This is a genomic window from Pseudomonas sp. B21-040, from assembly GCF_024748695.1.
Lineage (GTDB): Bacteria > Pseudomonadota > Gammaproteobacteria > Pseudomonadales > Pseudomonadaceae > Aquipseudomonas.
This window is the reverse complement of the sequence record NZ_CP087176.1, coordinates 4,024,887-4,081,991: the sequence shown is the minus strand read 5'-3', so window position 1 is coordinate 4,081,991 and position 57,105 is coordinate 4,024,887. Positions and strand designations below refer to the sequence as shown.

General features: G+C 58.4%; 51 protein-coding genes and 2 pseudogenes (2 of these 53 running past the window's edge). 24 read left to right on the top strand and 29 right to left on the bottom strand.

Translation table 11 applies throughout. The features are described from left to right. The 3 genes from LOY55_RS18715 to LOY55_RS18705 form a co-directional block, all read right to left on the bottom strand. A protein-coding gene (locus LOY55_RS18715; RefSeq protein WP_109786694.1) for an arylsulfatase crosses the window boundary here: on the bottom strand, positions 1–1,085 show its 5' portion. Its footprint begins 574 nt before the window's first position; 1,085 of the gene's 1,659 nt are visible here — the first part of the coding sequence; its start codon is at positions 1,083–1,085; its stop codon lies off the left edge, out of view. A gap of 290 nt (positions 1,086–1,375) precedes the next feature. Further along, positions 1,376–1,825, bottom strand: a complete 450-nt coding sequence (locus LOY55_RS18710; RefSeq protein ID WP_109786693.1) for a hypothetical protein — start codon at positions 1,823–1,825, stop codon at positions 1,376–1,378. 159 nt (positions 1,826–1,984) lie between these two features. Beyond that, a complete protein-coding gene (locus LOY55_RS18705; protein ID WP_109786692.1) occupies positions 1,985–2,935 on the bottom strand; it encodes a LysR family transcriptional regulator in 951 nt (316 codons plus the stop codon). 168 nt (positions 2,936–3,103) lie between these two features. On the opposite strand from LOY55_RS18705, the gene LOY55_RS18700 reads away from it, so the two are divergent. Beyond that, positions 3,104–5,140 carry an alkyl/aryl-sulfatase gene (locus tag LOY55_RS18700; protein WP_258666202.1) on the top strand — a complete coding sequence of 679 codons (2,037 nt, stop codon included), beginning with the start codon at positions 3,104–3,106 and terminating at the stop codon, positions 5,138–5,140. 218 nt (positions 5,141–5,358) lie between these two features. Here LOY55_RS18700 and LOY55_RS18695 read toward each other — a convergent pair whose 3' ends face one another. The 7 genes from LOY55_RS18695 to LOY55_RS18665 form a co-directional block, all read right to left on the bottom strand. After that, on the bottom strand, positions 5,359–5,838 hold the full coding sequence (locus LOY55_RS18695) for a phage infection protein (protein ID WP_258666200.1): 480 nt from the start codon (positions 5,836–5,838) through the stop codon (positions 5,359–5,361). 132 nt (positions 5,839–5,970) lie between these two features. Beyond that, entirely contained in the window at positions 5,971–6,543 is a 573-nt protein-coding gene (locus LOY55_RS18690; protein ID WP_109786689.1) for a chorismate mutase, read from the bottom strand. A gap of 155 nt (positions 6,544–6,698) precedes the next feature. After that, positions 6,699–7,127 carry a nuclear transport factor 2 family protein gene (locus tag LOY55_RS18685; RefSeq protein WP_258666198.1) on the bottom strand — a complete coding sequence of 143 codons (429 nt, stop codon included), beginning with the start codon at positions 7,125–7,127 and terminating at the stop codon, positions 6,699–6,701. Positions 7,128–7,129: 2 nt separating this feature from the next. After that, complete coding sequence (locus LOY55_RS18680; protein ID WP_258668356.1) at positions 7,130–7,837, bottom strand: SGNH/GDSL hydrolase family protein; 708 nt, start codon at positions 7,835–7,837, stop codon at positions 7,130–7,132. 233 nt (positions 7,838–8,070) lie between these two features. Next, positions 8,071–8,958 carry a DUF2950 domain-containing protein gene (locus tag LOY55_RS18675; protein WP_223525047.1) on the bottom strand — a complete coding sequence of 296 codons (888 nt, stop codon included), beginning with the start codon at positions 8,956–8,958 and terminating at the stop codon, positions 8,071–8,073. A 22-nt stretch (positions 8,959–8,980) separates the two neighbouring features. Further along, positions 8,981–10,492 carry a DUF3300 domain-containing protein gene (locus tag LOY55_RS18670; protein ID WP_258666196.1) on the bottom strand — a complete coding sequence of 504 codons (1,512 nt, stop codon included), beginning with the start codon at positions 10,490–10,492 and terminating at the stop codon, positions 8,981–8,983. A 217-nt stretch (positions 10,493–10,709) separates the two neighbouring features. Beyond that, positions 10,710–11,171 (bottom strand): hypothetical protein, encoded by a 462-nt coding sequence (locus tag LOY55_RS18665; RefSeq protein WP_109786685.1) that lies wholly within the window; start codon positions 11,169–11,171, stop codon positions 10,710–10,712. Between the two features lie 111 nt (positions 11,172–11,282). Here LOY55_RS18665 and LOY55_RS18660 point away from each other — a divergent pair, with 111 nt between their 5' ends. Further along, the gene (locus LOY55_RS18660) at positions 11,283–12,641 is read left to right on the top strand and encodes an MATE family efflux transporter (RefSeq protein ID WP_223525048.1); all 1,359 of its coding nucleotides are present in this window, start codon (positions 11,283–11,285) and stop codon (positions 12,639–12,641) included. A gap of 94 nt (positions 12,642–12,735) precedes the next feature. Then, positions 12,736–13,398: a phosphoribosyltransferase gene (locus LOY55_RS18655; RefSeq protein WP_258666191.1), complete on the top strand. Its 663-nt coding sequence runs from the start codon at positions 12,736–12,738 to the stop codon at positions 13,396–13,398. A gap of 6 nt (positions 13,399–13,404) precedes the next feature. Here the strand turns inward: LOY55_RS18655 and LOY55_RS18650 are convergent, their stop codons facing one another. Further along, on the bottom strand, positions 13,405–14,148 hold the full coding sequence (locus LOY55_RS18650) for an SDR family oxidoreductase (RefSeq protein WP_258666189.1): 744 nt from the start codon (positions 14,146–14,148) through the stop codon (positions 13,405–13,407). A 205-nt stretch (positions 14,149–14,353) separates the two neighbouring features. On the opposite strand from LOY55_RS18650, the gene LOY55_RS18645 reads away from it, so the two are divergent. Both LOY55_RS18645 and LOY55_RS18640 read left to right on the top strand, forming a co-directional pair. After that, on the top strand, positions 14,354–14,923 hold the full coding sequence (locus LOY55_RS18645; protein ID WP_109786763.1) for a YceI family protein: 570 nt from the start codon (positions 14,354–14,356) through the stop codon (positions 14,921–14,923). Positions 14,924–15,021: 98 nt separating this feature from the next. After that, entirely contained in the window at positions 15,022–16,149 is a 1,128-nt protein-coding gene (locus tag LOY55_RS18640) for a diguanylate cyclase (protein ID WP_223525050.1), read from the top strand. 12 nt (positions 16,150–16,161) lie between these two features. On the opposite strand, the gene LOY55_RS18635 is transcribed toward LOY55_RS18640, so the two are convergent. The 3 genes from LOY55_RS18635 to LOY55_RS18625 form a co-directional block, all read right to left on the bottom strand. Continuing rightward, the gene (locus LOY55_RS18635; RefSeq protein WP_046030355.1) at positions 16,162–16,647 is read right to left on the bottom strand and encodes a DUF3592 domain-containing protein; all 486 of its coding nucleotides are present in this window, start codon (positions 16,645–16,647) and stop codon (positions 16,162–16,164) included. Positions 16,648–16,814: 167 nt separating this feature from the next. Beyond that, the gene (locus LOY55_RS18630; protein WP_109786680.1) at positions 16,815–20,213 is read right to left on the bottom strand and encodes an Ig-like domain-containing protein; all 3,399 of its coding nucleotides are present in this window, start codon (positions 20,211–20,213) and stop codon (positions 16,815–16,817) included. A 250-nt stretch (positions 20,214–20,463) separates the two neighbouring features. Continuing rightward, positions 20,464–20,904: a hotdog fold domain-containing protein gene (locus LOY55_RS18625; RefSeq protein ID WP_077431945.1), complete on the bottom strand. Its 441-nt coding sequence runs from the start codon at positions 20,902–20,904 to the stop codon at positions 20,464–20,466. 165 nt (positions 20,905–21,069) lie between these two features. Here LOY55_RS18625 and LOY55_RS18620 point away from each other — a divergent pair, with 165 nt between their 5' ends. The 11 genes from LOY55_RS18620 (at position 21,070) to LOY55_RS18570 (ending at position 33,656) form a co-directional block, all read left to right on the top strand. Further along, positions 21,070–21,705, top strand: coding sequence for a TetR/AcrR family transcriptional regulator (locus LOY55_RS18620; protein ID WP_077431946.1), 636 nt, complete (start codon positions 21,070–21,072; stop codon positions 21,703–21,705). Between the two features lie 25 nt (positions 21,706–21,730). Then, positions 21,731–22,441, top strand: coding sequence for a GNAT family N-acetyltransferase (locus LOY55_RS18615; protein WP_258666185.1), 711 nt, complete (start codon positions 21,731–21,733; stop codon positions 22,439–22,441). A gap of 317 nt (positions 22,442–22,758) precedes the next feature. Next, positions 22,759–24,405 carry a malate dehydrogenase (quinone) gene (gene mqo / locus LOY55_RS18610; RefSeq protein WP_223525054.1) on the top strand — a complete coding sequence of 549 codons (1,647 nt, stop codon included), beginning with the start codon at positions 22,759–22,761 and terminating at the stop codon, positions 24,403–24,405. A gap of 390 nt (positions 24,406–24,795) precedes the next feature. Beyond that, positions 24,796–26,511: an arylsulfatase gene (locus LOY55_RS18605; protein WP_258666183.1), complete on the top strand. Its 1,716-nt coding sequence runs from the start codon at positions 24,796–24,798 to the stop codon at positions 26,509–26,511. Positions 26,512–26,804: 293 nt separating this feature from the next. Further along, positions 26,805–27,155, top strand: coding sequence for a metalloregulator ArsR/SmtB family transcription factor (locus tag LOY55_RS18600; RefSeq protein WP_046030337.1), 351 nt, complete (start codon positions 26,805–26,807; stop codon positions 27,153–27,155). 68 nt (positions 27,156–27,223) lie between these two features. Beyond that, the gene (locus LOY55_RS18595) at positions 27,224–28,228 is read left to right on the top strand and encodes an ArsJ-associated glyceraldehyde-3-phosphate dehydrogenase (RefSeq protein ID WP_258666181.1); all 1,005 of its coding nucleotides are present in this window, start codon (positions 27,224–27,226) and stop codon (positions 28,226–28,228) included. An 11-nt stretch (positions 28,229–28,239) separates the two neighbouring features. Continuing rightward, the gene (arsJ, locus tag LOY55_RS18590) at positions 28,240–29,469 is read left to right on the top strand and encodes an organoarsenical effux MFS transporter ArsJ (RefSeq protein WP_109786674.1); all 1,230 of its coding nucleotides are present in this window, start codon (positions 28,240–28,242) and stop codon (positions 29,467–29,469) included. A gap of 446 nt (positions 29,470–29,915) precedes the next feature. Next, a complete protein-coding gene (locus tag LOY55_RS18585) occupies positions 29,916–30,194 on the top strand; it encodes a DUF2790 domain-containing protein (RefSeq protein ID WP_046030330.1) in 279 nt (92 codons plus the stop codon). Between the two features lie 276 nt (positions 30,195–30,470). Next, positions 30,471–31,124 (top strand): hypothetical protein, encoded by a 654-nt coding sequence (locus LOY55_RS18580; protein ID WP_046030328.1) that lies wholly within the window; start codon positions 30,471–30,473, stop codon positions 31,122–31,124. An 83-nt stretch (positions 31,125–31,207) separates the two neighbouring features. Continuing rightward, complete coding sequence (locus tag LOY55_RS18575) at positions 31,208–31,414, top strand: co-regulatory protein PtrA N-terminal domain-containing protein (RefSeq protein ID WP_046030326.1); 207 nt, start codon at positions 31,208–31,210, stop codon at positions 31,412–31,414. 838 nt (positions 31,415–32,252) lie between these two features. After that, positions 32,253–33,656: an MFS transporter gene (locus LOY55_RS18570; protein ID WP_046030324.1), complete on the top strand. Its 1,404-nt coding sequence runs from the start codon at positions 32,253–32,255 to the stop codon at positions 33,654–33,656. Positions 33,657–33,929: 273 nt separating this feature from the next. On the opposite strand, the gene LOY55_RS18565 is transcribed toward LOY55_RS18570, so the two are convergent. Continuing rightward, on the bottom strand, positions 33,930–34,949 hold the full coding sequence (locus tag LOY55_RS18565; RefSeq protein WP_046030322.1) for an AbrB family transcriptional regulator: 1,020 nt from the start codon (positions 34,947–34,949) through the stop codon (positions 33,930–33,932). Positions 34,950–35,154: 205 nt separating this feature from the next. Here LOY55_RS18565 and LOY55_RS18560 point away from each other — a divergent pair, with 205 nt between their 5' ends. The 3 genes from LOY55_RS18560 (at position 35,155) to LOY55_RS18550 (ending at position 38,059) form a co-directional block, all read left to right on the top strand. Further along, positions 35,155–36,153, top strand: a complete 999-nt coding sequence (locus LOY55_RS18560; protein WP_109786762.1) for a bile acid:sodium symporter family protein — start codon at positions 35,155–35,157, stop codon at positions 36,151–36,153. 34 nt (positions 36,154–36,187) lie between these two features. Continuing rightward, positions 36,188–36,646: a metallophosphoesterase family protein gene (locus tag LOY55_RS18555; protein ID WP_046030321.1), complete on the top strand. Its 459-nt coding sequence runs from the start codon at positions 36,188–36,190 to the stop codon at positions 36,644–36,646. A gap of 81 nt (positions 36,647–36,727) precedes the next feature. After that, positions 36,728–38,059, top strand: a complete 1,332-nt coding sequence (locus LOY55_RS18550; RefSeq protein ID WP_258666176.1) for a DUF2235 domain-containing protein — start codon at positions 36,728–36,730, stop codon at positions 38,057–38,059. A 120-nt stretch (positions 38,060–38,179) separates the two neighbouring features. Here LOY55_RS18550 and katG read toward each other — a convergent pair whose 3' ends face one another. Both katG and LOY55_RS18540 read right to left on the bottom strand, forming a co-directional pair. Next, positions 38,180–40,435: a catalase/peroxidase HPI gene (katG, locus tag LOY55_RS18545; RefSeq protein WP_258666174.1), complete on the bottom strand. Its 2,256-nt coding sequence runs from the start codon at positions 40,433–40,435 to the stop codon at positions 38,180–38,182. A 410-nt stretch (positions 40,436–40,845) separates the two neighbouring features. Continuing rightward, positions 40,846–41,301 (bottom strand): glycine zipper 2TM domain-containing protein, encoded by a 456-nt coding sequence (locus LOY55_RS18540; protein ID WP_046030315.1) that lies wholly within the window; start codon positions 41,299–41,301, stop codon positions 40,846–40,848. Between the two features lie 179 nt (positions 41,302–41,480). On the opposite strand from LOY55_RS18540, the gene LOY55_RS18535 reads away from it, so the two are divergent. After that, positions 41,481–42,206 (top strand): DUF2238 domain-containing protein, encoded by a 726-nt coding sequence (locus LOY55_RS18535; protein ID WP_258666171.1) that lies wholly within the window; start codon positions 41,481–41,483, stop codon positions 42,204–42,206. Here the strand turns inward: LOY55_RS18535 and LOY55_RS18530 are convergent. Beyond that, a complete protein-coding gene (locus LOY55_RS18530; protein WP_258666169.1) occupies positions 42,124–42,984 on the bottom strand; it encodes a CAP domain-containing protein in 861 nt (286 codons plus the stop codon). The two genes, LOY55_RS18535 and LOY55_RS18530, sit on opposite strands and share 83 nt — an antisense overlap. Before the next feature lie 219 nt (positions 42,985–43,203). Here LOY55_RS18530 and LOY55_RS31230 point away from each other — a divergent pair. Beyond that, positions 43,204–43,959 (top strand): annotated as a pseudogene (locus LOY55_RS31230) (MCP four helix bundle domain-containing protein); the annotation flags it as partial. Beyond that, the gene (locus LOY55_RS31225; RefSeq protein WP_408981002.1) at positions 43,954–44,817 is read left to right on the top strand and encodes a methyl-accepting chemotaxis protein; all 864 of its coding nucleotides are present in this window, start codon (positions 43,954–43,956) and stop codon (positions 44,815–44,817) included. The pseudogene LOY55_RS31230 and the gene LOY55_RS31225, both read left to right, overlap by 6 nt. Before the next feature lie 63 nt (positions 44,818–44,880). On the opposite strand, the gene LOY55_RS18520 is transcribed toward LOY55_RS31225, so the two are convergent. From LOY55_RS18520 to LOY55_RS18510, 3 genes are all read right to left on the bottom strand, one after another. Then, positions 44,881–45,321, bottom strand: coding sequence for a hypothetical protein (locus tag LOY55_RS18520; protein ID WP_077431953.1), 441 nt, complete (start codon positions 45,319–45,321; stop codon positions 44,881–44,883). 104 nt (positions 45,322–45,425) lie between these two features. Beyond that, positions 45,426–47,108: a dihydroxy-acid dehydratase gene (ilvD, locus tag LOY55_RS18515; RefSeq protein WP_109786671.1), complete on the bottom strand. Its 1,683-nt coding sequence runs from the start codon at positions 47,106–47,108 to the stop codon at positions 45,426–45,428. A 66-nt stretch (positions 47,109–47,174) separates the two neighbouring features. Continuing rightward, a complete protein-coding gene (locus LOY55_RS18510) occupies positions 47,175–48,071 on the bottom strand; it encodes a LysR family transcriptional regulator (RefSeq protein ID WP_258666167.1) in 897 nt (298 codons plus the stop codon). Between the two features lie 130 nt (positions 48,072–48,201). Between LOY55_RS18510 and LOY55_RS18505 the strand changes: the two genes are divergently transcribed. Then, a complete protein-coding gene (locus tag LOY55_RS18505) occupies positions 48,202–49,545 on the top strand; it encodes an MFS transporter (RefSeq protein ID WP_258666165.1) in 1,344 nt (447 codons plus the stop codon). Positions 49,546–49,679: 134 nt separating this feature from the next. On the opposite strand, the gene LOY55_RS18500 is transcribed toward LOY55_RS18505, so the two are convergent. From LOY55_RS18500 to LOY55_RS18475, 6 genes are all read right to left on the bottom strand, one after another. After that, entirely contained in the window at positions 49,680–50,531 is an 852-nt protein-coding gene (locus LOY55_RS18500) for a hypothetical protein (RefSeq protein WP_258666163.1), read from the bottom strand. 152 nt (positions 50,532–50,683) lie between these two features. Next, a complete protein-coding gene (locus LOY55_RS18495; protein ID WP_046030305.1) occupies positions 50,684–51,343 on the bottom strand; it encodes a metalloregulator ArsR/SmtB family transcription factor in 660 nt (219 codons plus the stop codon). Between the two features lie 19 nt (positions 51,344–51,362). After that, positions 51,363–51,992, bottom strand: coding sequence for a hypothetical protein (locus LOY55_RS18490; protein WP_046030304.1), 630 nt, complete (start codon positions 51,990–51,992; stop codon positions 51,363–51,365). Positions 51,993–52,124: 132 nt separating this feature from the next. Further along, the gene (locus LOY55_RS18485; protein WP_077431954.1) at positions 52,125–53,183 is read right to left on the bottom strand and encodes an acyltransferase; all 1,059 of its coding nucleotides are present in this window, start codon (positions 53,181–53,183) and stop codon (positions 52,125–52,127) included. A 75-nt stretch (positions 53,184–53,258) separates the two neighbouring features. Continuing rightward, positions 53,259–53,492, bottom strand: coding sequence for a hypothetical protein (locus tag LOY55_RS18480; RefSeq protein WP_046030302.1), 234 nt, complete (start codon positions 53,490–53,492; stop codon positions 53,259–53,261). A 136-nt stretch (positions 53,493–53,628) separates the two neighbouring features. Continuing rightward, positions 53,629–55,107: a family 16 glycosylhydrolase gene (locus tag LOY55_RS18475; protein ID WP_109786247.1), complete on the bottom strand. Its 1,479-nt coding sequence runs from the start codon at positions 55,105–55,107 to the stop codon at positions 53,629–53,631. Between the two features lie 23 nt (positions 55,108–55,130). Here LOY55_RS18475 and LOY55_RS31220 point away from each other — a divergent pair, with 23 nt between their 5' ends. Then, positions 55,131–55,178 (top strand): hypothetical protein, encoded by a 48-nt coding sequence (locus LOY55_RS31220; RefSeq protein ID WP_371916738.1) that lies wholly within the window; start codon positions 55,131–55,133, stop codon positions 55,176–55,178. Positions 55,179–55,186: 8 nt separating this feature from the next. Here LOY55_RS31220 and galE read toward each other — a convergent pair. Then, positions 55,187–56,191, bottom strand: a pseudogene (gene galE / locus LOY55_RS18470) (UDP-glucose 4-epimerase GalE); the annotation flags it as partial. 29 nt (positions 56,192–56,220) lie between these two features. Next, a protein-coding gene (locus LOY55_RS18465; protein WP_258666158.1) for an oligosaccharide flippase family protein crosses the window boundary here: on the bottom strand, positions 56,221–57,105 show its 3' portion. 534 nt of this gene lie beyond the right edge of the window; the window shows 885 of its 1,419 coding nt (coding positions 535–1,419); its start codon lies beyond the right edge, outside the window — the gene reads right to left on this strand; its stop codon occupies positions 56,221–56,223.

Here is a 57,105-nt window from a genome sequence, read left to right as displayed (position 1 = left end):
ATCTCGTGATTTTTCGTGTCCGGCTTGATCTTGTCTGGCCAGACGGCAATGGCCGGTACCCGGTTACCGCCCTCACGCACGGTACCTTTGGTCCCGCGGAACGGGGTGTAGCCGGCATCCGGATAAACATCCTGCCAGGCCCCGTTGTCCGTGGTGTAAACCACCAGCGTGTTCTTATCCATGCCGAGTGCCTTGAGCTTGTCCATGATGCGACCGATGTGGGTATCGAGCTCGACCACAGAGTCGGCGTACTTGGACTTGGACATGGACTTATGAATGAACTCCGGTGCTGGCAAGTTCGGCTGGTGCACTTTCATGAAGTTGATGTTGATGAAAAACGGCTTGTCCGACTTGGCCGCGGTGTCGAGAAACTCCAGTGCGGCTTTTTCCACATAGTTGTCAAAGAACGGAATGCCGACCACGCCGGGTTTGCCATCCACGACGGGCGTGTCGACGTACTGGCCGTTGATCTTGAATTCTTCGACCGGTTTTTCGCCCGCCTTGCCGGACAACGCGCCCTTGGTCACCTTTTCAAACATCGCGCGGGTTTCCGGGTCCATGTCGGGGAACCAGGTAGGGTCGGCGTAGGTGTAGGCATTGAGGTGATACAGGCCGACGTATTTCATCACGTCATAGCCTTGTGCATTGGGCAGGGCATAGTCGGCTTCACCCAAGTGCCATTTGCCGGTGAAATAGGTGTCGTAGCCACCGGTTTTCAGCACCGATGCCAGCGTCCATTCGGCGGCAGGCAAGCCGCCGCCCTGGCCCTGGAAGGCCACGGTGGTCATGCCGCTACGGTTGGGGATGCGCCCGGTTTGCATGGCTGCCCGGCCAGGCGTGCAACTGGGTTGCGCATAAAAGGAGTAAAAGGTGACGCCTTCTGCCGCCAGCTCATCGATGCTGGGCGTCGGCATGCCCCGGCCGACACCACCGCCATAGGGGCCGAGGTCGCCGTAACCGGTGTCGTCGGAGACGATAAACAGGATGTTGGTTTTTTCCGTTTGAGCGGCGTGGGCGAGTCCGTTCAGTGACATAAGTGCGGCGAATGCGACAGACAACTTGAAGCGATCCGATAGGTTTTGCATACCAGCAATCCTCGTAGTTTCATGATGTTGGCAATTGGGTAGTGCGCAACAACAATGACTCTCGGTGCCTTGATCACCGAGGAATGAGCCTGGTACTGCGGGCAGAATCATTTCCCCCCTTACTGCATGACACTGCACAACTTAAGGCGCAGAAAGGAGTCTAGTGCGGTTTTTGGGGTTGGACGTGGTGATTGCGATGTTTTGGAGGGCGTGTAACAACCTCCAGGAATACGACAGCAAGGCAATCACCCGATGAGCCGATTTTCCGACTCACAAAAACCCTGGCTGCGTCATGGCTTCGCTTGTGCCACATCGCCACAGAAAATATCGACGTTGCCATCCTCGGGCGCAGTGCGCACGAGAACGGAGTATTTGCCGGCAAGCAAGTCTGGCAATTTGATCGGAGCGCTTCTGTAAAACATCCAGCCATTGGTACCTGTATTGTGCTCGGTGTTGACCTTGTCGTTCATCGCATAGGCGACTGTGCCGGGTTGCTTGCAGCTGCCTTTATTGACGAATGTGTAGATGCGCGGTGGCAAGTTAGTGCCGGTTGGAACGCCGCTGATGTAGAAATCAAAGTTGGTTTTATCGCCCACGGCGGTCAATGTGGTGTTGCCGATCTGGCCCATGTTTTGGTGGGTGGCTGCCAGAGGAAGGTTCATTGAATGATTTGAGGAAGTGGTGCAGCCGAAGAGACTTGCCATGACCAGTACCGCTGCCAGAGGGGTGCAGTGATTCATTGTCAATCTCCAGTTATTGAATAAGTGCAGGGGGAATACTGGGTATAGCTCATTAAAGCGGCGTTGCATTCCCATTCACTTATTTTCGGAGAAGTTCGGCTATCAATCGCTCCCTCTGTTGTTGGGTGGTCGCAAATTGCGACCCTTAATTCACGCCATCTATATCTTGGCTAAAAGGCTTTCACGCTGACGAAGTTCTTCTTCCATCGCCCTCACTTCCCTCATGTAAAGCTCTACAACGGGAGGTAGCGAGCGCGACTTGAGGTAGATGAAACCGTAATGGGTGCGTAGTGCGAGGTCCTGGAGGGGCAAGGGTACTAATTCCCCCGTCCTGAACGCCTGTTCAAAGCTTGATAAGTTGCCTAAGGCCAAGGCATTACTGTTCTCTACGAACGCCGTAATTTGCATCGGCACATCTATTTCAATGGCCGGTACAAAATCGCCATTCACTGCGTCATAAGTGCCGGCGCAGCCCAATGTGGCGGGCAGTAAATGGCTGGCGACCCGCAACGGGATACGCGAGGCCACCCACGGGTAATCGAGTGTTTGCGCCAACTTCAACGAACGCTTTTGCGTGAGCAACGGATGCCCGGGGCGGCAAAACAGGCGCCCCTCATGTTCACCCACCAGTTCACAGGTGAATTCTTCCCGGCCTTGCAACGTACTGATTTCGGCGATCCCCAGGTCCACCGCCCCGGTGGCAACCTGAAGGGCCACGTCACGCCAGCCCGCGACATGGGCCGTGACTTTGATGTGTGGATGCCGCGCATGCAATCGGGCGATGCTGGCATACCCGCTGCTGATGCTGGGGTAGGGGCCCAGCGCAACTTTCAACGCACCGATATCGCCACCTGTCAGCAAGGCCATGTCGCGAACCAGATCCTCTTGCGCCATCAACAGGCGCTGGCTCTTTTCCCGAAGCAACTGACCAAACGCCGTCAACACGACGCCTTCCGTGCGCCGGTCGAACAACGTGACCCCGAGTTCATTCTCCAGCAACTGGATGCTTTTGCTCAGCGCCGGCTGCGAAACCCCTAACGCCTTGGCGGCCCGACCAAAGTGGGCATGTTCGATCAATGCCAAAAACTGGCGCAGACGGCGTGGTGTCATTACATAACCTTTATGTTATCGAATATCGACAAAATGGAATTTTTCGTAATCAGATCAATATGCTATTCATACGCCGACGGGTCAAGTTGACCTCGTATCCAGCACACGGAACCCCGCGCAATCATTGGCATTCATGCCTTTGACCCCCCTTAGGCGAAGGAACATTTCATGTACAACAAGACCCTTCATCTGGCACTGGCAATCACGCTGGGCAGCAGTTTCAGCCCCAGCGTTTTTGCAGCCGATGCAAACGGCGCAAGTCCTGTCCCGGCCACGACGCAAAACGGCCATTTCGATAACAAAGGCAAGCCGCCTTCCACCTACACGGTCGAACTGCAAAAAGGTCTGCGCAAGTCACTGCCGTTTTCTGACAAGCGCGATTTTGAAGAGGCGAAAAAAGGCTTCATCGCCGCACCGTCCTATAAAAAGATCATGGCCGAAGCCGGGAATGTTGCCTGGAACATGGGCAGCTACGACTTCCTTCTGGACGGCAAGGATTACGACAGCATCAACCCGTCCTTGCAGCGTCAGGCCGAACTGAACATGGCCTATGGTTTGTACGAAGTGGTGCCGGACAAGATCTATCAGGTGCGCGGCTTTGACCTGGCCAACATCACCTTCATCAAGGGCGATACCGGCTGGATCGTCTTCGACACCCTGATGTCCAAGGAAACCGCCAAGGCCGCCCTGGATTTCATCAACGAAAAAATCGGCAAGCGCCCGGTGGTAGCGGTCGTCATTTCCCATTCCCATGCCGATCATTTTGGCGGCATCCGCGGTGTCGTCGATGAGGCGGATATCCGCAGTGGCAAGGTTCCGCTGATCGCCCCGAAAGGCTTTATGGAGCATGCCGTGGCGGAAAACGTCTACGCCGGTAATGCCATGAGTCGCCGCGCCTACTTCCAGTATGGTTTGATGTTGCCGCATAGCCCCAATGGCCATGTCGACATGGCGATTGGTAAAAATGCCTCCATTGGCAACATGGGCCTGATCGAGCCCAATCGCTACATTGAAAAAGATTTCGAGACCGTGACCATTGACGGTGTAGAAATGGAATTCCAGAGCACCCCCGGTACCGAAGCCCCGGCGGAAATGAACACCTGGTTTCCGCAATTCAAAGCGTTCTGGGCCGCCGAAAATATTGTCGGCACGATCCATAACATCTACACGTTGCGCGGTGCGCTGGTTCGCGATCCGCTGGTGTGGTCGAAGAACATCAACAACGCCTTGTATCGCTACGGGCAACAGGCCGACGTCATGTTTGCCGCCCACAGTTGGCCACGTTGGGGCAATGAGCGAATTCAGGACGTCATGCGCGCGCAACGCGATGCTTACGCCAACCTGAACAACGCCGTACTGCATGCTGCCAACGAAGGCGTCACCATCAACGAGATTCATAACGTCTACACGTTGCCCGACAGCCTTAAAAACAACTGGGCGACTCATAGCTATCACGGTTCGGAAGAGCACAACAGCCGGGCCGTAATCAACCGCTACCTGGGTTACTGGGATGCCAACCCGGCCACGCTGATGCCGCTGTCACCGAAGGATTCGGCGCCGCTCTATGTGGAAATGATGGGGGGCGCAGACAAGATCATGACCAAGGGCAAGGCCTTGTTCGATCAGGGCAAATACCGCGAAGCATACGAAATCCTCAATAAGCTGGTGTATGCCGAACCACAAAACACCCAGGCCAAGGACTTGCTGGCGGACGTCTATGAACAGGTTGGCTATCAGAAGGAAAGTGCCGGTGTACGCAACAGTTTCCTTGCGGCTGCGAATGAACTACGCAATGGCATGCCCAAGGGCGTACCACCAAAAACCGCCGGGCCAGACATGATCCGTGGCATGAGTACGGAGTTGTGGCTCGAGTACCTTGGCATCGCCCTGGACGGCAGCAAAGTCGCGGACCAACACTTTGTGATGAATCTCAAGACGCCAGACAACGGGGAAGAGTTTGTGGTGGAGTTGAGCAATTCGACCCTGACTAACATCAAGGGGCAGCAGGCGAAAAATCCTGATCTGACGATTACCCTTGATCGCGCGGCGCTCGAAGGTGTGATGGCAAGGCAAACCAGCCTTGCTCAACTCGTTGCGAGTGGTAAAGCCACCCTCGAAGGCGATCACAAACCCTTCCAGCAGTTGATGGCCGCCATGACGCCGTTTACCCCAGACTTCGAACTGCTGCCGGGCACCAAACAGTAATCGGTTTGGATTTATGGATCGTTGGATCGTTCCTACGCTCTGCGTGGGAATGCCTCGACGGACGCTCCGCGTTCGGCTTTGGAGGGACGCGGAGCGCCCCGGGCTGCATTCCCACGCAGAGCGTGGGAACGATCAGAACGCGAGATTTGTTTTGTGCACGAAAAAGCCCGGCTGATAAGGCCGGGCTTTTCTTTGAGTACCGCGGTAGAACCCCGCATTTATGCAGCGCGGCTTTCGATCAGACGGTCGGAGCCACCTTCGGCAACGCGGTTTTGCATCAGACGGTCGGAACCATCAGCAGCGACGCGGTTTTCGATCAGACGGTCGGAACCATCAGCGGCAACGCGGTTTTCGATCAGACGGTCGGAGCCATCAGCGGCGACGCGGTTTTCGATCAGACGGTCGGAACCATCAGCGGCAACGCGGTTTTCGATCAGACGGTCGGAGCCATCAGCGGCAACGCGGTTTTCGATCAAACGGTCGGAGCCATCAGCGGCAACGCGGTTTTCGAACAAACGGTCGGAGCCATCAGCGGCGACGCGATTCTCGATCAAACGATCCGAACCCCCTTCAGCCACACGGCTTTCAATCAGACGATCCGAGCCGCCTTCAGCGACGACAGGTTGAGCAGAGGTAGCGGCAAAAGCGTTAACTGCGAAAACCGAGAAAGCGATGCTGAGAAGGGTTTGGCGTTTCATGATTGTGTGCTCCGGGGTGTAGTTGTTTGGTCTGGAGCCGATGTTACGCCGCGGATTTTTTAAGAGAACTTCATTGAGTTAATGGTGACTATTGACGCAAGCAATGGTTGCCTCGAATCGTCGGTTGCCCGGTCATTGATCCACGACACACAACTCGCCAGTGGCGCGGATCAGAGCCTGTCCATGCAGTTGATCCTTGATCAGGCCCGCTCGCTCGATCCCCAGCCAGTCCGGGCAGTCGGGGTCATTGCGATAGGGCACGAAGTCGGCGTATTGCTGCAGCAGGCGGTTTTGCAGCTCATCCAGCCGAGGCCTGATTTGATTGACGAGGTCCGGCCGAGGAGTGTCCGGTGCCCTGTCCGCCGCGCGCCATTGAGCGAGCAGGCCGTACTGCACCAGTTTGTTGGCTTCGATCTGCGCGGCGATCAAGTCGGCGACGTCCTGCGGGTTCAGTTTCTGGCTTTCGGCCGTCTTCCTGGCACTGTCGATGACCTGAGCTTCCCGGGCCGTATCCTGGATCGGTTTGCGACTGTCCCATTTGGTCAGTGCCACGAGGTCCGCAATGTTCAAGCGCTCATTGATCGTCTCCAGCAGCGGTAACAAGCTGGCAGGTGCCGGCGATGGCGTACCGGCCTGGGCGCCGCAAGCGAGTGAGCCGAGCAAGGCAGCGGTCAGCAGTTGCGGCAAGCGAAGGGCGTGGAGCATGGGCAAACCTCATTGGGCGCAGGATTCACAATCAGGGACTTATGTAACACAGGTTCGGCAGCCGCTTTAAGTGGGGTCTGAATTTTTTTGCGCACGAAAAAGCCCGGCGTGTCAGGCCGGGCTTGCTGTCGATTACCCCAACGCCTCGCCAACGATCAGCCTTTACTGGCCGCCAGATAAGCACCCAGGCGCTGTCCCATTTGCTCGCCCAAGGCCTGCAAACCGCTCAGGGGCCGGACCATCACCTCAAACTCAACGATTTTCCCCTGTTCGTTGAACCGGATCATGTCGATGCCCTTGATCTGTTTTTCGCCAACCTTGGCGCTGAACTCCAGAACGACGTTCAACCCGTCCGCCGTCGACAGTTCGCGGTGGTAGGCAAAGTCCTCAAAGACCTTGACGACCGTGTTGAGAATCATCGAGACCACGGCCGCGCCCGGATAAGGCGTGTGCGCCATCGGCGAGCGGAACACAGCATTGGCGTCCAGCAAACCGGGCAGGGTACTCAAGTCCCCCGTGCGGATCATGTCGTGCCATTGCTTCAAGGAATCAGCGGCGTTGGGGTGCAGGTTCAGTTCGGACATTTTTACTCCTGTATTTTTATTGTGTGTTCTGCGACATGGAGGGGCGCGGTTTGGCGCCGTTGTTGGTCAATGACCACCGCCGCATCCTGCGCCCACTGACTGTATATCGCAGGTCCCGGATGGAAACCATCCCGCGCCATCGAACCGGCCACGGGGGCCAACCGGGTGGTCAGCAGTGTGCATCCCTCCGTTCGCCCGGCCAGGTCGGCAAGGTTTGCGTTGAATCCACTGGCCCGCAGCCCCAGGTACCAGCGCAGCGGTTGTGGAAGTGCGGGAAACAGGTGCATGGGTGGAAGAGGGGACACCACGATCAGCTTCGCCGCGTACTGGCTACGCAACAGGCTCATCAACCGTTGTTGCCGGGCGATCCACTGATCTGTCGCCAACGTGCTGGTGACATCGTTGACGCCAATAGACAACAGCACCACATCGAAGTGTTCCGGCGAATGCGCTTCAAGCAGCTCCAGCAGCGCTTGCGTATCGAGACCGGACCTGGCCCAGAGTTTCCAGCAGACCCGGTAATCTTTGGCCAATAGCCTGACGAGTTGGCCGCTGAGCGCTTCATCCTGAGTCGATGCACCGACCCCGGCGGCGGCGCTGTCGCCGACAATCAACAACCGCAAGGCATCGCCGCTGCCGGTGATCCCTTGGCGTTCGCCCTCGGCTTCCGGCAGCTTGGGCGTTACCCGGCGCGTGTAGATGCCCTGCATCAGCAGCAAGGGACCGAGCAGGATTTTGGTCAGCGCAGCCTTCAAAATGAGGTCATTGCGATTTTTTGGGGGGATAGTTGCCGCGCACGCCCCCGGACTTGTTGCCGGTTTTACCAGGAAGGCCAGGCACTACCGGACGGGACCGGGGCTGCGGGTTGGCGCGGCTACGGGGTTGAGGTTGTTTGCTCATCGTCCGTCTCCTGATGGTTCGCATCGGGCCTCAGTAGTGCTTGTTACTCTTCATTGTCCGGGACCTCTTCCCAACTGGCATCCGGATCAAAATTCTTCATCGACTTCGCCAACTGTTCACTGTCAGGCCCCATGTCTTTCTCGAATACCTGCCCATCATGGCTGATCATGAAACTCATGACGCCGGTATCGTTGTATTTCGCCGGCCAGGCGATCAGTGCAAAGCCCCGGGTCATCTTGTCACCGATGAGGTAGCTGTAGGCGCCACCCGGTGCTGAAGGGCCCTGGCTATGAAGGATGCGGAAGTGATAACCGTGCCACGGTTCACCGGCAATGGTTTTGCCGAACTGGAGACCCAACGGGCTGATCTGGCCGCTATTGTCGTCCCGCCAATAAAGTCCGTCGTGCTTGCCGGGGGCGCTGTAAATATTCTCTGCATACTCAAGTGCGCCGTCGCCGTCACGGTCCACGGATGCATAGTCCATCTGGGCGTCGTGATAGGCCCGCACTGATTGCAACGCGGCGAGTTCGTTGCGGCCAATTCGACGTGCACGAATTTCGGCACCACCGGCCTTGGTGTCGAAGTGCCAACCGCTTGCGCCTTTTACAATGGGTATAGGCAGTGTCCAGTGGTTAGTTCCGACGGACAGAACCGCCTTGTCCTCGCCGCTTTTTTCAATGGTGTTTTGCTCGTGGTACAGCTTCAGGAACGCGTCCACATCTTCGCGCTCCGCGCCTTGGCTAGGGATGAAACTGCGCCATTGCTCACCCAGCAACTCTGCCAGCCGTTTGTGATCGGCTTGTTTCGTGCCCAGCGCTTCGACGAACGCTTGAGCGGCCTTTTCCGGTGTTGGAAATTCCTGCTGCGCCATCACCATGAACGACCACGACAGGCCGGCAGTCAGCGCCAAGGCCTGAAGGAATAAACCCATGAGTGCCTTCACTCCAGAATGGTTATTCACCGGCGGCCCCCCCACTTCTTTGACGCGATGGTGGACTGGACGGTCGACTGACTTGGTGGCCAGCGGAGCGCGAGGCACTGGGGCGCTGGGCAGAGGCCTGGCTGGCCCGGCCACGATTGGCTTGTGCGTTGACTTGGGACGGTGAGCGCGTGCCGGCAAATGCATTGTTGCGGGCAGCGCCCTTGTTGGCGGTCGTCGCGGCCGGGCGGTTTTGCGTGGTTTGGCGCGCCTTCGCGTTACCTTGTCCGCGTTGTTTCACGTCAGAGGTCTGTTTCCTCGGTTGCTGATTTTCACGGGTGTTTCTGGCCGTGCCCTGGCCTCTGTCAGCCGCTTTCGGTCTGTCCGCATTGGCTTGCATCCGATTGCCGGCCGAGACACCGGGTTCGGCCTTGCGCATTTGATTACGTGCTTCACGGTTGCTGGTGGCGGGGCGTTCGATGCCGGCCCTGTCCATTGAACCGCGAGCGTTTTCACGCGCCTGGGCGCGCTGGGCATTGTCCCCTCGATAGGCCGAACGCTGATTGGCGCCGTTCAGTTGGCGGCCATACTGTTCGCGGCTCCTGTTGTCTCGATAAGGCACGCCATTGCGGTGAGCGGAGTTATGCTGCCACTTGTTCTGATTAGCGTTGATCCGAGTGTTGCCATTGATGTTGTTGTAGCGCTCAACGTCGATGTCGACATCGTTATTGCCCCAGTCACATTCACCCCACAACGCACCGACGATCGCCACACCGGTACCAAACGCCAGCCCGGCCATCAATGCCTGACCGGGATAGTAGGCGGGCGGAGGCGGATAGTACGCAGGCGGCGAGGCTGGATACGGCCAGGTGCCGTAGGTGGTTGTCGGGTTATAGGTGGGGACGTACACAATCTGCGGGTCCGCGGGTTGAATGATGATGGTCGAGTTGCTGGCGGGTGCTGATTCAACGGCAGGGGCCGATGGCGGAATGTTCTGAATCGTCACGTTCTGATATTGGTTGCTTTGCAGGTTGCCTGCGGCTTGCGCCTGATGCCGTAAACGTTGCACGGCGCCCATGACATCGTCGGGCTGCGCCAGGAACGCATCACCCAGGCGTTGTACCCAGATGGGATCCTGCCCCAGCGTGACCAGAACCTGCGGGAAGGCGACCAGCGCCTGAACACTCGGATCCCACGGCTGGTTTGCCACTTGTCTTACCGCGTCATCGCCCGTGGCTTTCGGGTTGGCTTTAGACCAGGTCACCGCCTCGGCCACTTCGCCGGGGTACGTGGAGGCCATCAGCACCTGTGCCAACAGCGGGTCCGGATAAAGCGCGATGGGCGCCAGCATTTGATCCAGCTGTTCCTGAGTAAACACCGGATCTTTCGCCAGCGGCGCGGCGGGCGCCGTACTGGGCGGGTTTGCCGGGGCGGCTGCGGGGGCAGTCGCTGGCGCGGGTACGGCCGCATCCACTGGCTGCGCTATGCAGAACGATCCGCTCAAAAAAATGACAGCTGACAGCGCGTGAAATAATGGAATGCGCATTGCAACTCCATGTGGTCAGGCAGGTTTGAAATGAGTGGATCAATGCCTGGGTGTGAGCGCCTGCGTTGCAGGCTACAGACCCTCGGCTTCGATGCCGCTCCCTAAGCGTAGCAAACAAAAAAAATCTGCCATTTATTTAAGTTCACTCAAACGCCTATCGAAACTCGCGAGCAGTCGGGTGATTTTTTTCATCGCTAAAACGACTAACAATCGGCGGTCACTGTGGAGGATTTGCCGCGCCAGCGTGTTTGATATCCCCACAAAAGATATCTACGTTGCCATCGGTCGCGGCCGTTCGCACGACGATGGAATACTCACCCGCCAGCAGCACCGACAGGGCGACAGGCGCGCTTCTGGAAAGCGTCCAGCCGCGTATGGGCTGGCGTTCGGTGTTGACCTGATCGTTCATGGCGTAGGCCACTGCCCCGGGGTGTTGGCAACTGCCTTTATAAATGAACGTATAGAGACGCAAGGGCAGGGTGCCACCGCTGGGAACACCGCTGATAAAGAAACTGAGTCCGGTTTTATTGTCCCAGTCGGCCAACGTCACATTGCCGATCTGACCGGTGTTTTGCCGCGTGGCAACCAATGAAACGGACACCACCGGTTTTGATGATGTGGTGCAACCGAATAGGGTGGCAGCGATCAATAGGGCGGTCAGTGCATGTGCGAGCTTCATGGCCAAGCTCCTGTGTTGAAAAACTGCGGGGGTGAATAGCGGTATAGCTGATTAATCGCCCTGGCGTAGAATCCCCCAAACCCGCGCGCGCCCATCCGAGACGGATACTCAATGCAAACCCCCACCCAATCCACCCCCCTCTGGAAAACCTACCTGCTTTTCCTCGGCCCGATGGTCCTGTCGAATTTCCTGCAATCCATGTCGGGCACCGTCAACAGCATCTACATCGGCCAGATGCTCGGTACCCAGGCCCTGGCTGCTGTCTCTGGCATGTTTCCCATCATTTTCTTCTTCATCGCGCTGGTCATTGGCCTCGGTGCGGGTGCCAGTGTGCTCATCGGTCAGGCGTGGGGCGCCCGTGAGCCGCATCTGGTGAAAACCATCGCTGCGACTACTTTGCTGCTGGGCGCCATGATCGGGCTGTCGGCGGCGGTGTTGGGCAGTGTGTTTGCCAGGCGCGCCTTGCAGGGGTTGGGCACGCCGGCGGATGTACTGGATGACGCGGTGGCCTATGCCCACGTGATGATGTGGATCATGCCGTCGCTGTTGGTTTACGTGCTGTTCACCCAACTGCTGCGCGGGGTCAGCGATACGGTGTCGCCGCTGATTGCGTTGGTGGTGTCGACGTGTATCGGGTTGGCGCTGACGCCGGCGTTGATTCGCGGTTGGTTCGGGTTGCCGCCGATGGGGATTCAGAGTGCGGCGTATGCCGGGTTGGCGGGTAACTTGTCGGCGATGGGGTGGCTGGCGTGGCGGTTGATACGCAAAGGGCATCCTTTGGCACCGGATCGCGAGATGTTTGCGGCGATGAAGCTGGACCTGGTGATTCTTGGCAAGGTGCTGCGCATTGGCCTGCCGACCGGGTTGCAGATGGTGGTGTTGTCGGTGTCGGAGCTGGTGATTCTGGCGCTGGTGAACCAGCACGGCTCGCAGGCGACGGCGGCGTACGGGGCGGTGACGCAGATCGTCAATTACGTGCAGTTCCCGGCGCTGTCGATTGCGATCACCGCGTCGATCCTCGGCGCCCAGGCGATCGGGGCAGGGCGTGTCGAGCGCATGGGGCCGATTTTGCGCACGGGGCTGCTGATCAATGTGTGCCTGACCGGTGGTTTGGTGGTGTTGGGTTACGTGTTGTCGCACTGGTTGTTGGGCTTGTTCCTGACCGATGATTCCACCCGGGCGATGGCCGAGCACTTGTTGCACATCATGCTCTGGAGCCTGTTGGTGTTTGGTTTCCAGGCGATTGTCGGCGGCATCATGCGCGCCAGCGGTACGGTGTTGGTGCCGATGGCCGTGTCGATTTTTTGCGTAGTGCTGGTGCAGTTGCCGGTAGCGTATGTGCTGGACGGGCACTTTGGTTTGCAGGGTGTGTGGATGGCGTTTCCAGTGGCGTACCTGGGGATGCTGGCGTTGCAGACGGCGTACTACCGGTTTGTGTGGCGGCATCAGAAGATCGAGCGGTTGGTGTAAGCGGCACCGCTTGCTGTCGGCCATGGTCAGGCCGACAATTCTCGGGGACTGCGTGATGAAACCGGCGGGCGTGATCGCCTGAGGAGGTTTTCAGATGAGTCCCTCATCGCACTCTGTTTTGCAGGACCGGGTTGCGGCCGGTCGGCGTCTGGTGGCGCCATTGCTCGCTTACGCTCATTGCCCGGACGTCATCGTCCTCGCATTGCCCCGGGGCGGCGTGCCGGTGGCCTATGAAGTGGCCACGGCGCTGGACGTTCGCCTCGACCTGATGCTGGTGCGCAAGCTCGGCGTGCCGTCCCACGAAGAGTTCGCCATGGGCGCGATCGCGAGTGGCGGCATCCAGATTCTCAATGAACAGGCATTGCGGGTGCACCCGATTGATAAGGACTCGTTCGATGCCGTGGTCGCACGGGAAACCCGGGAGCTGCTGCGGCGCGAGCAGGCTTACCGGGGCGCCCGCCCGCCCGTGCAGCTCAAGGATCAGGTGGTGATTCTGATCGACGATGGCCTGGCGACGGGCGCCTCGATGATGGCGGCGATCCACGCAGTGCGGGTGCATTCGCCCGCTCGTATCGTGGTCGCCGTGCCGGTGGGACCACCCGAGACGGTCGAGGCGTTGCGCAGTGAAGTGGATGAGCTGATCTGCCCGCTGATCCCGGAGTGGCTCATGTCGATCGGTCATTGGTACATGGATTTTTCCCAGACCCCGGACGCCGAAGTCATCCGGCTGTTGCAACGGGCCTGGCAAAAAGCATGACGATGCTCAGGTGTTGAGCCAGATTTTAAACCAGGTCGTGCCGAGAATCGGATGCTCGCCTGGCGTCAGCGACTGGTCATCGATTGGCGCACCGAAGTAAGGCACCGTGACATCCGCGACGGTTCGGCGCGGGTCCTTGATGTGTTGCAAATACTCGCCAACAAACTCAACCAGTGGCCGCCGCTCAGGCCCGGCCACTTCCACGGTCTGATTACCGGGTGCTTGCAAGGCAATGTCTGTCAGTACCGCCGCGACGTCGATCGAGGCCACCGGCTGCAACGCCGCCGAGGCCAAGTGGATGGTGTCGCCGTCCTCGCGACCGGAGAACGCGATGGCGCTGATGAATTCGAAAAATTGAGTGGCCCGCAGGATGGTGTAGGGAATCCCCGACTTTTTGATCAGCGTTTCCTGCGCCATTTTCGCCCGGAAGTAACCGCTGTCGAGCATCTGCTCAGTGCCGACGACGGACAGGGCGACATGATGTTTGACGCCGTCGAGTTTCTCCGCCGCGAACAGGTTGTGCCCGGCAGTCTGAAAAAAATGCAACGCGGCGTGGTCTTCGAAAGAGGGCGAGTTCGCTACGTCGACCACCACGTCGGCGCCTTTCAGGGCCTGCGTCAGCCCTTCGCCGCTGATGACATTCACCCCGGTACTCGGTGACGCTGCGTAGGCTTCATGGCCCAGTTCCTGCAGGTTTTTGCAGACCTTGCTGCCGATCAGGCCGGTTCCTCCGATGACGACGATTTTCATGTCTGTTTCCCGAAACGGTGAGTGCCACCCTCATTAAAGACCCGCTGGGAGGGGCGTATCGGGCGCTGAATCGGATTAACTGACAGGTGGTCGGAAGACTGCGCAACAGGTGGAATAAACGGTGGTTCTTTGCTTTAGTCCTTCTATCGCTGGTCCATGTGTGCGGGTGCCAGGCTCAAGTCAGGGGCCACGACCGGAGAATCCCATAATGTTTCGATTGCCGCGGCTTGCAGTACTGGCTGCCATGCTCATCTTTGGGTTTTTGCCCTGTGCCCAAGCGGTCCAGTACACCCAAGTCAATCAGACCGCCAGCACCATCTCCTTCACGTACAACCAGTTCGCCTCCGAGGTGTATGGCACGTTTGGCAAGTTCAAGGCGTCGCTGGATTTCGACACTGCCAAACCCGCAGCGGCCAAGGCGGCGCTCACTATCCAGCTCGACAGCATCAATGCCGGCAGCGATGACGCCAACGCTGAACTGCAAAAACCTGCCTGGTTCAATACCGCGGCGTATCCCGTGGCGACCTTTGAATCAGTCGGTGTGAAAGCGCTCGGCGACAACAAATACACAATCATCGGCAACCTGACACTCAGAGGCATTACTCGTAAGGTGAAAGTCCCTGTCTTGCTGACGACACACAACGCCATCGGGATTTTCGTCGGCGAGTTAACGCTCAAGCGCAGCGCCTTCAAGATCGGCGAGGGTGAATATGCCGATAACGTCGTTTCCGACGACATCAATATCCGGTTCAAGATGGTTGCGCCGCAGCAATAACGTGCCAGCTGCACTTTGAGCGTGTGATTCGATTGTTTGCCGGGGTGGCTGGGTGCCACAATCGGTTTTTGTCGCAGCATCATGATCAGGCGGATCAAATGGGTGGCCCAGGATTCAGGCACGACCAGGAGCTTTTTATCGCGGCGCAAGTGCGCAGCGATCGTTTGCGACAGCTATTCCACCAATCCGTGTCTGCGGTGTTCGGCAGTTTCCTGGCCGCGATCATGCTGTGCGGACTGTGCTGGGATCGTGTTGATCACCGCATCATGTTCGGGTGGATTGGCCTGCTGAGTATCTCGTCGCTGCTGCGCATCCTGATGTTTGCCACCTATTTTCGCAGCCCGGACAATGAGCGTACGCCGCAACGCTGGGAGCGGACTTACTGGGTGACGTTGATGTTGTCGGCCGGTATCTGGGGGGCAGGCGCTTTGGCGATCATGCCGGCAAACGACCTGCTGGCCCAGGCGTTGGTCATGCTTTTTGCCGTCGGCATGTCGGTCAGCGCAGTGTCATGTTACTCGTCCTACCGTTACATGACGCTGGCGTCGATTGGCCTGGTGCTGCTGCCGTGTACCACGTGGCTATTGTTTCAACCGTCGGCACTGCAAGTCGGGATGGCGTTCGCCGTCCTGGTGTTCGCCTCATTTGTCGCCAGCGCGACCCGCAAGCTGTCCGAAGCCCTGGAAACAGCGTTTCGTCTAACCCGTGAAATGGAGCAGGCGCACCACATTTCCACGCATGCCGCACAAACCGATGAATTGACCGGGCTGAAAAATCGCCGGGCATTTTTTGAGCGGGCGCAGCTGTTGTTAAATGACTGCCAGAAAAAACGGTTGCCGCTGTGCGCCGTGATGCTGGATATGGATCACTTCAAGCACATCAATGACACCTATGGCCATCAGGTTGGCGATCAGGTGTTGCGACAGATGGGCGTCGTGATCAGCACCTGTTTTCGCGATACAGATGTCTGCGGCAGGATGGGTGGCGAGGAGTTCGCGATCCTGCTGCCGGACACGTCCATTGAGGTTGCCCTTGAAATCGCCGAACAGCTCATTCGGTCGATCAGCGGGGTAATGTCCGGGCCCGTTCACCGCATATCGGCCAGCGTCGGTGTCGCGGCAATGGAAATGCACGACAACGATCTGCAAAGCTTGATGAACAACGCGGACAAAGCGCTGTATCGGGCCAAGGCGCGTGGACGTAATCAGGTGGTGGTTTCGGAGTAGAGACGGGGATGACTAGTAAAACCGGTCTTCCTCTTTCATCCGGGCAATGCGCCCCAGCGTCCTGAACGATATCCCCAAAAACAACAGCGTCAGCAATACCCCGCCCATCATGATGTAAAACCCCGGACGGTTGCCGTTCAGTTCACGGGCAATGCTGCTTTGCCCCGGTAGCCAGCGGGAATAGATCAGGGGGATGCTGCCGCCGGTTTCAAAAGCGGTTTTCTGTGCGTAGCGCTCGTCGACATACTGATCGTCGTGCACCTGGTCGTCTTGATCGGTGTAGCGGTAGTGGATCACTTTGCCGTCGCGGTTCATGCGGATGTCGTCGAGTTGCGTCACCGTGCCGGTGGTCTCGATGGGGCCCAACTGAATGGCGGCATAGAGCATGCCCTCTTGCCGGGCCATGCCGGCGAGGAGCAGCACCACTAAACAGGCAACGGTCAGCAGGATCACCCGGTTGTACAGGTGATCTTTTTCAGCTTCGCGGGGGTAAAACATCTCACGGTCCTTCGTCGATTGGCTCACCAGCAGAAATCGGCGGACCGCGAAGCAACTTTAGGCGCGAGAGGATTATTTTCCGGTTATCGGTGTCCGTCCCTGGTCGAACCCGTAATCGACTGGCGCCCGGTCCGCAATGAACGGACCGGGTGCCAAGCGATACCGCTTTAGCGCACGGATATCGGCGCCGTTATCGTCTTGCCAAGTGCTGACTTGACGGTGATGGTCGGGGTTGCTGCCGGCCCGGCACCGGTGGTCGTCACAGTCACCCGCCACCGTCCGCCCGTGCCGACTTTCGTGAGCGTGGCGGTGCCCAGGTTAAGTGGCCCGGCGGTGGTGGCCGCGGTCACCGTTATGTTGTTGCCGGCAAAGCGCGAGGTGGTCCCGGAAATATCCCAGGCGTAGCGGTTGTTGCTGCGAACGGAGACCGTGGCGCTGGAGACCAGCAAATCCTCATTGACCGCTGCGGCGGAGACCGCCACTGAGACTGTCGCCGGATCCGACATCGCGTCCTTGGCGTCGCTGGCCTGATAGGTAAAGGTCGCGGTGAATGGCGCGGGGACGATGGCCGGAGGGGTATAGACCACACGCCCCCCGTCGGTGCTGACTGTGCCCTTACCGGAATCCGGCTGGTTCAGGCCCACGACTTTGAGCGGCAGATTGCCGTCGGGGTCGGTGTCATTGGCCAACACGTTGATGGTCAGCGGCAGGCCATTACTGCTGGTGGCACTGTCAGGGTTGGCGATCGGTTTTTTGTTGTCGCCTTGGTTGTTGTTACCGTCACCGCCAGTGCGGAAGGTAGGCAGGCCCACGGAGTTCACGTAGTTGACGCCGTCCCAGCCAGGCAGGGGCGTTGGCATCAACTGGAACTGACCCGGGTGCTCGACATCCCAACGTAGCAACATGGAGTTGTCTTCATGTTGAGTGTTGTGACAGTGCTCCATGTAGGTCCCTGCGAATTCACGGAAGTGGATCGCCATGACGACATCCTCGGAACTGTCGACGCCTTCGCCAATACGATAGACGTCCTTGCGTGCCCATTTTTCCCATTCCGGCGGTGCCTTGCCATCACGGCTGAGGATCACGCCTTCTTCGAAGTGCACGTGGACAGGGTGGTTCCAGCCGTTGCCGCCGTTTTTGATTTTCCACACTTCCAGGGTGCCGTCTCCGGAGAACCCCGCATCTTTCGGACCGTTGGCCAATTGCGGCGCTGCACTGAGCCGGCGAGGGTCCATGCTGTAACCGAAACCGCCGTCAGTCTTGACGGTCCAGGGGGCTTCGTCGGTGCCATCGGAGCGGCCGAAAATGAACTCGCGATGCCGCGCCACTGTGAGTTTTTGCTGGTCGTTGGGGTTGTCGCGGTCGATGGTCAGCGGGATCATTTTCTTGCCGGCAGCTTTGCCCGGTTTCGCCGGTTCGTAAGCGACCGGGTCCATGCTCTGGTCGTGCCCGCTGTAAGGCTGGACAACCATTTGCATGAACTTGCCGACAGCGGGGTCACCCTCGTCCCATTTCGGGCCTGTGCTGGTTTGTTTGATCACCGCCTTGTACGTCCCGGACAACACGTCTGCCAGTGACAGTTCTTCCTTTATCGGGCCCTTGCCGGTCTGGTGTGGCATCACGTTGACGAAGTACAGCTTGTCACCCACCGAGATCCCGTTTTTCGCGAAGTTGACGATGATGTCGAAGCGTTCGGCAATGCCTTGGGTTGGCAAAATTGCGTTGTTGTCCTGCGTATTACCGTCACCGTCCAGGTCCATGCTGCCGTCGAACGGTACGGCGTGCTCCATGATGTTGCCGTCGTTGCCTATCATGTGGAATGGCACCCGGGCGTAAGAAACACCCGAGCCGGCAGGCCCGGGAAACTCACCGCCATTGCCGGCAATTTCGCGCACCAGGGCCATCTTGAGGTAGCGCGACACCGAGCCGTTGAGAATGCGGAACCGATAGGCGCGCGCGCGGACTTTCAGGCTCGGTTGATACTGCCAGTTGACGAGGATCTGGTCGCCCAGGAAACCATCGGTGTTGAACGGGTTGAACCACAACTGGCCATTGGCATCCCAGGCCTTGTCGGCGACCACCAGGTTCACATCGTAGTCGCGGTTGCCCCATGGCAATCCCGAACCGCTGGGGAAGCGCAGGTTGACGCCGTCCTCGATCGCTTCGTTGCCGCGATCGATAGCGCTGTAGTAGTTCATCATCGACGCATTGCCCTTGTAGACATTCTGCGCGGTGAAATCGAGCATGTGGTCATGAAACCAGTGGGTACTCATGGTCTCGCGCCAGTCGCCGCGAATCTTGATCGTGCCGTTGTCGCAGGTTTTCAGGCCGGGGCTGGTGTCATTGACGTACAACTTCTCGCCCGGTGCGCAGGGGAATGCGGCACGAGGGTCTTGTGCGGTGGTGTTGATGGTGTCGTAACCGGCCAACTGGATCGGCCAGCGATAATCGTAGTACTGCCCCGGAAAGAAAAACGCGTTGGCATAGCCATCGCTTTCAGCCGGGGAGTGCCCGTTGTGTTCATGGGAACTGAGGGTGTGCAGGCCAAAACCGGCGTTGGCTGACGGGTCGATCGGCAGGGCGTTGTAGTGCCGCATCAGCACAGGCTGGCCGTAACGCACCATGAGCAATTTAGGCGGAAAGGTGCCATCGAAGGTCCACAACGATTTGTGATTTTGCACCGGCATTTTGGGGTGGAAGCGTGGGTCGATGCCTTTGGTGGTGCCTATCGTGGTCGGGATGTCCGAGGTCTGGTAGTAGAGCCCGCCGGGTCCGAACTCTCCTTCCGCATAGTGGTGCAATTGTTTGCTGTCACGCAGGCCTTTATTGAGACGTGCACCCACCTGCACGGTCTTGAACTGGACCTGAGGATAAAATTCGTTCCAGCGCTGATGCGACCAGCCTTTTCCCGGTGGTCGTCCTTCGGCGGGCGAGCCCACCGGATGGCGGTTGAGGAAAGCTTCTATCTGCGCCTTCCACGGGTTGCGATCCAGCACATTGGAAAACTGCGTGGGGTACGGCGTCAGCCCCGGCTGCCGCATGAAATTGTCCAGCCCGGTAAGCGATGGGCCGCTGCGCGCGATACTGTTCGGGTCTTGCGCGGGTGCCGGGCCGGCAAGGGGGACGGGGAACGTCAACGTATAGGGCGGGGTGGTCGGGTCGAGTGTTTCCGGGCCGAATTCTTCGAACAGCAATAACTGCTGGGTGTACGGTTGGGCGCCGAACAATGGGCTGGGTTTGCCATTGGTGGGGTAGTTGAAAGAAGTCTGCAAGGCGGGCGGCAATACGTTATCGGTCCGGGTTGTGGCTTTGTCGCCATACACGCCATTGGGCAACGCAATTGAGCCCTGATTGGCCGGAGGCATGGTCTTCAATGCTTCCAGCGCCGCTGCCGGATCGGCTGGCTGGTTAGTGTACGCCGAGGGGTCCGTCGGTGGCGGTGGCCCGTAATCATCCAGTGGGGCGGCGTTGACGGCGGTCAGGCTGAACGTCATCAACACCATTGAGGTAATGCCCTGCGCCCCGAAGAAGCCGGGCGACTTGTTCACAGGAAATGAGTTTTTCATGATGGTTCTCGGGGGGGCATGCCTAAGTGGTGGCACTTGCATTTTGGCCGATGCATAAGTTGCGCCATCATCAGGTACACCTGACAAACCAAGATGAATCATTGAGTTGTGAAAAAAATGTGAACGTGGGGCTGAATTGGGGAAAGTGGGGGGGCCGGGTGTAAGTCCTCATTGTCGGGGAATGGGGTTGTCTATACGCGACAACCTGCAGCAGCTGACGCAGCCTGCGCCAGCTGCTACGGATCGGGGTTCAGGAAAGCTTCACATTCATGGTGATCCGCGCCGTGAACACTTTTTTGCCTTCAGCGTCATGAATGTCCACCGGGACAATCTTGTCGCCTTCAGTCTGCCAGTCGACCTCTTCACCGTTGGCCACTGCGGTCACGTCGCTTTTGGCCTTGGCGAGGTACTCCACGCTCATGCCTTTTGGAATCCAGCGCGCGCCTGCAGGGATGGACACGTCGGTCATCATTCCGGCAGCCAGCTCGGCGGCGTTGCACATCGCAATAGCATGGACCGTACCAAGGTGGTTGGTGATCTCCCGGCTGAAGGGCACCTGGACCGTGGCGTGATCTGGACGCAACTCCGAGACCAGCGGGTTGATGGTGCTGAAGTAGGGTGCCACCTGACAGGCCATTTGGCTGAACGCTTGCGGGCCTGCGCTGTTGAACATGCTGAGAAACTGACTCATGTTGAAGCCTCACTGTTGGGTTGGTTTTACAGAATACTGTTCCGTAACAGAATAATATTCTGTTACGGAACAGTATTCTGTTGCCGTGAAATCTGTCAACCTAGCGCGGCTTGCTCGTCGGCAGTCGTCTGCCTTGTCATGGACTTTTTTTGGCTTGTGTCCCGTATGGAAACCTCAGATTTACTCGAGCGCTGCTACCCCGGCAGAAGGGCCGAACTCAAACGCGATATCTTCAGAAAGGCCCTGGCCCTGTTCAATGAACAAGGGCTCGAAGCCACGACCATCGAGATGATTCGCGCCGAGTGCGACACCAGTGTGGGCGCGATCTACCATCATTTCGGCAACAAGGAAGGTTTGGTGGCGGCGCTGTTTTTCGCCGCGCTGGACGATCAGGCCCAGCTTCGCGACCGCTATTTGAGTGAAGCAAAGACCACCCAAGAAGGCGTACACGCGCTGGTGCACAGCTTCGTCGATTGGGTCGACAGCCAGCCGGAATGGGCGCGGTTCCAGTACCACGCGCGATTTGCCGTGACCAAAGGGCCGTTCAAAGACGAGCTCGTGGCCCGCAACAAAGCGCGCAACCAAAAGCTCGGAGAATGGCTGGCGGAACCCGGCCGGCGCGATGAGTTGCGAGCGGTTCCGGCTGAACTGCTGCTATCGCTGATCATTGGCCAGTCCGACAGTTACTGCCGCGCGTGGTTGTCGGGGCGGGTGAAGGGCAGTCCGAAGGCTTACCGGGAACTGCTGGCCGAAGCAGCGTGGCGATCAATCTGTGACAATAGCCTGGCCGATGCCCAGTAAGCCTTTTCCCGGAGTCAGAATTTCAATGCCCCAACTCACCCATTTCGACGCCCCGTGCCCGGAGCCTATCAACAGCCAGATCCTGCAGATGGTCGTCGATAACCTGACCGACATCAGCATGGTCGGCATCGGGCCGAGCAACCCGTTGTACAACGTGTACCAATACACGGTCGGCTTCGAAGTGCACCTGTACCTGGAAGCACTCGACGGCTCCAAGGGCATTGCTGTCGAGTTGATCGTCGCCACCGACGATGAAGACCCGTCGAAAGTCATCGGTTTTCTGTTGTACCTGCCGATCAAAGACGACCCCGATGCGTGTGGCGTGGCCTACATGGCGGTCGACGCCGGCCATCGTCGCCGAGGTGTCGCGCGCGCCATGCTGCAAGACATGACTCACCGTTACCCGCACGCCGAATTGACCTGCGCCGTCGCCAAGGTGCCATGGTTCGAATCGATGGGGTTTCAGGTGCTGGGTGTGCGCAGCACCCAAGTGCTGATGAACACTCGCGACCACAGTAGCGAAGGCTTGATGGGGCTGCTGGATGTGGCGTCGATCTACGGTTCGCTGGAGGTTCGACAGATCCATGCCTACTTGCTGCAAAAGCATGGCAAGCGCGCAATGATCGATGCCGAGAAGCAGCGCGACCGGCATTTGGACCAGATGATCCGCAACGCCAAGGTGTTTGTGCTGAATCGTTTGGGCCAGAACGCGGCGAACGAGCCTCGTCTGGACTAGACCCGTGAGTCCTTTCGGGAGCGCACGGTCGCCCGACCGTGATATTCTGCGCGCCAACTTGGTTTGACCTAATCAGTTTGCCCGTCCCGGAGACGCGCAGACAGGATCAATGTCGCTCAAGTAGCTGAAGCCAATAATGATAAAAAGTCAGTTCAGTAGGGACATATAACTGAGGTCGATGCAGTCAGTCGGCCTTGTGTGCCCACCCCTCCCATCCTTATGAACAAACACCCACGGCATCCTGCCTGAATGCCGTGAGCCCGGGGTTTGGTCGTAAGGAGGGAAGGGCGGATGGCGTTTTATCATAGGTGCTACAGATGTTTAAAAAAGTGAACACGGCCCTGCTGGGGCTGGCATTGTCGATGGGGATGACTTCCGTCCACGCGGAAGAGGCAAAGAAAGTCGATGTGTTGCTGATTGGCGGCGGCATCATGAGCGCAACGCTGGGTGTCTGGCTCAATGAGCTGGAACCTGGCACCTCGATGGAAATGATCGAGCGCCTCGACGGCGTCGCCCTGGAAAGCTCAAACGGCTGGAACAACGCCGGTACCGGTCACTCCGCCCTGGCCGAGTTGAACTACACCCCGGAAGACGACAAAGGCAACGTACAGATCCCGAAAGCCGTTGAAATCAACGAAGCGTTCCAGATCTCCCGTCAGTTCTGGTCCTGGCAGGTTCAGCAAGGTGTGCTGAAAAACCCGCGTTCGTTCATCAACTCCACGCCGCACATGAGCTTTGTGTGGGGCGATGACAACATCAAGTTCCTGAAGAAGCGCTACGAAGCCCTGCAAGCGAGCCCGCTGTTCGCCGGCATGCAGTATTCCGAAGACCCGGCTGTGATCAAGAAGTGGGTTCCGCTGATGATGGAAGGGCGCGACCCGAACCAGAAAATCGCGGCCACCTGGTCGCCGATCGGCACCGACGTGAACTTCGGCGAGATCACCCGCCAGTTCGTCGCGCACCTGCAAACCACGCCAAAATTCGACTTGAAGTTGTCTAGCGAAGTGCAAGACATCACCAAGAACGCAGACGGCACCTGGCGCGTCAGCTACAAAAACCTGAAAGACGGCAGCAAAACCGAAACCGACGCCAAGTTCGTGTTCATCGGCGCCGGCGGCGGTGCACTGCACCTGCTGCAGAAGTCCGGCATTCCTGAAGCCCAGGAATACGCAGGCTTCCCGGTCGGCGGCTCGTTCCTCGTGACCGAAAACCCGACCATCGCCGAACAACACCTGGCCAAGGCCTACGGCAAAGCCTCCGTTGGCGCACCGCCGATGTCGGTTCCGCACCTGGACACCCGTGTCCTGGACGGCAAGCGCGTCATCCTGTTTGGCCCATTCGCGACCTTCAGCACCAAGTTCCTGAAGGAAGGTTCGTACATGGACCTGCTGACCACCACCACCACGCACAACGTGTGGCCGATGACCAAGGTCGGCATCAAGGAATACCCGCTGGTCGAGTACCTCGCCGGCCAACTGATGCTGTCTGACGAAGACCGCATGAACGCCTTGAAAGAATACTTCCCGAACGCCAAAGCCGAAGACTGGCGCCTGTGGCAAGCCGGCCAACGCGTGCAAATCATCAAGCGCGATGAAGCCGCTGGCGGCGTGCTGAAACTGGGCACCGAAATCGTTGCCTCCGCTGACGGCTCGATCGCCGGCCTGCTGGGCGCATCGCCGGGTGCGTCGACTGCTGCGCCGATCATGCTGACCGTGCTGCAGAAAGTGTTCAAGGACAAGGTTGCTTCGCCGGCCTGGCAGGAGAAGCTGCACCAGATCGTGCCGAGCTATGGCACTCAGTTGAACGGCAGTCCTGAGAAGGTTGCGCAGGAGTGGGCTTACACTGCCAAGGTGTTGGAGTTGACTCCGCCGCCGGTGATTCCGCAGTTGACGGCTCCGGTTGTTGCTCCGGCTGATGCCGGGAAGGCTCCGAAGGCTAATGCTGCGAGTGATATGGCTTTGTAAGTAGACGCTTTGTCAAAAGCCCACTGAACCGGCGACGGTCAGTGGGCTTTTTTGTTGGGCGTGATTTTCTGCGAGGGATAGATTCAACTCGTTCGCATTTTTGTAAACCTTCTTTCCCGAACCTTGTCATTTTTTCTCGGCCATCGGCGCGGGTCTCATTTGTCAGGGCGACAAAGTAGGGCAGCACGGAGCGTCGTATTTACCTTCGCCAAATAAGTGCGCTGATCCCTGTATTCACCCCATCGTCTAGACTCATCCATCCACGAACTGACGTTTGCCGCACCGCAAGGCTGGAGGGTCATCATCATTACCCATTCTCGATTTTCGAGGGAGGTGCAGCGGTAGTCAGAAGTAGCTGTACGCCTATATCAACAGATAGAGGAACACGCTATGAGACTTAAACAGATGGTGCTGGTGGGGTTGGCCACCAGCGGCATGATGTTGGGCGCGTTTTCACCAACGCTCACCCAAGCAGCCGACAAAAAACCCAATATTCTGTTCATCATGGGAGATGACATCGGCTGGATGCAGGTCGGGGCTTATCAGAACGGACTGGGTTTTGATACGACACCCAATCTGGACCGAATCGCCAATGAAGGCGCCAAGTTCATGACTTACTATGCCGAGCAAAGTTGCACGGCTGGCCGCAACGCTTTTTTCACCGGCATGACCCCCTTGCGCACCGGCATGATTCCGCCGCAATTGCCTGGCAGCCCCTCTTACCTGCGACCAGGCACACCGGCACTCGCCAAGTTCCTGCTGGACCAGGGCTACACCACTGGCGAGTTCGGCAAGAATCACTTGGGAGATCACCCCGACGCACTGCCTACAGCACACGGCTTCCAGGAGTTCTGGGGCTACCTCTATCACTTGGATGCCATGCAGCAGGTCAGCTTTCCGGACATCAACAAAAGCCCTACCGAACAGGGCATTGCCCCACCGTGCCAAACGGAGCTCATTCCAGGGGTGCCGGCAGTGCCAGGAGCCGTCGACCCCAAAACCACCGTTTGCCTGACACCACCGCGGCCTGTTTTGGCCTGTGCGTCCAAGGACGGCTCGTCAAAGAACCAGACGTGCAAGGATGAGGGGCCGCTCACCCTGGAACGCTCGAAAACGGTGGATGAAGAAATTTCAGCCAAGGTGATCGACTTCCTCGACCGCAACGACCCAAAGACGACCGACAAGCCCTTTTTTGTCTGGTACAACCCGGCGCGCATGCATGTAACCACCGTGTTCTCGCCCAAGTATGAGGCCATGCTGGGTGAACGAGGTGGTAACGACTGGGGTATCCAGGAAGTCGGCATGAAGCAGATGGACGACAACATCGGCCTGGTGCTGAAAAAGCTCGAGAGTATGGGGCAGCTGGACAACACCATCGTGGTGTTCACCACAGACAACGGTGCAGAAAGCCAGACATTCCCCGATGGTGGCATGACGCCCTTCAAGGCCGGCAAGCTGACGACCTGGGAAGGCGGCATGCGTGTACCGGCGCTGATCCGTTGGCCCGGTCAAATCAAGCCCGGTACGGTGTATGACGACATCGTTGCTTCCTACGACTGGATGCCGACACTGGTTGAAATCGCAGGCGGCCCGAAAGGCAACGAACTCAACGCGCAGATCATGGCCGGCAAGTACCCGGGCATCGTCAAAACCAAGCTGCAGGGCGTCAATCAACTGGACTATCTGACAGGCAAATCGAACAAGTCCGCGCGCGATACATTCTTGTACTACACCGGGGCTACACCGTCGGCCGTACGCTACAAGAACTGGAAGATTTACTTCACCATGGAAGGGTCATCCGGCGCTTCGGCACTGGCAGGCCCACAGCAGTATGGCTGGGCGCAGGTGCAAAATATTCGCAGGGATCCGTTCGAACAGGCCGTAGGCGAAGAGCAGAAGTCGGTGCTGTCTATCGGCGGTGCATTGGCGGCACCCAGCACGGCCTATCTCTACGATTGGAACCTGTTGCCGGTTGGCCAGCAATTATGGCTACAGGAACTTGAGTCCTTTGCCGAGTTCCCGCCCCTGCAATCGCCGGAGTCCTACAACCTCGTGCAGGTCCTGGATCAAGTCAAGGCGATGAGCAAGAAGGTACCAGGCCAGTAGGCGTGTGAAGCGAGAAAGCCAGGGCGCTCTGCCCCTGGCTTTCTCGGCTGCGGGTAATCAAATCCATTCCGATTGTATTGGGGGATGTGACGGCATAGGCGAAAAGCTGGGTTTGCTTGCCAAAACACCCGCTCCGGATCGATCGCGGCGCCAAAAACAGGCAACGATAGGCTAGAAGCAGGCACTGAAGGCGTTCATTAAGCATTGAATATTTCACTAGCATGCCAATGTCAGGTCTTTCTAAATTCATAAATATCCGTATATTCGTATGTTCATATATATGAGCCGCTCCGATGAACCTCTTGCCTGCCACTGTCTTCAAATGCCTGGGTGATGAAACCCGCGCAAGGGTCATGTTACTGCTCTGCGCACAAGGTGAACTCTGCGTATGCGAACTGATCTGCGCACTCGGTGACAGTCAACCCAAGATTTCACGCCACCTGGCTCAGTTGCGTAGCTGCGGACTGCTCGAAACTCGCCGTCAAGGGCAATGGATTTACTACCGACTGAACGTTGAGCTTCCACAGTGGGTCATCGACGTAATCCAGGTCACGCTTGAGGCCAACCGCCACTGGCTGAGCCAGGACGAAAAACGCCTTGATCAGATGGGTGAGCGTCCCGAGCGCCAGGCAGCATGTTGCTGAGATAGCTGTTAATTCAATCAAACCATCTACTGCCCCTCCGAAGTCAGCACACGAAAGAGAACAACATCATGAGCATCAAAGTAGGTATCAACGGTTTCGGTCGAATCGGTCGTCTTGCATTGCGCGCCGCTTGGCACTGGCCCGAGTTTGAATTCGTGCAAATCAATGACCCTGCTGGCGACGCTACCACCCATGCGCACCTGATCAATTTCGATTCCGTGCACGGCCGTTGGCACAACGAAGCCAGCGCCGATGGCGATTGCGTGGTCATTGACGGTCGACGCATTCGGGTGACGGCCAACCAATCCATCGCCGACACTGACTGGTCCGGCTGCGATTTAGTCATCGAAGCCAGTGGCAAAATGAAGTCCGTTGGCGTGCTTCAGGCGTATCTGGAACAAGGTGTGAAGCGCGTGGTGGTCTGCGCACCGGTGAAGGAACAGGGCGCGCTGAACATCGTCATGGGCGTCAATCAGCACCTGTTCGATCCGGCTCGGCACCGTATTGTTACCGCCGCATCCTGCACCACCAATTGCCTGGCTCCGGTGGTCAAAGTGATCCACGAAAACCTCTGTATTCGCCATGGTTCGATCACCACGATCCACGACCTGACCAATACGCAAAGCATTCTCGATCAGCCGCACAAGGACCTGCGTCGCGCCCGTGCTTCGGGCATGAGCCTGATCCCGACCAGCACAGGCTCGGCGACAGCCATTGCGGAAATTTTCCCGGAGTTGCGTGGCCGCCTGAACGGCCATGCCGTGCGCGTACCACTGGCCAATGCCTCTCTTACCGACTGCGTGTTCGAGGTGGAGCGTGCGACTTCGGTGGAGGAGGTCAATGAGTTGCTCAAATCTGCGGCTGCTGGTCCGCTCAAAGACATCCTCGGTTATGAGGAGCGTCCACTGGTTTCGATCGACTACCGCACCGATCCGCGCTCCTCGATCATCGATGCGCTTTCGACCATGGTGGTGAACGGCACCCAAGTGAAGATCTACGCCTGGTACGACAACGAGTGGGGGTACGCCAACCGCGTTGTCGAACTGGCCAAACTGGCCGGCTTGGCCGGTTAACAGCGGTGGTCATGAAGGCGTCGTCAGCCCTTTCCCCGGAAGTTCGGCAGTACCTGCTGGTCACCGGCAACTACTGGGCCTTCACCCTCACCGATGGCGCACTGCGCATGTTGGTGGTATTGCATTTCCACACATTGGGCTACTCGCCGCTGCACATTGCCGCGCTGTTCCTGTTCTACGAAATCTTCGGCGTCATCACCAACCTGGTGGGCGGCTACCTGGGCGCTCGCCTGGGCTTGAATCGCACGATGAATATCGGTCTTGGCCTCCAGGTCGCCGCCTTGCTGATGCTCACAGTACCAGTCGCTCTACTGACCATTCCTTGGGTGATGGGCGCTCAAGCATTGTCCGGTATCGCCAAGGACCTCAATAAGATGAGTGCCAAGAGTTCGATCAAACTTTTGGTGCCCGACCAGCAGCAGGGCACGCTTTATCAGTGGATAGCCGTCCTCACCGGCTCAAAAAACGCCCTCAAGGGTGTGGGCTTCTTCCTGGGCGGTGCCTTGCTGGCATGGTTGACGTTCAGAGGGGCGGTGCTGCTGATGGCAACGGTATTGGCACTGATCTGGATCGCGAGCCTGTTCTTGCTGCAAAAGGATCTGGGCAGAGCCAAGGCCAAGCCGAAGTTCCGCGAAATGCTCTCCAAGAGCCGAGCGATCAACATCCTCTCGGCGGCGCGGCTGTTTCTTTTTGGTGCTCGCGATGTGTGGTTTGTCGTCGCCTTGCCGGTGTACCTGAGTGAAGTACTGGGCTGGGACTTTTGGCGGGTGGGTGGATTTCTGGCAGCCTGGATCATCGGCTACGGCATCGTTCAGTCTCTCGCCCCGAACATCACCGGGAAGACGCGTGGCCATGTCCCGGATGGGCGAGCGGCCTTCATTTGGGCGGCTTCGCTGGCCGGCTTCCCGGCCACTATCGCCCTCGGCCTCTCGGCGGGCGGGTCACCCCAGGTTGTGCTCCTGGGTGGATTGATGATCTTCGGTGCGCTGTTTGCGGTGAACTCCTCCTTACACAGCTACTTGATCATCTCCTATGCAAAAGAGGACGGGGTATCGCTGGATGTGGGTTTCTATTACATGTCCAACGCATTGGGGCGGCTGCTCGGTACCGTACTGTCTGGCTGGATTTACCAAGACTACGGGCTGGAAGCTTGCCTGTGGGTTTCTACGGCCTTTGTCATGCTGGCCGCGCTGATTTCCAGCGGCTTGCCCAAACACGCCAAAGCGATACCTTCGACATGACAAGTTGGAATTTCACCGGCTGAATGCCGATGGAAGAATTAGCAGTCTGGCACACCGCAAGACGGTGGTTCGTCATAGCAGTTTTATTAAGTAAACAGGCCGATTTCAGCCATTTGTCACTGGCTGCCTTGAGTTGATGCGGTCGGTCTCGAAAGCTTGAATTCGCCATCGCCCGGATTCAGCCGGCTGAATTGAAAGTACTGATTCACCTTGCGTAAAAATCCGTCATGACATGTTATGACCTCCTTCAAAAACGGACTTTGACCAACAAATACGGCGGTTAAAGGACGAATGGTCGAGAGGCGTCAAGCGCGGTGAATTGCTGGGAGTTTGCAGCCACTACATGCTTTTCAGGCAGGCGCGTTCGTCGCGGGGAAGTGAACTTCATTTTCTTCACGTGTCACATTAGGTCCTCGTCAAGTGAACTTCAGCAGAGGTACAGCCTAATGAACATGGCCACAGTAGTCAGTGCCGTGATTTCGAGTCTCGCACCAAGTGTCTTTGACCAGAACGGCTTGCAAGAGCCCGGCGCGCATGTGTCAGCCGTCGATTACCACTACGGAATGGAAATCGATGTGAAGCAAGTACTGCGGCGCACCGATACATCCGATAAGACTGGCGTAGTACCAGTGACCCTGGTTTACCTGGACAGCCAAGGCGAGGTTCACAAACTTCGTTTCCTCGAATGGGGCGGAAGCCCGGCCAACCCCACCAGCGTGACCTGATCCGCTCACCGACAGGATTCTGGGCCTCGCCTGCCCCCCAGAAGCGCAAGTTAAACCTCATATGTATTAAGTACGAATGAAGTTTTTGTTACCTGAAAATGGACATGATCGAATGATTAAAAGTTCATTCGCAAAAATCGCTATTATCTTGGCAGCGTAATACTGCAAGAGTATTTGATAATAATTATTGGATCCTAATTGCAATCAGCAACGGCAAACTCTAATTAAGTCGTGTCGTGAGTTATGTTGATTCACTATTGAAGTCAAGAGGTCACCATGGAACTTAGTATGCTTTCTTCGTCCACCGTGGAATATGTGCGTTTGGGTGTTGTGTATTTCCATCTTATCGCTTGCTGCGTGGCAATCGGGCTGGTGTTGACCAGTGACATTGCAATGGTCAAGCAACTCCTGAAAGGGGATGTGTCGGGTCACCATGATGACGCGCATATGGAAAGTCTTCAAAAAACCGTAGTGCTTGCACTTGTCGCTCTGTGGATTACGGGCATTGGTATTGTCGGGATAGATTATGCCGGCAAGGGAATGGAATATTTCCTCAATCCAAAATTGCAAGCCAAGATCGGGATAGTTGTGCTGTTGACCTTTAACGGTTTCCTCTTGCATAGCGCTGTATTGCCGGCCCTGAAAAAAGCCGGTTCGTTGCTGAAACTCTCCTTTAGCCTGCGGATGCTGGCGCTGTTCTCCGGCGCCCTCTCTGGCGTGTCGTGGTTCTATGCCGCCATGCTGGGTGTTGGTCGTCCGCTGGCCTGGAAGTACTCGCTGGTGGAGTTGCTGGCAGCCTATCCGGTTCTCATCGTCGGTGGATTTGGAATGATGGTGCTGCTCACTGCCTGGGCAAAAAACAGAGACGCTCAAGAGCGCATGGAGCAAGGCGCCTGGGGCGCCAGAAGCACCGCCCTGGCTGGATGGTGAAGCCCGGTTGAATAAGCAAGTTCAGCTTTAACAAATGAATTCCGTTGTTAACCGTTAATAAAATCTCACGTGAGGATACCCAAATGAAATCTATGAAAGCTCTCTTCGTAGTCGCCGCTTTGACCGCTTCTTCTCTGGCGATGGCCACAGGTGGCGGTGACCGAACCTTCACACGCATGGAGTCGGCCCGGAAAGTGTCGATGGAAGCCTTCCAGGTTGCGCAGAAACAGAAGGCTGAAGCCGCTGTAGCTCAAAGCAAAGCCAAGGCAACCGATCGCACCAACAGCTGATCTGTGTAGCGCGTTCCCGGGCAGGGCTGTCGGTAAACCTGATGTTGGATCAAGTAGATCTACTAGGGTAGGCGAGGGCGTTGTTCCAGCGTGGTGTGCAGTAAAAAGCCCCGCTCCCTTTTAAGGGGCGGGGCTTTATACATTTCAGCAATGTCGCAAAGACAAAGCGTCATGGTGAAAGGTGCTGACTTTGGCAAAGCTCCTTCCTGGGTACTCAAAACGGATTGAAGAGTCGCCATTCCGCCGTCTGTGCGGGAATGTTGGTCGTCGTACAACGAGATTTGGTTTCGAATTCCCCACAACCTGCCATCAACGCCCGTAACGCCAAAACGCCAACACTCCTGCAGCTAGCGCCGTCTGTACCCATCCGCAAATTTTCTCGCAACCCCGTCACCCAGACCAACGGCCATCTTTCAGATTGACAGCCCAACCTCAATCTCGCTATAAAAGGCGCAGTTGTACGACGACAGACGAGACATCGACTGTTCATCCTAAAAATAAAAAAGCGTGTCGGCCCTCATCATGAATTCATCTAGCGTACTCAGCCCCCTCTACGTCGCTTCTTCTGGCCCGATCCTGTCTGCTTGCGCGCCCGCGCAATCGGCTGTGTTGCAGGCGACTGCCCCGTCAAACCCCTGCCAGCACTCGCGACACGTCTACCTCCAGCCGTAAAAAGATGCACCGGCGGCGGGGTACAGCATTCGAGTTAATCGAAAGTTACGGCTGAACCTGACCAGCCTCGACGCGGATTCCTCGCGTTTTGGCGATGCTTTACGACACACTTGATCTCGCTTGAAACCGAGAGATCATCACCATAATCCAATAATAAAGTGATGCCATGAATCTGAACGAGCCCATCAATGCGCAACGCGTCGGCCAAACGGTCGGCAAATATCGCTGGACGATCTGTGCACTGTTGTTTTTCGCCACCACCGTCAATTACCTGGACCGTCAGGTACTGAGTCTGTTGGCGCCGCAACTGTCGACGCAGTTTGGTTGGAGTAACACTGATTACGCCAACATTGCCGCGGTTTTCCAGTTCGTGTACGCGATTTCCATGCTGTTTGCCGGCCGCTTCGTCGACAAGATCGGCACCAAGAAAGCGTATATGTTCGCGATTGGTATCTGGTCCACGGGCGCGGTCATGCACGCCTTTGCGGTGCCAATGGGTGAGGGCATCGGTGCGCTGAGCAGTGCACTCGGCCTGGCGGTCATTCCGGTTTCGATTGCGGGTTTCATGCTGTCGCGCGCTGTGCTGGCGATTGGTGAAGCGGGTAACTTCCCGATTGCGATCAAGGCCACCGCCGAATACTTCCCGAAGAAGGAACGTTCTTTCGCCACCGGCATCTTCAACTCCGGCGCCAACGTGGGCGCAGTCCTGGCACCGATTTGCGTGCCGCTGATTGCCGGCATTTGGGGCTGGGAAGCCGCGTTTATCGTGATCGGTATGTTGGGCTTCGTCTGGGTCGCTGTCTGGATCGCACTTTACGAGAAGCCAGATCAGCAAAAGCGTCTGTCGGCTGAGGAACTGGCTTACATCCGCAGCGATGAAGGGGTGCAAGTGGCTACGCCTGAAGTGAAGGGTGTCGCGGCCAAAAAAGTATCGTGGTTCAAGTTGCTGACCTACCGTCAGACTTGGGCCTTTGCTTTCGGCAAGTTCATGACCGACGGCGTGTGGTGGTTCTTCCTGTTCTGGCTGCCGACCTATCTGTCGGCGCAATACGGCATGAAGGGCGCGGACATCGTGTTGCCACTGGCCGTGTTGTACAGCATGACCATGGTCGGCAGCATCGGCGGGGGCTGGTTCCCGAGCTACTTCATGGCGCGCGGCGACAAGCCGTATGACGGCCGCATGAAAGCCATGCTGGTGATCGCGCTGTTCCCGTTGGTGGTGCTGCTGGCGCAGCCATTCGGTTACATCAGCTTCTGGGTGCCGGTGCTGCTGATCGGTGTTGGCGCGTCGGCTCACCAGGCGTGGTCGTGCAACATCTTCACGACCGTGTCCGACATGTTCCCGCAAAAAACCATCGCTTCCGTGGTCGGCATTGGCGGCATGGCGGGTGGTTTGGGCGGTGTCGTGATGACGAAGGTGGGTGGTTACGTGTTCGACTACTACAAATCGATCAACGATATTCACACCGGCTACATGATCATGTTCGCCATCTGTTCGCTGGCCTATCTGGTGGCCTGGAGCGTGATGAAAACGCTGGTGCCACGCCATAAGGAAATCACCGATCTGTAAGCGGCGATTGATGCAATAGAAAGCCCCGTCCCACGTGAGTGGGGCGGGGCTTTTTCGTTTGCAGGATCAAATCTGATCCGTATTTTTCTGAGGAATCTGAATCTGTAATGCACTCAGTTGCGGGCTCAGAATGAAGGCACGCAGCAACCTCACAATTTAGGAGGCCCCAATGGGCAAGATGGCACTCTTCCTCGGTGGATTTCTGGTGTTGACCATTCTGATTGGTGCACTGGCCACGATCTCTCCCGCTTAATCCTTTCCTGCGACCCCTGATCAAACATCTTCCCGCCAGCGCCGGGCCTGCACGATCAATGCGGGGGCGAAGTGCAGCACGACCATGCGCATCAGGTGGTGAGTGAGGATGAACACGACGTTCAGCCCGCCACTGAAGGCGACGATGGCGATGGTCTCGACAGCGCCCGGCATGTACGCCAGCCACAACGACAAGGGGTCGCTGCCCAGCACCCGACCCGCCACCCCGGCGAACGCCGCGGCGATCAGCAACATCAAGGCGACGGACATCAGTCCGGCGCGGCCGTGGTGCCATAGCTGCGCGAGGCTGATGTCCTTGAATTTCGAGCCAATCAACACACCAAGCAGGACCGCCGCCGAGTCGACACTCCAGGCGGGCATCTGGAATCCGTGGAGGTAGCCCAGCTTGACGTAGACGCCCGTGAGGACGATGGCCGTGAGCATGAACGGCGCCGGCACGCCGACGTTCAATAGCAAACGCCCGAGCAACAAACACATGGCGATCAGCGACAGCAGGGTCAACGCCATGCTCATGTCCAGCGGGCTGCTCTGGGCAATCGCCAGGTGGGTCTGCCCGGGAATACAAAAGCTGACGAGGAGGGTGATGGACAGCAGTCGAACCAGATGCACGACGATCACTTTGCTGGACGCTCGTTCGGACTCCAGCAAGTCGAACACGGCGGCGAGTGCGCCGGGGTAGACGGCGAGGAGGGTGTCCTTGCGGTTCCAGCCGGCGACCTTGAGCAATGAGAAACCGGCCACGGTGCTTTGCACCACCAGGCACAACAGCATCAAGCCCAGGCTGGGCAACATGGCGGCGACTGTCTGGCTGTCCCACGCGGTGAACATCAGGCCAGTCGCGATCCCCAATACGAGTTGCACGTATCCGAGGCTGAAACGCACGGTGGGAGAGAATCGAAAACGGCTGGCGATGACGGCGGTTGCGAGTATCGAGCCCAATAACAGGCCATGAGGGATACCAGCGTGTTGCAGCGCGGTGCCGACGCCGGCGGCGATCAGCAAATACAACAGGGTTTTCATGAGCCGTCCTTGATTCGTGAGTGAGCCCGATACGTCCATCCGGGCCAGCCACGTTTTCCCACCTAACCGCATGAGGCGTCAAGAACGATGGTTGACTCATCAGTCATGTCCTTTAGGCGACATCTCCTGGCTTACTAGCGTTAGTCGGTAATCATCAGGCGCGTTAGAGTCGTCATCACGTTCCTGGCAAACCTGGATGATCCTGATGACGCGCCCCCGTTTCTTACCCGACAACTTCACCTTGACCCTGATTGGCGTCGTGCTGCTGGCCAGCGTGTTGCCCGCCAGCGGTCAAGTGGCGGTGGGCTTTGGCTGGCTGACCAACGTCGCCATCGCCCTGCTGTTTTTTCTGCATGGCGCCAAACTGTCACGCGAGTCGATCATCGCCGGGGCCGGGCATTGGCGCCTGCATTTGCTGGTGTTCAGCCTGACCTTTGTGGTGTTCCCGCTGCTCGGTCTGGCGCTCAAACCGGTGCTGTCGCCACTGATCGGTGATGATCTGTACATGGGCATGTTGTACCTCTGCGCACTGCCTGCGACGGTGCAGTCGGCCATTGCCTTTACCTCGCTGGCGCGCGGCAATATTCCGGCGGCGATTTGCAGTGCGGCGGCGTCCAGTCTGTTCGGGATCTTCCTCACACCATTGCTGGTGACGCTGCTGCTGAATGTGCAGGGCGATGGCGGCTCGACCCTCGATGCGATTATGAAGATCAGCGTGCAACTGCTGCTGCCGTTCATTGCCGGGCAGATCGCACGACGCTGGATCGGCGCCTGGGTCGGGCGCAACAAGAGTTGGCTGAAGTTCGTTGATCAGGGCTCGATTCTTTTAGTCGTTTACGGCGCGTTCAGCGAAGCGGTGACCGAGGGCATCTGGCACCAGATTCCGCTGTGGGAACTGGCCGGGCTGGTGGTGGCGTGCTGCGTGTTGCTGGGGTTGGTATTGGTGGCTTCCACGGTGCTGGGCAAAGCCTTTGGTTTCAACATGGAAGACCGCATTACCATCCTGTTCTGCGGCTCGAAGAAAAGCCTGGCCACCGGTGTGCCGATGGCTCAGGTGCTGTTCGCCGGCAGCACCATCGGCGTGTTGATCCTGCCGTTGATGTTGTTCCATCAAATTCAGCTGATGGTCTGTGCGGTGCTGGCCCAGCGCTACGCCAATCGCCAGGAATCGGTTGCTGAACTGATGGCGCAAGTAGATCCTTGATCGCGTCAGACCCCGACCTCAACGGGAGCGATGCATGAAGGTTGGCGTGATTTCCGATACCCACGGTTTGCTCCGCCCCGAAGCCCTTGCGGCCCTGGAAGGGTGCGAGCGGATCATTCACGCGGGCGACATCGGCAGCCCGGACATCCTCGATCAACTGGCGTCCATTGCTCCACTGCATGTCGTGCGCGGCAACAATGACGTGGACGCGCCATGGGCCGCGCATCTGGATGATCTTCTGCGTTTCGACCTGAAGGGTTGGGGCACTTTGCTGGTGCATGACATCGCCGATGTCCCGGCCGCGCTCGATGCAGGCATCAAACTGGTGATCACCGGGCACTCGCACAAGCCATGCATCGAATGGCGCGGCGATCAGCTGTTCCTCAATCCCGGCAGCGCGGGGCGGCGGCGTTTCAAGTTGCCGGTGACGCTGGCGTTGGTTGAGGTGTTGGAGACTTCAATTGAACCGCGCATGGTCTCGTTACTGAACTAGCTTTATGGCTAAGCGCCATTAACTCTGCTATGCCTTGGATAGCCCTCCACGATTTACCGCAGCAGTTGTCACGACACGGATGTGGGGCCACACCGTCCCTCGCTTGCCGACAGGAAGCGCGGGAACCCCACTTTGCCGGGCAACAAGATTGCGGAGAGCACACAGACCATGGCGCGCCAACTAATTCTCTGTATCGATGGAACGAACAACCGCTTCTGTGACAAACCCACCAATGTGCTCCGGGTGTTTCGGTCATTACCCAAGAACAGCAGTGAGCTTCTGAGCTATTACGATCAGGGTGTGGGCACGTTCGGGTTAAGTGAAACCCTGTTCGAATGGGAGAAGGTACCGTCGCGAATTGCCGGGCTGGCGTTTGGTTGGGGGATCAAGCGTAACGTGCTCAATGCCTACCGTTTTCTCATGGAGAACTATCAGGAAGGCGATCAGATTTTCATCTACGGTTTTTCTCGCGGCTCCTATGCTGCCCGGGTCCTGGCAGCCATGATTCATACGCTTGGGCTGCTACCGGCCCACCAGGCTCAACAACTGGACTTTGCCTGGTCATTACTGACCACACGAACATGTTCCGAAAAAGGTGCGCCCGAACCTTCCCTCAAGCGGCCGTGGAGCTATTTCTGGTGGCGCCTGACCGCGGACAAGCGACCGGATTTTTCCTTGATGACGCAGTTCAAGGAATCCTTTTCCCAGGATGTCGATGTCTACTTTCTCGGGTTGTTCGACACCGTGAGTTCAGTGGGTTGGGTGTATGACCCGTTGGTCGTTCCCTATACCGCAAACAATCCAAGCGTACGCACCATCCGTCATGCGGTGTCCATTGACGAGCGACGCTGTTTTTTCCGCCAGAACCTATGGAATGTCGCCAAGGCCGCGGACCTGAAACAGGTGTGGTTCGCCGGCGTGCATTGCGATGTCGGTGGCGGCTACCCGTTGGAAGAATCGCAGCTTGCCCTGATTGCCTTGCGCTGGATGATTGGGGAGAGCCTGGAGGCCGGGTTGAACATCGATGATGCATCGTGTCGTGGCGAACTCCATCCCAAGACCTGCCCGGTAGCGGATCCGCTGGCACAAGCCCACCAATCGCTGTCCCGATGGTGGATGATTGCGGAGTGGGTGCCGCGCTTGAGGTGGGACCCCAAGACTCACACTCGAACGCTCAAGTTTGGCTCGATGCCGCCATTCGGCAAACCCAGAGCGCGAGAGATTCCCCAGCCTGAGCCCGGGCAGAAAGTCTGGGTGCATGAATCCGTGATGGTGCGCCTGAACGGATCGTTGACCACCGGCCAGCCGTGGGGAGACCAGCTGAAATACGAACCTGAAAACCTGCTGTGCATTGATCCAGCACTGATTGATCAGGTTTTCGACGCTCCGGACCTTGCTCCGCGCGGGTTATAGGATCAGAGCCCAAGTCGTGATATGACGCGCCGACGTCCAGAAAGAGTAAGCCTTTAAAAGCCACCCCGACCCGTTTGATCGGGGCGGGGTGGTTCATTCAAGACCTGACGGTTTACCCCGTCACTTCACATCAAACCGATCCAGGTTCATCACCTTGGTCCAGGCCGCCACAAAGTCCTTAACAAATTTCTCCTTCGCATCACTGCTCGCATAAACCTCGGCCAGTGCCCGCAATTGCGCATTCGACCCAAAGACCAGGTCAACACGCGTCCCGGTCCACTTCACTGCACCGGATTTGCGATCGCGTCCTTCGAACTCTTCAGCGGCCTCGGAGGTGGGTTTCCATTCCACGCTCATGTCCAGCAGGTTGGTGAAGAAGTCGTTGGTCAGCGCTTCCGGTTGTTGGGTGAAGACGCCGTGGCGGGTTTGTCCGACGTTGGTGTTCAGCACTCGCAGACCACCAATCAGCGCGGTCATTTGCGGAGCGGTGAGCGTCAGCAGTTGCGCCTTGTCGATCAACAGTTGCTCGGCCGGTACGCGGTAGCGGGTTTTCAGGTAGTTGCGGAAGCCATCGGCAATCGGTTCGAGGAAGCCGAAGGATTCCACGTCCGTTTGCTCTTGCGACGCGTCCATCCGCCCCGGCGTGAACGGAACCGTCACGCTGTGACCGGCATTTTTCGCCGCTTGTTCGACGCCCGCGTTACCCGCCAATACGATCAGGTCGGCCAGCGAGACTTTCTTGCCACCGCTGTTGAACTCGCTCTGGATGCTTTCGAGTTTCGCCAGGACGTTCGCCAATTGTTCTGGCTGGTTGGCTTGCCAGAATTTCTGCGGGGCCAGGCGCAGGCGTCCGCCGTTGGCACCGCCGCGTTTGTCGGAGCCGCGGAAGGTGGAAGCGGCTGCCCAGGCAGTCGATACCAGCTGCGAGACCGACAGGCCCGAGGTAAGGATTTTGCTCTTGAGTGCGGCGACGTCGCTGTCGCTGACCAAGGCATGATCGACCGCCGGGATGGGGTCTTGCCACAGCAGTACTTCGTTGGGCATTTCCGGGCCGAGGTAGCGGGAGAGGGGGCCCATGTCGCGGTGGATCAGCTTGAACCAGGCGCGGGCGAAGGCGTCGGCCAGTTGATCGGGATTGGCCAGGAAGCGTCGGGAAATCGGCTCATAGATCGGGTCGAAGCGCAGGGACAGGTCCGTGGTCAGCATGGTGGGATTGCGCCGTTTGGACGGGTCGTGGGCATCCGGAATGGTACCGGCACCGGCGCCGTTTTTTGCGACCCACTGGTGCGCCCCGGCTGGGCTTTTGCTCAGTTCCCACTCGAAGCCGAACAGGTTTTCCAGGTAGTTGTTGCTCCATTTTGTTGGCGTGGTGGTCCAGGTCACTTCCAGCCCGCTGGTGATGGTGTCCGAGCCTTTACCGGTGCCAAAGCTGTTCTTCCAGCCAAAGCCTTGCTGTTCGAGACCAGCGGCTTCGGGCTCGGCACCGACATTGTCGGCAGGTCCGGCGCCGTGGGTTTTACCGAACGCGTGGCCGCCAGCGATCAGCGCCACGGTTTCTTCGTCGTTCATCGCCATGCGGGCGAAGGTTTCACGGATGTCCGTGCCTGCAGCGACAGGATCCGGATTGCCTTCAGGGCCCTCGGGGTTGACGTAGATGAGGCCCATTTGCACGGCGGCGAGTGGGTTTTCCAGATTTCGGCCCTGCTCGGTGCGGCTCTCCTCGTTTTTCCCGGGCTCAGCAACCAGCGGACCTTCGCCGGGCTCTTGCATAGGCTGGTTTTCTTTGCCGTAGCGGATATCGCCGCCCAGCCATTTGTTTTCGGAGCCCCAGTAAACGTCTTCGTCCGGCTCCCAAACGTCCGGACGACCACCGGAGAAACCAAAGGTCTTGAAGCCCATCGACTCCAGCGCCACATTGCCGGTCAGCACGATCAGGTCAGCCCAGGAAATGTTGCGCCCATATTTTTGCTTGATCGGCCAGAGCAACCGACGTGCCTTGTCGAGGCTGACGTTGTCCGGCCAGCTGTTGAGCGGTGCAAAGCGTTGCTGACCGGAGCCAGCGCCACCCCGGCCGTCACCGGTGCGATAGGTGCCGGCGGCGTGCCAGGCCATGCGAATGAAGAGTGGCCCATAGTGACCAAAGTCCGCTGGCCACCAGTCTTGCGAATCGGTCATCAACGCCGTGAGGTCTCGTTTGACCGCTGCAAAATCCAGTTTTTTGTACGCTTCGGTGTAGTTGAAACCCTCGTCCGAGGGATCGGACAGAGACGAATGCTGGTGCAGGATGTTCAGGTTCAGTTGGTTCGGCCACCAATCGCGGTTCTTCGTGCCACCACCGGCGGCGTGGTTAAACGGGCATTTCGATTCATTTGCCATGTGCGAGCTACCTTTGGTCGTGTTCATCCGGGCTACCCGGCCCGTTGTGGGCTCGAAATAGCGACGAGCGAAAGCAATGACACAGGCTGCTGGGCCAGCAGTTCGATTCACTGATTGTTTTGATTACACGGGCATCGGTACAGCGCAGAACGAGGTGCAATCACGGTGGCCCACGGCAGGCTTAGTCATGTTTCTGACTCATTCCTGTCTCCTTATCAGCTCAAAACCGGCCGGCTCACGCCAGCGCTGGGATAAGGTTAGACGCCTATCTGCAAGTCAGCTAATAGGTGGAGTATTCGGGGCTGATAGGCAAAAGCTTTTATTGGGGCCTTTGAGATTGTCTGGGTTTAGAGGCCCTTGGAAGGAGACGGATCTATTGATAAACAAAAAATCCATCCCCTCATTTTTACTTAGCCCTGCGGCACCACCCGCGCTTCGTTTCCAGTGCCTTCGATATAAACGTTCATGCCTTTGTTCAGTCCAGGATTGATTGGCTGGGTCACCGACACCAGCACACCGCTTTTTGTGCGCACGATGATCTGTTGAGCTTCCTGAGGCTGGTCATACTTTTTCTTCTCCGCGTAGTTGCCGCCTGCCGCACCCGCGAGCGCGCCGGCCACCATCGCCACGTCCCGTCCTGTGCCATGCCCGATCAAACTGCCAAGGCCGACACCGGCGATCCCGCCAAGAATGGCGCCGACACCACTGTCATGATTGGTTTGCATCTGCGTGAGGGTGATCTGCTCAATCTTGCCCGAGCGAATTTCCATTTCGCCCGCGCCTCCGCTCCCGGCTCCAACGGCGGCGCAGGCGCTAAGCACAAGACTCATCAGTGTGATCGTTATCCAGGAAACAGTGGTTTTCATCATTGAGCTCCAGCTTTCAGGAAGGGTTGTGTATCCAAACGCATCACCTCACGTTAGTGCAAAAAGCCTAGCACACGCCTTTAAGCCCATTGGTGGTCAGGAGTCCTGCCTTTTGTCGCTGTGCTTGAACCGGTTTTACGTTGAATTGATCTGATGTTTGTCACCCAGGAGCCCACGCCATGCAGCCCAAACCCTATGCGCGATACGACCTGACGCTGCTTTTGGTGTTTGTTTCAATCGTCGTGGTGCTGGGCTTTTCGCCGCACAGTCGGGTTGATTGGGCGCTGGAAAACCTGTTGGTGCTGTTGCTCGTGGGCACCTTGGTGGCGGCCTCTTACTGGTTTCGCTTGTCTGCGGTGTCCGTCACCCTGATTTTCGTTTTCCTGTGTATTCACGAATTGGGTTCTCACTACACCTACGCCGAAGTGCCCTACGACCGTTGGTGTTCGGACCTGGCCGGGTTCAGCCTCAACAAAGCCCTTGGCCTGCATCGCAACCATTTTGATCGGCTGGTCCATTTGAGCTACGGGTTGTTTTTGGTCTATCCCGTGCGAGAAGTGCTGCTGCGGCTGACCCCATTGCGGGGCTTTTGGCTGCTGTTCGTGGCGATGAACATCATGCTGTCGACGTCAGCCATCTACGAATTGGTGGAGTGGATTGGCGGGGCCTATCTGGGCGACGACACGTCCCGCGCCTTCATTGGTGCTCAAAACGATCCGTGGGATTCACAGAAAGACATGGCGCTGGCGGTGACCGGCGCCTTTGTCAGTTTGCTGGTGATGCTCCTTTTCAAGGTAAAGAAACAGCGTTCAAGTCACCCGATCACGGTGCCCCAAACAGCATCGTCCAATACACCCCCTCATCACTACGGGCATCTGCCGCATAACCGGCGCCGACCTGAGTAAACATCGGGTTCATCAGATTCGCGCAATGCCCGGGGCTGGCCAGCCATCCTGACATCGCCTTGCTCGGTGAACTTTGCCCGGCGGCGATGTTTTCACCGGTCTGCCTGCCGCGAAAGCCGGCGGCCCGCGCTCGATCGGCGGGCATATCACCGTCGGGGTCACGGTGCGCAAAGTAGTTGCCGTAGGCCATGGCCTTGCTGTGCCCTTGGGCGGCGGCGCCCAGGGCGGTGTTCCAGCTCAGCGGCCGTGCGGCGGCGAAGCGCTGAGCGCCACACATCCGCGGTTTGGCCCGTGCCGCGTTGACTTGTGCCAACAGTGCCTTGCCGACGGTTCGCGAGTCGCCGACCTGACGGTCGAGTACCGGTTGCGCCAGCACCACTTGCCATTGCGATCGGCTGCGACTGACGCCGATGTCCGCGTACTGGCCATCCAGCAGCGCCCCGCAGTAATCGTCTTGCAACCTATCAAAGGCTTCATCGGCATCCTGCGCACCGACCACCCGAATGCTTCGAACCGTCACCGCCGAATAGCCGGAAGCCTTCAGCCGATCGCGCAAACCACCGCCATAGCCGATGGGCAGCGCCAGGTTCGAGTTCAGCGCCAGCGGCGCCAGGCGTTGTGCCGGGCGCCTGTCGCAACGTTGCGGATGGGCACGGTAATCGTTGATCGCGGCCACCAGTTGGCGTTCGCCGCTGGCATGGGCAGGGGTGGCCAATAGAGCAAGCACAGGTAAACAACACAGCGAGGCGCAGCGCAAGGCGAGGACGGTGGGGTGCATGGGGCGGACAGCTCTGAGGAGATAATGACGAAAATGAGAATTTACGGCGCCTGTAAGACTGGCGACTGAACACTAGGTTCAGGAGGGAAGGGGGCAGAAAAGCGCGTTTTACCTACCGCATGTCGAAAAAGGTCAAAAGTACCGAGCCACTGTTAAACAAGTGGCTGCAGCGGTCGATAGCGTTTCCACAATACCGACTAGCCAACAGAGGGCAGCACCGTGTCGATAAAACTGCGATTACTGTTGTTGATTGGCACCAGCTTGCTCACCGCGCTGATCGTGAGTCTGGTCAGTTACGTAGGTAACACGCAGATGGCCGAAGCGGTGAATGAGAGCGAGGTCAGCATGACCGCGCTGCGCAATCACCTCGAAGCCGACATGATGCATGACGCCCTGCGCGCCGATGTGTTGTCGGCGATGCTGGTCGGCCTGGGCAAAAGCACCAGCAGCAAGGTCGAGGTGCACAGTTCAATCGAAGAACACACGACGCATTTTCGCGAAGTGCTGGGTGAAAACCTCAAGTTGCCGGTCAACGACACCCTCAAGGTTGCCCTGAACAAGGTCAAGCCGAGTTTGGACACTTACATCGCTGCGGCAGAGCGCATCGTTGGCCTGGCATTGGAAAACCCCGAAGCCGCGCAGAAAGAGCTGGGCACCTTCAATGCCGCGTTCAGCCAACTGGAAGATCAGATGGCGGCCCTCAGCGAGCTGATCGAAACCAACACGCAACAGACCAGCCAAAATACCCAGCAAGCGATCCAGAGCGCCAACTTCACCCTCGGCGTCGTGCTCATCGCCAGCCTGGTGTTGCTGCTTATTCAGGGACGCTGGGTGATGCTGAGCATCATGGGGCCTTTGCAGACCGCCAATCGCATCGCCATCAGCATCGCCCATGGCAACCTCAGCGAACCGATTGTCGAGCCGACGCAAAAAGACGAAGCCAGCACCCTGATTCGCAGCCTCGCCACGATGCAACGCGACTTGCGCGGCATGATCGAAGTGGTGCGCAGCAACGCTCACGGCGTGAGTGGCATGAGCGATCAATTGAGCAGCGGTTGCCATCAGGTCGCCGACAGCAGCCAGCAGCAAAGCGCCGCCGCCAGCACCATGGCCGCCGCCGCAAGCGAAATGACCGCGAGCATCGAGGAAATCACCCGCCACGCCGAACGCGCGCTGGACATGGCCAATCAGGCTGAATCACTGGCCAAGGATGGTGGTCGGGTGATCCATCAGGTCGTCGCAGACATGGACGGCATCGCCCGTTCCGCGCAGCAATCGGCCCAGGTGATTCGCACGCTGGACAAGGAGTCCGAAGGGATTTTCAGCATCATTCAGGTGATCAAGGGCATCGCCGACCAGACCAACCTGCTGGCCTTGAACGCCGCCATCGAGGCGGCGCGCGCCGGTGAGCAGGGCCGTGGTTTTGCCGTGGTCGCCGACGAAGTGCGTAGCCTCGCCGGACGCACCAGCGCCTCCACCCAGGAAATTGCCAGCATGGTCTCGCGCATCCAGCAAAGCACCCGCGAGGCGGTGACCAGCATGGAGGCGGGCGTGGCACAGGTGGACAAAGGCATGGCCGTGACGGCCGACGTTGAGCGCGCCATCCGTGAAATCCTCAGTGCGACGCTGAGTACCACGCAACTGGTCAACGACATTACCCGCACCATCGGCGAGCAAAGCCTGGCCAGCAACGAAATTGCCCATCAGGTGGACATGATCGCCGGTATGTCGGAGGGCAACAGCAAGGTCATCGGCCAGACCGCCTCGACTACCGATGAACTGTCGAGCCTGGCGGGCAAGCTGTCGCAGTCGGTGGATCGGTTTCGGCTCTGACAGCATCTGGTCGTTACGTCTTCCCGCTCCCACGCTTTTGCGTGGAAGCGGGAGGAGAGGTTCTTAGATAAGTTCACCGCAGAAAATATCGTGATTGCCATCGGCCGGGCTATCTCGCACCACCAGCGAGTAATGGCCGGAGCGCAGTGTTTCGTATGGCAGAGGCACAGTCTTCTGGAGTTGGATTCCCTCTGTTTCGTTGAAGTTGTCAGTCACGACCTGGTTGAGTGAATAGGCCGGTTTCGGCTCATGCCGGGCACAGCTTCCCGAGTAGACATAGGTATACAAGTGCGCCGGAACTAAAGTGCCATCGGGTACACCACCCACGAACAATGAGAGTTCCGTCTCACCAGTGTTCAAGGGGGTTAGAACGGCCTGAGCGATATGTCCGGCATTGTAAGTAGTTGCGTTCAAGGGAACGGCGTCGATCTGCTGCGGGGTTGCTACAGCCACCGAGATGCAGCCAGCCGCGACCATCAACGCCAGCGAAGATACGATTTTCATCGTAAGCCTCCTGCCTTACAAAGGCGTGCTGAAGTGAGCCCCCTATAAATTTTAGTCGCCTATACACATCCATGTGTTCTTCAGACGTTCGGGCCTCTGATGTTTTAGAGGTACTTATCCGTCACCGCGCCTTCCGAAGCACTGGACACGGTCTTCGCATATTTGGCCAGCACCCCGCGTTTGTACTTGGATTCCGGGCGGACCCAGCGGGTCTTGCGCTCGGCCAATACCGCGTCGGTCACGTCGACGGTGATCTGCCGGGTTTCGGCGTCGATGGTGATCCGGTCGCCGTCTTCAATCAGCGCGATTGGCCCGCCTTCAAACGCTTCCGGTGTGATATGCCCGACCACAAAACCGTGCGAGCCGCCGGAAAAACGGCCATCGGTAATCAGCGCGACGTCCTTGCCCAATCCCTTGCCCATCACCGCAGACGTGGGCGAAAGCATTTCGCGCATGCCCGGGCCACCTTTTGGCCCTTCGTAACGGATCACGATGACGTCGCCGGCCTTGACCTCCCCATTGAGGATGCCGGCCAGCGCACCTTCTTCACCGTGATAGACGCGGGCCGTCCCTTCAAAGCGCAGGCCTTCTTTGCCGGTGATCTTGGCCACGGCGCCGGTGGGCGAGAGGTTGCCGTGCAGGATCACCAGGTGCGAGTCCTTTTTGATCGGTTTGTCGAAGGGCAGAATCACGTCCTGGCCTTCGGGGTAGTCGGCAACGTTTTCGAGGTTTTCCGCCAGGGTCTTGCCTGTCACCGTCAGCACGTCGCCGTGCAGCATGCCGGCGGCGAGCATGCGTTTCATCAGTGGCTGGATGCCGCCAATGGCGACCAGTTCGCTCATCATGTATTTGCCGCTGGGGCGCAGGTCCGCCACCACCGGGGACACCTTGCCCAGCTCGACGAAGTCGTCCAGCGTCAGTTCGACATCCACGGCATTGGCCATGGCCAACAGGTGCAGCACGGCATTGGTCGAGCCGGCGAGGGCGATGACCACGCGGATCGCATTTTCAAAGGCTTTGCGGGTCATGATGTCGCGCGGCTTGAGGTCCAGCTTGAGCAATTCCATGACCTGCTGACCGGCGCGAAAGCTGTCTGACGCCTTGTCGATGCCGACCGCTTCCTGGGAGCTGGAACCGGGCAGGCTCATACCGAGCGCTTCAATGGCCGACGCCATGGTGTTGGCCGTGTACATGCCGCCGCAGGAGCCGGGGCCGGGGATCGCCACTTCTTCAATCTGCTTGACCTGAATCTCGCTGATATCGCCCCGTGCGTGCTGACCCACGGCCTCGAACACCGAAATGATGTCGGTGTGGCCGGCGCCCGGGCGAATGGTGCCGCCATAGACGAAAATCGACGGCCGATTGAGCCGCGCCATGCCAATCAGGCAGCCCGGCATGTTCTTGTCACAACCGCCGACGGTCACCAGGCCGTCAAAGCCCTCACAACCGACCACCACCTCAATCGAATCGGCGATCACCTCGCGCGACACCAACGAATACTTCATGCCTTCGGTGCCGTTGGCGATGCCGTCGGAAATGGTGATGGTGTTGAAAATGACGCCTTTGGCACCGGCAGCGTTCGCGCCTTTTTCGGCTTCCAGGGCGAGTTTATCGATGTGCATGTTGCACGGCGTGACCATCGCCCAGGTGGAGGCGATGCCAATCTGTGGTTTCTTGAAATCCTCATCGGTAAAACCCACGGCGCGCAGCATGGCGCGTGCGGGAGCGGCTTCGACGCCGTCGATGACTTCGGAAGAGTATTTGCGCAGATCGTCTTTGTCGCTCATGGCGTTGGCTCACATCAGCAGACCGTATCGGCAAGGATTGAAGTCTAGACCCGGCTGCCGCAAAAATCAGTCCACCGTTGCACACACCTCACGCACACATTCGCGCAACCACCGATGCGCCGAGTCCGCGTCCATTCGCGGGTGCCAGAGCATGGAAACCGTGATCGCTGGAGTCATCACCGGCAGCGGGAAACTGTGCAGTCCGGCGCGCAGGTTTTGCGTGTGCCGTTCGGGTACGGCAGCGATCAGATCCGAGGCGCGGGCCAGGGCCAGCGCGGCGGAAAACCCGCCGACGATGGTGACGATGTCTCGCTCAAGCCCCAGTGATTTCAAGGCGTCATCCATCGGCCCTTTATCCCGCCCGCGTCGCGACACCAGAATGTGCCGGCCGGACGCGTAACGGGCGGGGGTGATCTCGCCCTCGCTCAACCCGTGCCCGACGCGCACCACTCCGATGAAGCGATCCTGAAACAACGCGCGGGTGCGCACTTCGGGGCTGGTGGTATCGTCCACCACGCCGGTTTCCAGATCGACGGTGCCATCGCGCAGCAGCGTGCGGTCCTGATTGAGTTTTTGCACGAAATGCAGGCGCACGCCGGGTGCTTGCTCGCTGATGCGGGCGATAAGAGCCGGCCCGAAGTTCTCGACGAAGCCATCGCTGGTGCGCAGGGTGAATGTGCGCACCAGGTGTTTGAGGTCGAGTTGCTCGGCAGGGCGCAGCACCGCCTCGGCGTGCAGCACCAGTTGACTCACCTGTTCGCGCAGTTTGAGTGCGCGGGGTGTCGGCACCAGGCCGCGTCCGGCGCGCACCAATAACGGGTCGCCGGTGGTTTCCCGCAATCGCGCCAGCGCACGGCTCATGGCCGATGGGCTCAGGCGCAAGCGTCGGGCGGCGCCCGCGACGCTGCCTTCGGTGAGCAGGGCATCGAGGGTAATCAGCAGGTTCAAGTCGGGAGTGGTCATGGGGTGAACGCTAGCACGACTTTGCAGTGATATGGCGTTGCGTGCAGGTATCAAGTGCAAGCCGTGCGTCTTCCGCCATGCCACGTCCGGCCATACGCTGAAGGCCAACTTTTGATTCAGTGGCCAGGCAATGAAACTCATCACGCAATCAGGATCGGTCCGTTGGGCGCTCGCCAGTCTTTCACTGTCGATGTTGATGCCTTCACTCGACACCAGCATCGCCAATGCCGGATTACCGACATTGGCTCACGCCTTTGACGCAACGTTTCAGCAGGTTCAGTGGATCGTGCTCGCATACTTGCTGGCGATCACGACATTAATCGTCAGTGCCGGACGGCTCGGCGACCTTGTCGGGCGCAAGCGCTTGCTGTTGAGCGGGATCGCGATTTTTACCCTGGCTTCGCTCGCCTGCGGGCTCGCGTCCTCATTGGGCTGGCTGGTCGCGGCCCGCGCGGTGCAGGGCCTTGGCGCGGCCCTCATGTTGGCGCTGACCGTGGCGTTTGTCGCGGACACGGTGCCGAAGGCACAGACCGGCAGCGCCATGGGAATGCTCGGCACGATGTCGGCGATCGGTACCACGCTCGGTCCGGCGCTGGGGGGCGTGTTGATTTCCGGTGTTGGCTGGCAGGCGATTTTTCTGGTCAATGTGCCGGTGGGCGTTCTGAATTTCGTGCTCGCCTATCGCTGTTTACCGGCGGATCGGCCGGTGGCCCGGCGTGACGGGTTTGATGTTCCCGGAACGCTGCTGTTGGCGCTGACACTGGGCGCCTATGCGCTGGCCATGACGTTGGGTGATTGGGGGGCGCTCAACCTGGTGTTGCTGCTGGTCGCGGTGGTGGGCGCCGGAATGTTCCTGTTCGTCGAAGCGAAAGCGTCATCGCCCTTGATCAGGCTGGCGCTGTTCCAGGATCGCCGGTTGAGTGCGAGCATGGTCATGAGCGTGCTGGTGTCGACGGTGATGATGGCGACGCTGGTGGTCGGGCCGTTTTATCTGTCGGGCACGCTGGGGCTAAAGGCGGCGCTGGTCGGGCTTACGTTGTCGGTCGGCCCGCTGGTGGCGGTGCTGGCCGGAGTGCCGGCCGGTCGTCTGGTGGACCGTTTTGGCGCGCAGCGCATGACGGTGTTTGGGCTGACATTTATGGCATCGGGTGCGGGGGTGTTGTCGATTATGCCGACCGGTTTCGGCATTCCCGGCTATGTCGCGCCCATTGCAGTCATCACCGCCAGTTATGCGCTGTTTCAGGCGGCCAACAATACGTTGATCATGAGCGGTGTCAGTACCGATCAGCGGGGCGTGATCGCCGGGTTGCTCAGCCTGTCGCGCAATCTGGGGTTGATCACGGGCGCTTCGGTGATGGGCGCGGTGTTTGCAGGCAATGGCATGCGTGTCACGTTTGCGCTGGCGGCGGGGTTGATCGTGCTGGCGTTAGTCATCGCGTTGCCCGCTCGCAAACGCCAGCTCTCCGCTGCCTAAACAGCGCATCCACCGCAGTCCCCTTGCAGGAGCCGAGCTTGCTCGCGATGGCGGTGTATCAGTCAACATTTGTATCGACTGACACTGCGCTATCGCGAGCAAGCTCGGCTCCTACAGGGGTGGTGGTGGCGGGATCAGGAAACCTGCGTTTGAAGCGTGTCCAGAAGGTGGGCAAGAGGGTCGGCCGTTTTGGCATCGTCGGCTTTGTCCTTGTCCGAGCCATCCGTCACTACACCCGCGAGGATTTCAGCCAGGTTGTGAAAATGCCCGGACTTCTTATCGGCGGGATCCGAGCCAGCGTTCTGGTTCAGTGCCGCTTCCAGCGACAGGTGTTGGGTCAGCCATTGCGGCGTGTTCTTTTCTTCGGGGCTCATGTTGTCGAGAAAATCCAGGGCGGCATGAGCGCGGGCAACCGGGTCGTTGGCGAACGGGTCTTTCCAGTTTTTTTCCTGGTCCGCCGGGCCACTGTAATAACCGGTGGCGAGTCGGCCTTGCTGGCGCATCAAGGCTTGGGCCGACGCTTGTTCATCGGCGGTGAACTTGCCGCCTTCGTTGGTGGCGACGGCGTTCAACGAACGTCGATCCAGGTCGCCAAACAGTGCATTACGGTCTTCATCCGTCTTGGCGTATGGCTGGCCGCTGGCGGTCATCTGCGCGTATTTTTCATCCATGCGCTTGCGCGCGTCGGCGGCCACTTCCGGGAAGGTCTTGTCCTTGGAACTGGAGACTGCGCCAGGCTTGGACGCGCCAAGCACCAGCGCGTCGGCATTCATCCCCGCGCGGACCGGAAAGTACGGCGCATTGCCGACGATCGAGCTGTTGTAATCGGTGGAAGTGCTGGAGAGGCTCACCGAATCAGTGTTTGACGTCTGGGTCTGCGCTGTCTCGTCTTGACCGAGCTGCTGCCGGGTATTGGCAGACTTCGAATCGACAGCCGCCGCGTAGACAGACATCGCCGCATTCGTTGAAGTTGAGACAGTGATCATTGTGCTTCCTTGGCGAGGACCGCTCACAAGTAGGAGCGTTGAGACGCTCGATGCCAGACACGGTACGTCGTATCCGTGACGCTTTCAGGTGTATCGGCGGCGACGCCCCCTACTTGAAGGCGCCGGTCGGTGGCCAGGGTTTCACCGATGATTCAAGGCGTCGGTTCCGGTTCTGTGGTCGCTTCAGCCTCTTCCTGAGGCTCACTCGGCCGCAGTTTGAACCGGCAGACATTTCCGCCCCGAACCATGCATTCCGTATGGTCGACCTCACCCCCCCCCAACGCGCCGATCAAGGCCAGGTCCAGCTCGCAGACCACCGGGTGCGCGGCGGCGAGGCGGTGGAATACGCAGTTGTGCGCGACGATTTCCTTATCGTCCGAGCTGCGAAAAATCACCTCGGCTTCGTACCCGGCCTGATTCATGTGCTGCACGATGGTGCCTTCGTCCACCACGTGCTGTTCACGGTCCAGCGCCAGTTTACGACCCATGCTGCGCATCAGTGCCGCCAGGGCTTCGGGGCCGATGATGCCAGCCACTTCGTCAATCAGGACACTGGCCAGCAGCTGATACTGGCGGGGGAACTGTTCCTTCGCATGGTCGGTGAGCTGATACAACTGCTCCGGACGCCGCCCCGTCGGGCGCGTGTCGCCGCGCAGCACCAGGCCGGCACCCTCCAGCGCCGCCAGGTGCTGGCGAATCGCGGTGCGGGTGACGGCCAACTGCTCGGCCAGCTCGTCAATGCTCATGCCGCGTGCATGGTGCAGCAGCGCATTGAGCAAGTCCTGCTGGGTTCGGCCCAGTCCTTCAAGCATGGGGTGTCCTCGCGCGGGATCAGAATTTTTCCGGGAACTGTTTGACCAGCGCCGCCGTCAGTGCGTCGGCCAGCGCGAGTATGTGGGTGCGCATCATGTTCCAAGTGCTGGCTTCGCCGGCATAGTCGTGCGCGGCGATTTGATCGATCTGGCTGACATGGTGCCCGCCGTGGGCGGCCAGCATCGTGACCAGGGTGCTCTCCGGCAAGTTGGGGTTGGCCTTGGCCAGGAAGGCGGCGATGGCTTTGGCGTTGCTGGTCAAGTCAGCGACGGCGGCCTGCTTGCCTTTCGCATCCTTGGCGACGGTGGCGTCGCTGTAGTGTTTCACCGCGCCCCAGTGACCGGCAAGCAGCTTGAGCAGCTGATCGGCAGCGGGCTGGCCGTAGAGCGGGGCGATGCTGTTGGCGATTTTGGTGGCGTTATCGACCACCTGATCGGCGGCGACTTTAGCCTGTGCCTTGTCGTGCTCCTGATTGGCAATGGCGTAGCTTCTGATCCAGAAAATATGCTCGACCCACAGGTCCCGCAGAGCGAGACGGGTGGTGAGTGCCGCGCTGTCGGCGGCGGGCGGTGAAGCGGGGGGCGTCTGGCTCCAGACGGGTTGAGCGCACAGGGCCAACAACAATAAAGCCAAGGTTTTGATATTCATCACGGCACCCTCTGTAGGTGGGATTGTTCGACAATATCAATTAAAGCATCAAAATATGTTTTTATTGGGCGTTAGCAAAAATTGCAGATCAACGGTCATGTCGCTGCGCTGCGCTGCGGTGGAGGAGGCGCTTTATCGAGGCTTATTCGCCTCGACACGTTTGAAGGAGAATGAAAGGGCTTTTTTAATGTGCCTGGCAATGGGGGTTTCTATTTGTTTGTGGATGACATGAGACGCACCGATCATCAACGCGATAGTGCCCCAGAGCAGGAGGTGTGGGTTTATCGCCGGGTAGGCAATGTTGAAAATCATAAAGCCGATCATTTGATGCAGTAGATAAAGTGGGTAAGTCAGCGCGCCTAATGCCGTCCAGTTGAATGTCCCTACGGCTGCAGTCTTGTTGGTTGCGACCAGGAAGAATGTCATGAAGAACAGGATGATCATGCTGCAGACGATCAGGGGATCGAAGTCGGTTGGATATTTGGTTTCGAGCAATTCGGCCCAAACGATGGCGGTGAAGCAGGCCAATGCCAATGCCCCAGCCAAGAGCAGCACTCGTGTTTTGGTGATCCCCTTGGCCCAGATCATGAAGAACGTCGCACCCGCTATGAAATAGGCGGCGTAATCGGTAATTAATACCGAGCGCAACTTTTCGAAGGCGAATACTTCGGCACCGGCAGAGATCAGCAACCACCACACAAGACAGGTTTCTATTTTTTCTATTTTCTTGAAGGCCAGGAGAATGGAGATCATCAGGTAGAACTTTATTTCTACAAACAGCGACCAGTACACGCCGTCTATGGGCTCGACACCTACAAAGTCGCCCAGCAACGTCATGTTAATAATGTATTGATAAACATCAGCGGTGTATCGCGGCTGCCCAATGGCCAGCGTGATCAGAAAAGTCAGGGTGCAGCACACCCAGAAAGCAGGGTAGAGGCGAATGGCGCGGGATATGAAAAAGGCTTTGAGATTGTTGCCCGACGCGGTCATGAGAATGACGAATCCGCTGATCATGAAAAACAGTTCGACACCCAAGTAACCGTATTTGGCAGGCTCAGCCAACAGCGGGTAGGGCATTACAGACATGTCGCCTTTTGCATACCCGCGAAAAGCATAGTGAAAAAACACCACGGCGAGCGCTGCCAGGAAGCGCAGCAAATCCAGTTCATTCAGCCGGCGTTTGATCACGTACACGCTCCAGATGGGTTGGCGCTGATTGACAACTGACCTCCCTGCCGATTGAACGTTGATCCAGCGCGAACGCTAGAGCAGCAGTAGCGCCTCATGGACTTCAATTGAAGGGGTAACACCTTCCTTGCGTTGGCTCTCGAGCCAGTTTCTGGTTTTGATGACATCGAAGATCTGGCCTTGATCCATCAAGGTCAAAAGCAGCTCATCGGAAACCCGATAGCGCCCGCATTCCGGACAATCCCTTTCCTCCCATGGGCCGTGGCACTGAATGCGTTCCGCCACGCCGACACAAATCAGACAATTCACCGTTAGCCCCTCATTCTTGTTTTTTAACCGCCGCCCGGGAGCCGGATGAGGCTGGAATTCTGTCGACCTGACTGCTCGAACGAAAGTTCAGGGGTAATCGGATGAACCTGACGGACAGATCCATGATTGAGAAACGCTACTGACTGCGTTGCCATACCTTGACGTAATCGACTCTGAAGGTAGAGGGCAGGTCAGCATCGTCTACCACTCCGAACCATTGCCACATGGCCTCACTGTCAAAGACGATCTGCATTGGAAAGAAGAAATTCGTATTCCTGGATTCCCGGACCAGCACGCCATCGACGTACCAGCGCAGGGTGTCGGGCTGCCAGTCGAAGCCGTAGACATGAAACGTACTCGCCAGGCGCCAGGGGCTGACCCAGATGCTGGCGCTGGCGACATGTTCGGTGCTTTGGGGCGTGGCCCACAGGTGGGCGTTCATGTTGTACAAGCGGTCGTAGGCAGCGTCTTTGGTCTTGCCGCCGATTTCGAAGATGTCGATCTCGGTGGCGTTATCTTCCATGCCCGTCCAGGCCAGCCAGAAGGCGCTGGAACCTGCCGAGTCCATGGGTTTGGCGCGTGCCTCGTAGTAACCGTAAAAACCGCGCTCGACCGTGCGAACCATGGCGGAAGAATAATCCTTGAAACCCAGTTGCACGTACTTCTGTGGCAAGGCTTCCTTGCGAAAGACGATGTTCAGGTTGCCGTTGGCCAAGAACGCATTGGCCGGCCTGAACAGCGCCGGCTTGCGGCCCAGGGATTCATTCCCCTGGGCATTGTTGACGTGCCAGCGCACGGTGTCGAGAACGTCGCCATCGAAGTCATCGGACAGTTTGCTGTCGAATATCCAGTTACCCGCATCGGCCTGATCGGACAAGGGCAAGCCGGCGTCGTCGAGTGTCGGCAAGGGGCCCAGCGGCCCGACCCGGGTCCAGGTATCAGCCTGCCGGGGAATGGCAACCGACCACTTGTCCGCCAGGTATTGATACGCCTCTTGTTGCTGCGCAAGGGAGGCAAACGGGCGGTCGTACACCAGCACTTCCGCGATATCGCCTTTGAAGTTGTCGGCGTTTCCGACCACGTTGCGCCCGACCGCGTAGGGCCCAATCGGCACGTCTTGAAGTTCGAGCACGGAGATGGTCGGCGCGTAGGCGTCTGCCTGTCGCAGGCTAATGGCAAAGTTGGGCAGCACATTGTCGTTATCGACGCTATTGGGGCGTGAGCTGAACAGCCGCTGCCAAGGGTCTGCCGGGCTCTGTTCGGGCAGCCGGCGGGAGACGATCAGGAGGGTTGCCGGGCCATTGCCAACGCGGATTGTTTTGCCCAGAAACGCCGAAACGCCATTGAAACGCACCACCGCGTGGCCGTGCAAGGCGTTGGCCACGAACTGCGGACCCGAGGGCCCAATGGCGTCGTCCACCGTGGCGTGGTTGGATTTGCCGGACTTGTCGTTCCAGTGCTGGAGGCGGTCCTGTGCGTCGATACTCATGCTCGATGCATCGGCCGCGTCCAGCCACAGCACCAGCCCGGCGGCTGGCGGACGGGAAGGCGCTGGCGCAGCGCTGCACGCCAGCGAAACCGACAACAGCAGTACCCACAGGCATTCTCTGAGCATGTGCTTTCCTTACTGTTGGAACGATTGCTTATTTCACCGCAGTCAATGCCACTACGCCGAATGAGGATTGATAGCCCTGCGGATTGCACGACTGCCAACGCCAGGAATCCGCCATCATCTGATCGAGATCGCGTTGCGCGCTCCAGCCCAGATCCCGTCCAGCCCTGCTCGGGTCGGCCCACATTTGAGCGATGTCTCCGGGGCGACGCGGGGCGAAGCTGAAGGGGATGGTGATGCCGGTAACGTCTTCGAAACTGTGGATGATCTGGAGCACGCTATAGCCAATGCCGGTGCCCAGGTTCCAGGAATGAATGCCACCCATGTCTTGCAATGCCTGCAGCGCCTTCAGATGACCATTGGCAAGGTCGACCACATGGATGTAGTCGCGCACGCACGTTCCGTCCACGGTGGGATAGTCGCGGCCGTACACCGTGAGTTCGGGCATCCGTCCAATCGCGACCTGCGTCAGGCACGGCAACAGGTTGTTGGGGCGGCCCTTGGGGTCTTCGCCGATCATCCCGCTCTCGTGAGCGCCAATCGGGTTGAAGTAGCGTAGCAAGGCGATGTTCCAGCGCGAATCGGAGTGACACAGGTCGGTCAGCAGCTCTTCGATCATCAGCTTGGTCCGGCCGTAGGGATTGACGGGTTTGCCAGTGCCGAGATCTTCGGCAATCGGTACTTGCGTGGGGTCGCCATACACCGTGGCCGACGAGCTGAACACCAGGTTGAACACTTCATGACGCACCATCGCCCGGCAAAGATTGAGTGTCCCGGCGACGTTGTTGGCGTAATAGTCCAGTGGCTTGCGGATGCTTTCTTCCACGGATTTGAGACTCGCAAAATGCACCACGGCATCGATGTCGTAACGACGGAAAATGTTGTCGAGCAAGATCGAGTCGCCCATGTCGCCATTGATGAAATCGACCCGGGTGTCGGTCAGTAGCTCAAGGCGCGCGATGCACTCTCGACAGCTGTTGCACAGGTTGTCGAGTATCAGCACGTGGTGTCCGGCGTTGATGAGCGCCAGGGCGGTATGGGAGCCGATGTAGCCGGCCCCGCCAGTGATCAGCGTAGTTTTGCGCATGGTGAGGTGTTCCTGTTTCGGGATTGAATTCAGCGAGCGGTGAAAACCGATTTGAATTCTTGCGGCCAGCGCGGGTGCATGACGCTATACGCCACGGCATAGCTCAGCGCGCCTGCCACGATGTTGCAGATCAGGTGCAAGTAACCTTCAAAACCCGATCGGGAAGAAACCAGGAGGACGAATGCGGCCATGACGAGCGAGGCAATCACGCTGCGATAGTTGGTGTCGAAAAACAGCCGCCAGTCATAGCCGATTGCGCTGTTCAAGCCGCGGATTTGCAACGGTGTGATGATCGCCATCCGGGCCAGTAACGCCAGGGCGGCAGCCATGCCGCCATAGAGACTGCCGAAGCTATAGACCAGCGCCAGTGCCAGTACCGTGGTTGCCACTTCGGCCTTGATGGTCAGGTAACTGCGATTGACCGCGACCAGTGCGGTCGTGGCGTACATGGCGGTATTGCCGATGGCTGCCGTGCACGCAAGCACTTGCAGCGGCGCAATGGCCTCGGTCCATTTGGCGCCGAAGATCAACAGGATCACGTCGTGCGCCGTGAGTGCGATGCCGATGAACAAGGGCGTCAGCAGGAAGCCGCTGACAGCGGTCGAATCGCTGAAGATCGCGCGCAACCGTGATGGATCGGCGCTGCGCCGCGCGAACACTGGTAGCGCATAGCTCAGCAGGCCGTTGTAAATCGCGGTGCGGGGCAGTTCGATGATGCGCATCGCCATGTTGAACATGCCGACCGCATTTGCGCCGGCCGTCATGCCCAGGACCACGTTGACCCCACGCTGCAGCGTTTGCGAACTCAGCGCGTTGACGGCTACCGGTGCACCGGCCTTCAACAGTTCTCGCAAGACGGGGCCGTCAATATGAAAGGCGATGCGCTGCCGGTCTGCGCGCATCAATACGATGAT

What these genes read in the sequence shown, in the direction of transcription:
- LOY55_RS31225 (WP_408981002.1), top strand. Translation starts at nt 43,954, where the DNA reads ATGCAACGCGACTTGCGCGGCATGATCGAAGTGGTGCGCAGCAACGCT.
- LOY55_RS18685 (WP_258666198.1), bottom strand. Translation starts at nt 7,127, where the DNA reads ATGTCCGAACTGAACCTGCACCCCAACGCCGCTGATTCCTTGAAGCAA.
- arsJ (WP_109786674.1), top strand. Translation starts at nt 28,240, where the DNA reads ATGAAGGCGTCGTCAGCCCTTTCCCCGGAAGTTCGGCAGTACCTGCTG.
- LOY55_RS18705 (WP_109786692.1), bottom strand. Translation starts at nt 2,935, where the DNA reads ATGACACCACGCCGTCTGCGCCAGTTTTTGGCATTGATCGAACATGCC.
- LOY55_RS18500 (WP_258666163.1), bottom strand. Translation starts at nt 50,531, where the DNA reads ATGATCACTGTCTCAACTTCAACGAATGCGGCGATGTCTGTCTACGCG.
- LOY55_RS18655 (WP_258666191.1), top strand. Translation starts at nt 12,736, where the DNA reads ATGAGTCCCTCATCGCACTCTGTTTTGCAGGACCGGGTTGCGGCCGGT.
- LOY55_RS18540 (WP_046030315.1), bottom strand. Translation starts at nt 41,301, where the DNA reads ATGAAAACCACTGTTTCCTGGATAACGATCACACTGATGAGTCTTGTG.
- LOY55_RS18600 (WP_046030337.1), top strand. Translation starts at nt 26,805, where the DNA reads ATGAACCTCTTGCCTGCCACTGTCTTCAAATGCCTGGGTGATGAAACC.
- LOY55_RS18635 (WP_046030355.1), bottom strand. Translation starts at nt 16,647, where the DNA reads ATGTTTTACCCCCGCGAAGCTGAAAAAGATCACCTGTACAACCGGGTG.
- LOY55_RS18585 (WP_046030330.1), top strand. Translation starts at nt 29,916, where the DNA reads ATGAACATGGCCACAGTAGTCAGTGCCGTGATTTCGAGTCTCGCACCA.
- LOY55_RS18565 (WP_046030322.1), bottom strand. Translation starts at nt 34,949, where the DNA reads ATGAAAACCCTGTTGTATTTGCTGATCGCCGCCGGCGTCGGCACCGCG.
- LOY55_RS18575 (WP_046030326.1), top strand. Translation starts at nt 31,208, where the DNA reads ATGAAATCTATGAAAGCTCTCTTCGTAGTCGCCGCTTTGACCGCTTCT.
- LOY55_RS18615 (WP_258666185.1), top strand. Translation starts at nt 21,731, where the DNA reads ATGCCCCAACTCACCCATTTCGACGCCCCGTGCCCGGAGCCTATCAAC.
- LOY55_RS18710 (WP_109786693.1), bottom strand. Translation starts at nt 1,825, where the DNA reads ATGAATCACTGCACCCCTCTGGCAGCGGTACTGGTCATGGCAAGTCTC.
- LOY55_RS18695 (WP_258666200.1), bottom strand. Translation starts at nt 5,838, where the DNA reads ATGAAACGCCAAACCCTTCTCAGCATCGCTTTCTCGGTTTTCGCAGTT.
- LOY55_RS18530 (WP_258666169.1), bottom strand. Translation starts at nt 42,984, where the DNA reads ATGCACCCCACCGTCCTCGCCTTGCGCTGCGCCTCGCTGTGTTGTTTA.
- LOY55_RS18570 (WP_046030324.1), top strand. Translation starts at nt 32,253, where the DNA reads ATGAATCTGAACGAGCCCATCAATGCGCAACGCGTCGGCCAAACGGTC.
- LOY55_RS18555 (WP_046030321.1), top strand. Translation starts at nt 36,188, where the DNA reads ATGAAGGTTGGCGTGATTTCCGATACCCACGGTTTGCTCCGCCCCGAA.
- LOY55_RS18665 (WP_109786685.1), bottom strand. Translation starts at nt 11,171, where the DNA reads ATGAAGCTCGCACATGCACTGACCGCCCTATTGATCGCTGCCACCCTA.
- LOY55_RS18630 (WP_109786680.1), bottom strand. Translation starts at nt 20,213, where the DNA reads ATGAAAAACTCATTTCCTGTGAACAAGTCGCCCGGCTTCTTCGGGGCG.
- katG (WP_258666174.1), bottom strand. Translation starts at nt 40,435, where the DNA reads ATGGCAAATGAATCGAAATGCCCGTTTAACCACGCCGCCGGTGGTGGC.
- LOY55_RS18490 (WP_046030304.1), bottom strand. Translation starts at nt 51,992, where the DNA reads ATGAATATCAAAACCTTGGCTTTATTGTTGTTGGCCCTGTGCGCTCAA.
- LOY55_RS18560 (WP_109786762.1), top strand. Translation starts at nt 35,155, where the DNA reads ATGACGCGCCCCCGTTTCTTACCCGACAACTTCACCTTGACCCTGATT.
- LOY55_RS18690 (WP_109786689.1), bottom strand. Translation starts at nt 6,543, where the DNA reads ATGCTCCACGCCCTTCGCTTGCCGCAACTGCTGACCGCTGCCTTGCTC.
- LOY55_RS18495 (WP_046030305.1), bottom strand. Translation starts at nt 51,343, where the DNA reads ATGCTTGAAGGACTGGGCCGAACCCAGCAGGACTTGCTCAATGCGCTG.
- LOY55_RS18535 (WP_258666171.1), top strand. Translation starts at nt 41,481, where the DNA reads ATGCAGCCCAAACCCTATGCGCGATACGACCTGACGCTGCTTTTGGTG.
- LOY55_RS18625 (WP_077431945.1), bottom strand. Translation starts at nt 20,904, where the DNA reads ATGAGTCAGTTTCTCAGCATGTTCAACAGCGCAGGCCCGCAAGCGTTC.
- LOY55_RS18620 (WP_077431946.1), top strand. Translation starts at nt 21,070, where the DNA reads ATGGAAACCTCAGATTTACTCGAGCGCTGCTACCCCGGCAGAAGGGCC.
- LOY55_RS18670 (WP_258666196.1), bottom strand. Translation starts at nt 10,492, where the DNA reads ATGCGCATTCCATTATTTCACGCGCTGTCAGCTGTCATTTTTTTGAGC.
- LOY55_RS18595 (WP_258666181.1), top strand. Translation starts at nt 27,224, where the DNA reads ATGAGCATCAAAGTAGGTATCAACGGTTTCGGTCGAATCGGTCGTCTT.
- LOY55_RS18505 (WP_258666165.1), top strand. Translation starts at nt 48,202, where the DNA reads ATGAAACTCATCACGCAATCAGGATCGGTCCGTTGGGCGCTCGCCAGT.
- LOY55_RS18660 (WP_223525048.1), top strand. Translation starts at nt 11,283, where the DNA reads ATGCAAACCCCCACCCAATCCACCCCCCTCTGGAAAACCTACCTGCTT.
- LOY55_RS18580 (WP_046030328.1), top strand. Translation starts at nt 30,471, where the DNA reads ATGGAACTTAGTATGCTTTCTTCGTCCACCGTGGAATATGTGCGTTTG.
- LOY55_RS18650 (WP_258666189.1), bottom strand. Translation starts at nt 14,148, where the DNA reads ATGAAAATCGTCGTCATCGGAGGAACCGGCCTGATCGGCAGCAAGGTC.
- mqo (WP_223525054.1), top strand. Translation starts at nt 22,759, where the DNA reads ATGTTTAAAAAAGTGAACACGGCCCTGCTGGGGCTGGCATTGTCGATG.
- LOY55_RS18700 (WP_258666202.1), top strand. Translation starts at nt 3,104, where the DNA reads ATGTACAACAAGACCCTTCATCTGGCACTGGCAATCACGCTGGGCAGC.
- LOY55_RS18640 (WP_223525050.1), top strand. Translation starts at nt 15,022, where the DNA reads ATGGGTGGCCCAGGATTCAGGCACGACCAGGAGCTTTTTATCGCGGCG.
- ilvD (WP_109786671.1), bottom strand. Translation starts at nt 47,108, where the DNA reads ATGAGCGACAAAGACGATCTGCGCAAATACTCTTCCGAAGTCATCGAC.
- LOY55_RS18520 (WP_077431953.1), bottom strand. Translation starts at nt 45,321, where the DNA reads ATGAAAATCGTATCTTCGCTGGCGTTGATGGTCGCGGCTGGCTGCATC.
- LOY55_RS18510 (WP_258666167.1), bottom strand. Translation starts at nt 48,071, where the DNA reads ATGACCACTCCCGACTTGAACCTGCTGATTACCCTCGATGCCCTGCTC.
- LOY55_RS18605 (WP_258666183.1), top strand. Translation starts at nt 24,796, where the DNA reads ATGAGACTTAAACAGATGGTGCTGGTGGGGTTGGCCACCAGCGGCATG.
- LOY55_RS18680 (WP_258668356.1), bottom strand. Translation starts at nt 7,837, where the DNA reads ATGCAGGGCATCTACACGCGCCGGGTAACGCCCAAGCTGCCGGAAGCC.
- LOY55_RS18475 (WP_109786247.1), bottom strand. Translation starts at nt 55,107, where the DNA reads ATGCTCAGAGAATGCCTGTGGGTACTGCTGTTGTCGGTTTCGCTGGCG.
- LOY55_RS18675 (WP_223525047.1), bottom strand. Translation starts at nt 8,958, where the DNA reads ATGGGTTTATTCCTTCAGGCCTTGGCGCTGACTGCCGGCCTGTCGTGG.